The organism is Gemmiger sp. An50 (assembly GCF_002161595.1).
Classification (GTDB): Bacteria; Bacillota; Clostridia; order Oscillospirales; family Ruminococcaceae; genus Allofournierella.
This window is the reverse complement of the sequence record NZ_NFID01000004.1, coordinates 55,533-113,203: the sequence shown is the minus strand read 5'-3', so window position 1 is coordinate 113,203 and position 57,671 is coordinate 55,533. Positions and strand designations below refer to the sequence as shown.

Here is a 57,671-nt window from a genome sequence, read left to right as displayed (position 1 = left end):
GCGGCTGAAGGGGGTGTTGACCGCCTTGCCGCCGGGGATGAACCGGCTGCCCTGAATCAGGTCGTAGCCCTCCTCCAGCTTTTCAATGAAGAGGGGCACACTCTCGATGGAATCCTTGTTGTTGCCGTCGATGGTCAGAATGCCCTCATAGCCCCGCTCCAGCGCATAGTGGATGCCCATGCGCAGCTGGGCCCCCTGCTTGCCGGGACCCTTTTTGGTGAGCAGGGTATTCACGCCCCGGCGCTCCAGGCCCTGGGCCTCCATGCTGCCGTCGGTGGAGCCGCCGTCGCACAGGATGATGTCACACAGGCCGTCCACCGCGCCCTTCTGGGCCCGTTCCAGCTCGGTGAGGATGCGGCTGCCCTCGTTGATGATGGGAATGAGCAGGCAGTATTCACTGCGCTTTTCCCGGAAGGCATCCACCGTATAGTCCGGCACGCCGGGCACGTTTTTCACCCATTCGCTCATGCGCCGAACACCTCCGCCACATATTCCAGGCTGCGGCGCACGGTGTCCGTGTCCGCAGTCTTCATCTCCACCGACACATAGCCCTGATAGTTCAGCGCGCCCAGCAGCAGCGCCAGCTCCCGGTGAAGCGCCCGCTTCTCGATGGGGGCAAGGCCCGGCTCGCTGATGTGTACATGGCTCACATATTTCATATCCGCCGCGAAGTCGTTGGGCCGCTCGCCGTTGGCGATCATGGTGCCCACGTCCAGCGTGACGCCCAGGCCGGGGCTGTCCAGCTTTTTGGCCATGGCAAAGGCGTCGGCGGTGGTGTTGATGTAATTGGTATTATAAACCGGAGGGTTGGCTTCCAGGCCGATGACCACCTGCCGCTGGGCTGCCATCCAGGCGATGCGGCTTAAAAAGTCCTCGCCCTGCTGGGGGCCGGCCCCCTCGGGCATGTTCCGGTTGCGGGGGCAGCCGAATACCAGATTGCGGCAGCGGCAGCTCACCGCGAACTCGATGGCCCGCAGGGTGTACTCCTCCAGCTCCCTGGCCTCGTCCGGATGAAAGATATTGCCGGTCTTGCCGAACCAGATGCTCTGCATGCTGGGGATAGCAAAGCCGTATTTCTGGTGCATCACCCCTGCAAACAGGGCCGCGCCCGCCGGGCAGTCGTAGGGGTTTTCCGGGATCACCCGGGTGGGGGCGATCTCGATGCCCTGGTAGCCCAGGTCCTTCAAAAGCTGCCAGACCTGCTCGTCGTTGTCCGCGGCCCAGCCGATGTTGGAAGCCGATAATTTCATTCCGTCCATCCTTTCATAAAGGTGCAGATATTCGCCAGCTCTTCTTCCTCGGTGCAGAGGTAACCGCCCTTGCCGCCGAAGGCCTCGGCATGCAGGGTGCGCAGATCGTAGTCAAAGGGCTGCGCTGCCAGATGATTTTCAAAATGGCCGCCGGTCACCGCCTCATACACACGGGCGGCGCTCACCGGGGGCGTTGCCAGATGCAGCACCCTCAGATCCAGCTCCATGGCCTTCTGAATGTCCGCCCAGAGACGGCGCAGGTCGTAGAACTGGTAGACCGAACGGCTGTCGGTGAAGGCCAGCGCGTTGAAGTCGTTGGCCGCAAACCAGGCCTTCAATTCCGCCGGGTCCTGGGTGCCGTTCAGCTTATAAAAATTGTTGCCCGCGTCGGAGTAGGCAGCTTTTACAAGCTCGCTCTTTGCCGCCAGCTCCTCGTATTTGGCCGGGCGCAGCAGCGCCGGGGTGATGGTGTGCAGGTCGTACAAAAAGTTCTTTTTCAGGCCCAGACCGTACAGGGCGGGCAGGCGCACGATCAGCGCGTCCGGCCAATCCTCGCGCACCCAGCGCTCCAGCTGCAGCCGGTTGGCTCCGTAGGCCGCAAGTCCCTCGGGCTGGGGCTCGTCCGCCTCGGTTTTTCCCTTGCTGTCCGCATAAACGCAGATGGAGGAGATCAGCACCAGCTTCTTCGGGTTCAGGCGGCGCAGGTTCTCCCGGGCCGCGCGCATCACCGCCAGATCGGCCTGTGGGTCCTGGTTGGCCAGGAACATGGCGGCGGGAACACCGGCGTAAACCACCAGATCGTTTTCCTTGCCGAAGCCCTGTTGCACATTGCTGGAATGATAGGCCGCATCGAAGGGATGGCTGGCCATCAGGTTGCCTCCCACAAAGCCGGTGCTGCCCACCAGAACGCTGTTTGCCATGCTGCTGCTCCTTTCGCCGCGTTTTCTCATAGTCATACAGGGTACATTATACACAAAAAGCCCCGAAGTTACAAGGTTCGCGCCCTCAGAGAGCCTTTCTCTATTGTAAGAAAACCGTAAGAGAAACCACCCTCCGGCCGTAAGAAACCTTTGCTATAATAAGGATGCGCTCAAAGGGGCCTTGGAAAACGCCCTGGTTTTGGCTACAATCAACAAAAGAGCGGTTTTGGCAAGAGGAGGCGGTTATATGGACCAGCAGGCCTGTATCCTGGTGGTGGACGACGACGCCGACATCGTGAACGCGGTGCGGCTTTATCTGGAAAAAGAAGGGTTTTGCGTGTACGGTGCAGCGGACGGCTTTGAAGCGCTGGACGTGCTGGAGCAGCGCACGGTACACCTGATTTTAATGGACGTGATGATGCCCCGGATGGACGGTTTTTCCGCCATTTTGCGCATCCGGCAGAAGCGCAACCTGCCCATTTTGGTGATGAGCGCGAAAACCGAGGACAGCGACAAGGTGCTGGGGCTTTCCATCGGGGCGGACGATTATATCTCCAAGCCCTTCAGCCCCACCGAGCTGGTGGCCCGGGTGAAGAGCCATCTGCGCCGGTACCTGACCCTGGGCGGCGCACAGGCAGGCGGCCCGCTGGTGCGGGTGGGGCGGCTGGAATATGACTTTGAAGGCCATCAGCTCACCGCGGACGGCGAGCCAGTGCGGCTGACACCCACCGAGACCCGGATCATGGAGCTGTTTTTCCGCAGCCCGGGGCGGGTGTTCTCGGCCGAAGAAATCTACGCCGGCGCCTGGGGCGAGGGCAACGTGTACGCCCCGGAAAACACCGTGATGGTACACATCCGGCGCATCCGGGAAAAGATCGAACTGAATCCGAAGGAACCGGAATATGTAAAGGTGGTGTGGGGTCTTGGTTATAAACTGGAAAAACACTGAGGGAAAGAAATGGCCGCTGGTGGTTCGCATTTTCGCGGGCTGGATGGCGGCGGTATGCTTTTTTGTCATTTTTTACTGCATTCCGCTGGACGACCGGCTGCTGCAGGTCTTCCTGCAGGGGCCCCGGTCCTATTCCGCGCTGATGCAGCGGCAGATCGAGGCGGTACCGGATTACCAGCGTTTTTTAAGCACCGTGTACTACCACGCCCGTGTGCTGTGTGCCGACGGGCTGGTCACCCCGGGCGGCGAGGCGCTCACGCCTCAGGCGATTTCCCAGCAAAAACTGTTGTCCCGCCAGGCGCTGGACCAGCTGCGGCAGAGTGAAGAATACACCAGCCGGGACATCCTGCTGTATCTGAGCGCCGAGGGCGAGGAGACCATCTCCTCTTCCCTGCTCCGCTCTCCGGACCAGATTCCCCAAGGTTACGAAATCGCTTTTCAGCTGACCGGCGGCAAAACCGGAGGCATCCGCCTTTTGCTGGATGTTTATGACCGGATGGTGCTCCCGGATGACGGCACCGCCTTCAGCAGCACCCAGGAGATACTGCTGGAGGGAGTCACCCCTACTCGGGTGGAGCCCCAAAGCTTTTTGCCGAACGCTGAGATCGTGGTGGCGGTCAAGCAGGTGCCCTCCAGCGACACCGGCACCCTGGGCTTTGCCTACCGCTGGATCAATAATTCCGCTGTACCCACCCTGGCCTGGATTCTGGTGGGGCTGGGTGCCTGGGGCCTGCTCTGCCTGGCAGTGTGGCTGGTTCTGTGGAAAAAGCGGCGGGCAGCGGCCCAATGGGCGGCCGGGTTTTTGCGCCGGGTCCCTCTGCTGGTGAAGCTGCCTGTACTGATTTTCCTGCTCTTCTCCGGCTATCTTCTGCTTGCCATCCTGAGCTGTGCGGCGCAAAGCTACCTGTACGGCTACTCGGTCACCTTCTTTGCTTCGCCCTTCGCGGCTGCACTTCTCTTGGTGGTAGATATTCCTCTGGTCTGGCTGTTCTGGCTGGAATTCCGTTTCAACCTGCGCCACACCCTGCGCACCAGCCTGACCGCCCGCTTGATCCGCCGCTGCAAGCAGTTCGCCGATGCTCAGCCCTGGAAGCGTCGGGCTGTTCTGAGCCTGCTGGCGCCCATCGTAATTGGCCCCCCCTGCATAATGCTGGCACTGCCTCTGTCGTTTTTCTGCTATTACAAGGTCTTTTATTTCTTGGATTTGCCGCTGGCTGTCTTACTGTTCTTTGCCCTGTTCCTGGGCGGCGCCTTCCTCTTTGTGACCGGCCTTCTGCGCCTGAATCGCTTTTTGAATCAAGCGAACCAGCTGGCGGATAAGCTGGCCGCCCTGCGCGCCGGGCAGCACACCGCCCCGCTGGCCCTGCCCGAGACCTCCCTCTGTGCGGTGCCCGCGGAGGACCTGAACGCTCTGGAAGAGGGCATCCAAGCCCGGGTGGAGCAGCAGATGAGGGCGGAGCGGCTCAAGCTGGAGCTCATTACCAATGTGTCCCACGATCTGAAAACGCCCCTGACCAGCATCATCAATTACGCGGGGCTTCTTTGCGAGGAGCCACTAGAGCAGCCCGCGGCGGACTACGCCAAGATCCTGAAGGTCAAGGCCGACCGGCTGAAGACCATGGTGCGGGACGTATTCGAGGTGAGCAAGGCCGCCAGCGGCGAGCTGCCCTTGCAGACCCGCCCGCTGGACCTGGCCAAGCTGATCCGCCAGACCCTGGCGGATATGGATGAGGCCATTGAAGCCAGTCCCCTCTCCTTTGTGACCCAGCTGCCCGAGCAGGCCTGGATCTGCGCGGACGGCGACCGGCTGTACCGGGTGTTCCAGAATCTGTATACCAATGCCCTGGCCTACTCGCTGCCCGGCAGCCGGGTCTACACCCAGATGGAGCGGGGCGAGAGCCGAGTCTCCATCAGCATCAAAAACGTGACCCGTGACCCCATCGCCCCCGAGGATGCCGAGCATCTTCTGGAACGGTTCGTGCGGGGGGATTCCTCCCGCACCGGCGAGGGCAGCGGCCTTGGGCTTTCCATCGCGAAAAGCTTTGCCGAGGCCTGCGGCGGCCGCTTCTCGGTCCGCGCGGTGGCGGACCTGTTCTGCGTGCTGGTGGAGTTCCCCCTCTGCCCGCCGCCCGCGGCGGAAGCTGTGCCGGAGCCGCTGCCGGATGTTCCGACCGAGCCGGAGCGGCATGATTGATTTTTTCTCCCAGTCTATGACTGGGGAGTTTTTTTTCAATGTCTCATGGCTCAAAATCCGGGCTTTGCTCTTTCCTTCAAGACAAAATTCGTTTATACTGTATAAAAACACAGTTGAAAATTTACAACATTTTCCCGCGTCTGCTGATTCGGGGCCACTGCCAGGAAAGGGGGGAACTTTACCCGTGCCAAAGCACATCCATCGCCAGATCGTCATTGCCTTTTCACTGATTCTGGCGGTCTGCATCGCGCTCACTGCCTCTTTCTATATCTTCTCCCGCAACGGTGCGCAGGTACAGCACGAGGAGGCCGCCCACTCGCTGGAGGCCACAGCAGAAACCGCCCGAAACATCGTGAACTCTCACATTCAGGGCAATCTGCAAACGCTGGTGACCCTTTCCGCCTTCATCGGCTACGATTCTGACGAAGGTCTCCCCCCCCAACAGCTGCCGCACGACCCGGCCTTTCTGGCCCAGCTGGATGTGGTAAACTCCCAGAACGAATTTCTGCGCATGGGCGTGGTGGACACCACCGGCCAGGGCAGCTTTGTTCTGTTGGACGGCAGCTCCCAGCTGGAGCAGGACCTGAGCCAGGATTCCGCCGTGCAGCGGGCACTGGCCGGTGAAGGCAACATCTCCTTCACCTTCTGGGATGATACCCTGGGCTGCTATGTGAACCGGTACGCGGTGCCCATCTACCAGGGCGGCGTGGACGGTCCGGTGATCGGAGTGCTCACCGGCACCAACAACACCGACGCATTGCGGGAGCTGCTCAGCCCCAGCCTGCTGCTCAACGGCCAGGTCCACGCCCATATCGTAAACTCTGAGGGCAAGTTCGTAGTGCGCAACCAGACCTATTTCATCAGCGAAGACGCCCGCAGCATCTTCGATACCCCCGCCTTCAGCGATGAGCTGCAGCAGACCATCCTGAGCGCCTTCGCCGTGAACGAATCCGCCTTTTTCAGCCTGACCAACGAGGGTACCCTGTATGAGGTGGCGCTGATTCCCATGGACGTCAACGACTGGTACGTCATGTGCGTGGTGCCCCAGCGTATCCTGGTCACCAATCTGAGCCAGTGGTTTAACCTGCAGCGCATCACCTTTTTTGTGATTTTCCTGCTGGTGATCCTGCTTACCCTCTATATCTACCGGATGATGCGCCAGAACAACCGCTCTATGAACCAACTGACTTATTTCGATTCCATCACCGGGGCCTACAACCGGGTTCGCTTTTTGCAGGAGATGCCCACCAAGCTCACCGCCGACCCCAAGGCCCTGATCGTGCTGGACATCGACAACGCCCCCACCATCAAAGACCTGTACGGACTGGAGCGCTTCAACTCCCTGCTGCGCCACATCAAGGAGGCGCTGGACCAGCAGATGGGCCCCACCGAGCTGTTCTGCATGGGCCGCAACGAGCGTTTCCTTCTGCTGCTGGACTGTGCTGAGCCTGAGCAGGTGCGCCAGCGCATGAGCCGCTTTTTCTCCCAGATCCGCCAGTTCCGGGTATCGGAACACCAGAACTATCAGGCGGTTTGCTCGGCAGGTGTGCGCTTTGTCACCAACACTACCCCGGACCTGGAGCGGGCCATCACCGAAGCGGCCATGACCGCCGAAACCACCTCCGGCTCCCGGCAGGACGAGCTGATCTTCTTTGACCCGGCCATCTATGAGCCGGTGATCCTGCGCAATCAGATTGAGGAAAGCATGGACGCGGCGCTGCTCACCGGCGAGTTCGTGATGAAGCTGCAGCCCAAAATCGACCTGGCCACCGGCCAGCCCGGCGGCGCCGAGGCGCTGGTGCGCTGGATTCGGCCGGACGGACTGTCCTTCTACCCGGATCAGTTCATCCCGGTGTTCGAGAAGAACGGCTTCTGTGTGGAGCTGGACTTTTACATGGTGGAGCAGGCCTGCCGCACCCTGCACCGCTGGATGGACGAGGGCCGCCCGGTCATTCCCATCTCGGTGAACCAGTGCCGCCTGATGCTGTATGAAGCAGGCTATGTGCAGCGTCTTTGCGGCATTCTGAACCGCTGGAACATCCCGCCCCGGCTCATCGTGCTGGAGGTCACCGAAAGTCTGGCGCTGGAAAGCATCGACCGGGTGCGCGCCGTACTGATCGGGCTGCGCAGCCAGGGCTTCTCCATCTCGATGGACGATTTCGGCAGCGGTTATTCCTCGCTGAACACCCTGAAGGACCTGCCCATCGACGAGCTGAAGCTGGACCGGGTATTCCTGGCTGCCCGGGACGAGACCGACGAAGAAAAGCGGGATCTGGTGATGAAAAACGTGATTCATCTGGCCCAGGAGCTGCACATCACCACCGTGGTGGAGGGCGTGGAGACCATTGCCCAGCTGGACTTCATCTGCAGCATGCACTGCGATCTGGCCCAGGGCTATTACTTCGACCGGCCCATCAGTGTGGAGGAATTCGAGGCCAAGTATCTGCCTCTTCCCCCTTCTGACTTGGCATAATTCACAAGTTTTTCATTTCTTTCCCGGCAGAACTTCCAAAGTTTTTTCCGTTCCTGTTTTTTTGTTGACAAAGCTTTCTGTCCTGTGCTATCCTGTGAACAGTTCAAAGTCGATACGGCTTGTGACTGGTAATGCAGGCAAGACCAAACTTCTCTCGGTGCGATTTCATCGCCGGGTGTGGTTTGGTCTTTTTTATTTGCCAAAACCGGTCCGCCGGAATGCAGCGCGATGTAAGGAAAGGTGATGAAACGCATGAAGCACGGCATGTTTGCCGGTGCGGTTTGTGGGGGGATGAGCCCATGACCTCCCCCATGGAACAGCACGGCACCTACAAGATCCTGCGGGTGATCGGCAGCAACTTCGTCTGCTCGCAGGATTCCACCGGCCAGGAGATCATCCTGCGGGGTCTGGGCATCGGATTCAAAAAATCCGCCGGGGACCTGCTGCCTGCCGCCCGGGTGGAAAAGGTATACGCCTTGCGGGACCCCGGTCAGTGCGACCGGCTGATGCAATTGATGCAGGACGTGCCCAGCGAATACCTGGACATCAGCACCCACATCATCGAGACCGCCGAACGGGTGCTGGGACGGCGGCTCAGCGAAAACGTGTATATCACCCTCACGGACCACATCTCCTTTGCGGTGGAGCGGCTCCGGAACGGGGTGGAATACCCCAACCAGCTGCTCTGGGAGATCAAAAACTTCTACCCCCAGGAATACGCCCTGGGCCAGCAGGCGCTGGACGTGGTGGAAAGCGTGCTGGGCCTGCGGCTGCCCGAGGACGAAGCCGGCTTCATGGCGCTTCACATCGTGAACGCCGAGCTGGACGGCCGCATGGCGGACATGGTTCCCATCACCAAGCTGATCCGCGAGGTGGTCAATTACGCCCAGGCCTACTACGGGGTGACCTTTGACGAAAGCTCGGTGGATTACGAGCGGTTCGTGGTGCACCTGAAGTTTCTGGCCCAGCGGCTGTTCCAGGGCCGCTACGCGCCGGACGGCGACACCGGCTTCCAGAACCTGATCGCCCGCCACTACGCGGCCGATTATGAATGTGCCCAGGCCATCGGCCAGCACATCCGGGAAACCTTCGATTTGAACTTTCCCAGCAGCGAACAGTTCTTTTTGACCGTCCATCTGCACCGGCTGTCGGTGTCGATGGGCCTGAGTACAGAGGAGGAATGAAACCAATGAAAGACAAGATCTTCGGCGTATTGCAGCGCGTGGGCCGCTCCTTCATGCTGCCCATCGCCATCCTGCCGGTGGCAGGCCTGTTCCTGGGCATCGGCGGCTCGCTGACCAACGAGACCATGCTGGAGGCCTACGGCCTGATGGGTCTGCTGGGCCCCGGCACCTTCGCCAATGCCATTCTGCAGGTGCTCAACTCTGCCGGTTCGGTGGTGTTCAACAACCTGCCCATCATCTTTGCCATGGGCGTCGCCATCGGTATGGCCAAGCAGGAAAAGGAAGTGGCGGCCCTGGCTTCCGCCATTGCCTTCTTCATCATGCACGCCACCATCGGCGCCATGATCGGCGCCTTCGGCGCGCCGGACCTGGCGGGCGCCACCGCCGATGTGCTGGGCATGACCAGCCTGCAGATGGGCGTGTTCGGCGGCATCCTGGTGGGCCTGGGCACCGCGGCGCTGCACAACCGGTTCTATAAGATCCAGCTGCCCCAGGTGCTTTCCTTCTTCAGCGGCACCCGCTTCGTGCCCATCATCTCTTCTGCCGTTTACCTGCTGGTGGGCATTGCCATGTACTACATCTGGCCCACCATTCAGATCGGCATCAACGCCCTGGGCGGCTTCGTGCTGGCCTCCGGCTACGCGGGCACCTGGCTGTACGGCTTCATCGAGCGCGCACTGATTCCCTTCGGCCTGCATCACGTGTTCTACATCCCCTTCTGGCAGACCGCCGTGGGCGGCACCGCCACCGTGGCCGGTCAGCTGGTGGAGGGCGCCCAGAACATCTTCTTCGCCGAGCTGGCTGCTCCCGGCATCGAGCACTTCTCGGTATCCGCCACCCGCTTCATGACCGGCAAGTTCCCCCTGATGATCTTCGGCCTGCCCGGTGCAGCCTTCGCCATGTACCGCTGTGCAAAGCCTGAAAACCGCAAGGCGGTGGGCGGCCTGCTGCTCAGCGCGGCCCTCACCTCCATGCTCACCGGCATCACCGAGCCCCTGGAGTTCACCTTCCTGTTCGTGGCCCCCGCTATGTACATGGTGCACTGTGTGCTGGCCGGCGCCTCCTACATGATCATGCACATCCTGAACGTGGGCGTGGGCCTGACCTTCTCTGGCGGCCTGATCGACCTGACCCTCTTCGGCATCATGCAGGGCAACGAAAAGACCAGCTGGCTGTGGATTCCCGTGGTGGGCGTTGTCTACTTCGCGGTTTACTACTTCGTGTTCAGCTTCATGATCCGCAAGTTCAACTACATGACCCCCGGCCGCGATGACAACACCGAGGCCAAGCTCTACACCCGCAAGGACCTGGAAGCCCGCAAGAAGGCCGGTGAAGTGACCGAGGCCGAGGCAGCCGATGAGCTGTCCGCTCAGATCACCCAGGGCCTGGGCGGCAAGGACAACATCTCCGACGTGGACTGCTGCATCACCCGCCTGCGCTGCACCGTCAAGGACCCCGCCAAGGTGGACCAGCAGCTGCTGAAGGCCAGCGGCGCTTCCGGCGTGCTGTGCAAGGGCCAGGGCGTCCAGGTGGTGTATGGTCCCCGGGTATCCGTCATCAAGTCTGACCTGGAGGCTTACCTGAAATCCTCCGCTTCCGATCATCCCGCTCCGGCGACCAAGCCCGCCCAGGAGCCTAAAAAGGCCGAAACCAAGCCCGCCGACGCTCCCAAGGCCGGCGGCGAGCGCCTGACCGTGGTCAGCCCTCTGGCCGGTAAGATCATTCCGGTGGAAGAGGTTGCCGACGGCGTATTCAGCGAAAAGATGGTGGGCGACGGCTTTGCCGTGGAGCCTGAGGCCGACGAAGTTCTGGCCCCGGCGGACGGCGAGATCACCCTGGTGTTCGACACCAAGCACGCCTTCACCATGCGCACCGCCCAGGGCGTGGACCTGCTGGTCCACATGGGCATCGACACCATCCGCCTGAACGGCGAGCCCTTCACCCTGAACATTCAGCAGGGCGACACCGTGAAGGCAGGCCAGCCCATCGGCACCATGGACCGGGCGGCCATCCTGGCCGCGGGCTACCGCACCGTGACTCCCGTCGTGGTGGGCAACCTGGACGATCTGGGCGGCTTTGAGCTGACCCGCACCGGCGAGGTAAAGGCCGGCGATGCGGTGATGGAAGTCTTCTGATTTTTGCTATCCTCTCAACTCCTAAATACACAGATGCGCAAAGCCCCGGCCTGGTTTCAGGCCGGGGCTTTGTGTTTTTTCTGTTTTGTGTTCAGCTCTCACTCAGATACTGGCGGGGGTCCTCGTAATTGCCGCCCCGCAGCGTTTCCAGATGCAGGTGGGGCTCCAGCGCGCTCTCGGCGGGGGCCTGGTCCAGCGTGGCGATGGCCTGACCGGCCAGCACCTCGTCGCCTGCCTTCACCAGCACGCTGCCGCTGGCAAGGCCGCAATAGCGCCAGGTGACGGCGCCGTCGTCGATCTCCACGATCTGGCCCCACATGCCGTCCTCATACACGGCGGTGACCCGTCCGGACACCGCGCTCTTCACCGGGCTCTCGGCCTCGCAGAAGATGTCCAGCCCGTTGTGGGTGCGCCAGTCCTTCATGGTCTCGTTGTACACCAGCTCGTCGCCGCTATATTCCTGCCCAGTCTGCCCATCCACCGGCCACACGAAGGACGGCGCCGGCGCAGCGGCAGGCTCTTCGGGTACGGCGGTAGGCGCGGGCTGCTCCTGCGAGCCAGAGGAGGAAGCCGGCGAGGGCGAGGGCTTGGCCGAGGCGCTGGGCCTGGGCGTAGCGGTGGGGGCGGGAGTCGCCTTGATGGGCACATCCTCCACATCCTGTTCGACCGGCGCCTTGGGCAAGTCCCATATTGCCTCACCTCCCTGATCTGTCTGCGGTTTGTTCTGTTCCACAATGTTTTTCACGGCAAAAAAGCTGCACGCCGCCGCGATCACGATGCACAGCGAAAGCGCCCAGTACAGCCCCCTGCCCCGAAACAACGAAGCGATCCATTTCATTCCCTTTGCTCCTTATCTTTTGCAGTTTTGCGGCGGCACAGCCGGTTGCCCCACCAGTGTTCCGTTGCCGCTTTGCCTTTAGTTTTGCGCCAAAAATGCCAGTTTATACATGTGCCGGATGTCACTTGAAATCCCCTTTTCTGAATAGTACAATAAGGGTGAAAAACGTCACCGGCCGCAAGCGGCGGCCAATTCAACGGAACGGAGGGCTGTTTTTGACACAACCTTACATCGCCGGTATCGGCGGCGCAAATGTGGACATCCACGGCCAGAGCTTCGCGCCCCTGATCATGCGGGACTCCAACCCCGGGCGGCTGCATCTGTCCATGGGAGGCGTGATGCGCAACATCCTGGACAACCTCACCCGTTTGGGCGAAGCCTGTCAGATCGTGACCGCGGTGGGCGACGACGCCTACGGCCAGATGCTGCGCACCGGATGCCAGGCGCTGGGCATGGGCACCGAGGGCATGCTCACCCGGCCGGGGCATTCCTCCTCCACCTACATTTCCATCATGGACTCCGCCGGAGACATGCTGGTGGCCATGAGCGACATGCGCATCCTCACCGAGATGGACGAGGGTTTTGTGGCCGGGCAGCTGGAGCTGCTGAACGGAGCGGAGCTGGTGGTCTGCGACGGAAACCTTTCCGCCAGCGCGCTGAACTATCTGACCGCCCACTGCACCGCGCCCCTGTGCGTGGACCCGGTGAGCACCACCTGGGCCCGCAAGCTGGTGCCCATCCTGGGCCGGTTCGACACCATCAAGCCCAACCGGCTGGAGATGGAGATTCTGGCGGACATGCCCATCGCCACCGAGGAGGACCTGGAAGAGGCCTGCACCCGCGTGCTGGCCGCCGGTGTGCGCCGGGTCTTCGTGAGCCTGGGTGCAGACGGCATCTACTACAAGGGCCCGGGCGGCAGCATCCATCGCCGCAGCCGCCGCTTCGACCAGATGGTCAACGCCACCGGCGCGGGCGACGCCACCATGGCAGGCATCCTGCACGCCACCCGCAAGGGTCTCAGTGAAAGCGAGATTCTGGACTGGGCGCTGGGCGCGGGCCTTGTGGCCATCAGCGGCAAGGACACCATCAATCCCGACATGAGCGAAGAAGCCATTCATCAAATGATAAAGGAGTATGTGAAATGAACCTGAAGCAGTATCTGGACATCACCCCCGAAGTAAAGACCGCCCTGGAAGAGGGCAAGCCCGTTGTTGCCCTGGAGAGCACCATCCTTTCCCACGGCATGCCCTACCCCCAGAACCTGGAGTTCGCCGCCGAGGTGGAGAAGATCATCCGGGCTGAGGGCGCTGTGCCCGCCACCATGGCCATCATCGACGGCCGCATGAAGGTGGGCCTGTCCGCCGGCGAGCTGGAGCTGATGTGCAAGGGCGAGGGCGTTGTGAAGGTGAGCCGCCGCGACCTGCCCATGATCCTGGCCGAGGGCGGCACCGGCGCCACCACCGTGGCCTCCACCATGATCCTGGCCAACCTGGCCGGCATCAAGATCTTTGCCACCGGCGGCATCGGCGGCGTGCATCGCGGCGCCGAGACCACCATGGACATCAGCGCCGACCTGCAGGAGCTGGCCCACACCTCCGTGGCTGTTGTCTGCGCGGGCGCCAAGATGATTCTGGACATCGGCCTGACCCTGGAATACCTGGAGACCATGGGCGTTCCCGTTCTGGGCTACCAGACCAGCGACTTCCCCGCCTTCTACTGCCGCAAGAGCGGCTTCGGCGTGGACTACGCCGCCAAGGACGCTGCCGACGTGGCCAAGATCGCCAAGACCAAGTGGGATCTGGGTCTGGAGGGCGGTATGCTGATCGGCAACCCGGTGCCTGAAGAGTTCGCCATGGACTTCGACGAGATGAGCGCCATCATCGACAAGGCTCTGGCCAGCGCCAACGCCGACGGCGTGCGCGGTAAGAACATCACCCCCTACCTGCTGGCTCACATCGTGGAGTACACCCAGGGCCGCAGCCTGGCCACCAACATCCAGCTGGCCTACAACAACGCCCGTGTGGCTGCCCGCATCGCCCGGGAGTACGCCGCTCTGTAAGCGTTTCGCATCAAACCATTTTGCCCCCTGCCTCACCGGCAGGGGGCTTTTTTGTTTTGCCCGGATTTCAGATAGTCACATGATAACCGGCCGCTTCCATCTGGCTGAGCGTTGCGAAGGCAAAGCCGCGGCGGCGCAGCTCCGGAATTATCCGCTCCAGGTCAATCCGCGTCTCGCCCTCGGTGAGCTGGTTCAGATTGGGGTGGCTGCTCGTATGGCTGTCGATCTCATGCCCGCTGGCCGCTATCTCCTTCACAATAATCTCATTGCCCTCGATCTGCTCCCCCACCAGAAAAAAGGTGGCGGGCGCCTGCTCTTCATACAGTACATCCAGCAGCCTCCGGGTATACCGGACGTTCGGCCCGTCGTCGAAGGTCAGCGCCACGACCGGCTTGCCCGTCAGCTCCTGCGGCGGGATGGGCGCCCGCTGGACCCGCCGGAAGATATATCCCAGCAGCAGTGCCGCCACCAGAGCGGCGGCAAGCAGCACCCCTGCCGGAAACAAAAGCTCTTTTGCTTTCATTTCCACTCCCCCTTTTTGCCCATGATGTGGCACAGATAACCGTTCAAGGATGCTGTGCTCTGCACCAGCTGGAAGAAAAGCAGAAACAGAACAAATCCAAATACCGTGTTTTTGAACGGAATGCCCAGCCGCTTTTGGTACCGGTAAACGGTCCAGAAGAACAGCGCCCCCACTAGCGCGGTGAACAGGGTAAGCAGACCCACCAGATAGCAATAGCCGAATAGCGCCAGAATCACCCCGGGCACAAAGCCGAACAGATAGGCAAGGTCCAGATAGAGGATGCTCAGGTTCACACTGGTGAAATACCGGGCATAGCCCCGCTGCCGCCAGGGCGGTACCTCCCGCAATCCCTCCAGCATGCCCATGGCCCAGCGCCGCCGCTGCCGGTAGAGCCCGCCGAGCGTCTCCGGCACCTTGGTATAGCCCACGGCGGCGGGCTCATAGCCGGAAGCATAGCCCAGCTCCAGCAGCCGGTAGGTGAGCACGATGTCCTCGCCCATCACCTGCCGCCAGCCCCCCGCCTGGCGCACGGCGCAGGTATTGTAGGCGCTGAAGGCCCCCTGGGCCACCAGGGTGGAATCGTAACTGCCCTGAAACCGTTTCACCGCCGCGATGCTGAGCAGGTAGTCGTAATTTTGCAGCCTTGCCGCCAGACCCCGGGTGGGGTTCTGCACGAACAGGTTGCCCGCCACGCAGCCCTTTCTTTGCGCCGTGATATGGTTCATAATTCGCTGCACCGCGTTTTTCTCCAGCCAGGTGTCCGCGTCCACGGTGAGAAAATGCCGGGTGCATACCTGCGCCAGGCCCATGTTCAGGGCATTGGCCTTGCCCAGCTGCTCACAATACAAATAGCGTACCGGCCGGTTTGCCGGAGCCAGCCGGGCCAGGGCCTGGATCTGGCGTTTGGTGCCATCGGTGGAAGCATTATCCACCGCCAGAATGCAGATGCGCCCGGCATAATTCTGGCTGAACAGCGCCTGGATGGTCCCGGCGATGATCCCCTCCTCGTTGTGGGCGCACAAGACGACGGTGGTGTCCTCACAGGTTTGCGGATACTGACGCACCTTCCGGTGCAGCAGGTTGGAAAAGAACATGGCGCTCATTAAATAACCCGGCAAAAAGGCGATGCCCACCACCACTGCCCACACATAGACCGGCGGCAGCACCTGTGCCGTTTCCTGAATCCAGGGGACCGACAGCCAGACCGACAATGCCAGCCACAGCGCGCCAACCCCCACGGACAGGATGAATTTTTTCTTCACCCGAATCCCCCCTTTTTTTCGACAGCCTATGCTGAACGAGGAAAAGGGGTGCCGGGCCCTGCGAGCCGCCCGCCGTCAAAGTCTGCTTTTTTACGCAAAAAATCCCCGCGCGGCCTGCCTGCCGCGCGGGGATCTTTCCGCAAAAAGAATTTTTATGGATTTTCGTCAGCGCTTATCTCGGCGCAGATTGCTGGGCTTGAGCGGGATGGACATGACCATCGCGATGCCCATGGCCAGCGCCACAGCGATTTTCAGCGTCTCCGCGCCCTTGGCCGCGCACTGAACGGTGTCGCCGGTGATGAAGGCGTAGGCGGTGTAGTAGATGCCCGCGCCGGGCACCAGCGGGAAGATGCCGGGAATCAGGAACAGGGTCACCGGGGCGCGGCGCACGATGGCGAAGGCCCGGGTGGCGATGGTCAGCGGGATCACCGCCACCAGACTTGCCAGCACCGAGCTGGGCTGCATCTGCATCATAGCCCAGTAGACCAGCCAGCCGATGGCGCCCACGGTACCGCAGGCGGCAAAATGCCGGGGCGGCACATGGAACAAAAGGCCGAAGCAGACGGTGCCCAGAAAGGCCAGCGCCAGCTGGCGCAGAAACTCGATCATCATCAGCATCATACGTTCACCCCCGGGATCATGGTGGCCAGGCCCAGCACGAGGCCCACGCCGCAGGCGATGCAGGCGGCAGTGAGCAGGGCGTCCAGCAGACGGATGGTGCCGGACAAAAAGTCCGCCATGATCAGATCGCGGATGCCCAGGGTCAGCGCCATGCCGGGCACCAGAGACATCAGCGCGCCGATGATGGACTTATCCATATTCTGGCCAAAGCCGGTGAGGAAGAGCAGCATGGTGGCCAGTGCCACAAAGGCTGCCCCCAAAAACTTGGTAAACAGCTTGTTCAGACCCCAGCGGCCCATCCACAGCAAAAATACCTGCAAGCCAAGGCCCACCGCCAGAGCGATCAGGCCGTCCTGCCAGATGCCTCCGAACATGAGCGCAAAGCAGGCGCTGCCCGCGCCGCAGGCCAGAATCTGATCCCGGCTGGGGGCGTAGGGCATCTTTTTGATTCGCTCCAGCTCTTCGTAGGCCTCATCCAGGGTCACATGCCCCTGGGCGATCTTGCGGGAAAGAGCGTTCACCGCCTCCACCCGGCCCAGGTGCACCTCACTGGCGGGCACGCTGCGGATCTGGGCCGGCTGGCCGTAATCCGTGCCCATACTGGCGAACAGGCCGTTGGTGAGCACATAGCCGTGGAAGCTGTCCACCCCAAGGCTTTTGGCCATGATCTCCATGGTCTGCTGGGTGCGGCTCACCTCGGCCCCGTTTTTCAGCAGCACCTCGCCCGCCGCCATCACAAATTCCAGCACACGCTGCTGGTCGTTCATAACATTTCTCCCCTATCCTTCTGCGTTTTGCGCCGCCCGGCCGCATACCAGCCCAGCACGGCGATCAGGCACAGGCCACTCACCGCCGCGCCTGTGGCCGCGCCCGGGTGATGGTAGGTCAGCCGGATCTGATTTTCCCCTTCTTCCAGCCGCACGCCCATCATGCCCTCAAAGACCTGCTCCACCGGCACCGGCTCGCCGTTGCGCTCGGCGGTCCAGTGGGCTTCGTCCTCCCAGGCGAAGGGCAAAATCAGCAGATCGTTCTCTTCGCTGCCCTGGGCGGTCACCTGGATGCTGCCGCCCTCCCGGATGGTCAGCTCGGTGGGTGCGTTTTTCTTCAACTGCGCAATGGCCCCCGCCAGCGCTGTCTCATCCAGGCTGTAGATCTGCAGCTTATCAATATACTGGGCCGGGTCCTCCACGCCCAGCTGCAGGCAGACCGTCTGCCCGGCTTCCAGGCTGCCCAGCGGGAACACGCCGCCCAACGAGTCGCCCTGGAAGTACTCGCCCAGCAGCTCACCGTCCAGCTTTACGTCCGCCGGCAGGAAGTTGCCGGTATCCGGCACCGCCAGATAGCAGGGCCCGCTCACCGGTATGGTGAAATACACGGTGAGCCCCTTGCCCTGCTCGTCCACCGTCACATTCTGAGCAGGCAGAAGCGCGTCGGCACCGCCGGGCACCAGCGCCCGCAGCATCTCATTCTGTAACTGGAAGGTATTGCTGCTTCCCTCCACGTCCACGGTCAGAGCATCCGCGCTGCCTACATAGGCCAGCGGCAGAGCATAGGGATTTTCATACACCTCCAGCTCGGTGCCCAGCTCCAGCTTCTGATAGGGCGCGGGTACCGGGCGACTGCCGTCGGTATACAGATATTTAATGCCCAGCAGGCTGTCCGCCACCGCGGTGGAGCCCCAGCCGTAGGTGGTGTAGTTCACATAGCCCAGCTGCTCCAGCATGGGCTTTGCGGTGCTGGCCTTGGTGGAGGAATAATGGCTGATGCCCCAGTAGCCCAGCAGCATGGGGTCATTCAGGGTGCGCATGAAGTTCTTTTCCAGCCGGTAGTAGCCATCGTCCTTCTGCTCCAGCGCCTGGACCACTTGACGGCCCTGGTCGTAGAAGGTCTCGAATCCGCTTTTGGGGTAGCTTTCAAACTTGCGCAGGCTGAGCATGCTGTTCACACCCATGTCCGCCGCAGCCAGGCAGCAGAAGCCCGCGGTGCCCAGCAGAGCCACACTGCGCTTTGTGCCCAGCAGCCAGATGCAAACCAGCGTGCCGAAGTAAAGCCCGCCGCACATGACCAGCTTGAGGGCGGAAAACTCCTCCCCGGCGGTGGCGGTGTAGCCGGCCAGCCAGAGCGCGCCCAGTACCCCGGCCGCCGCGAATGCCCAGACCTTGGGCCGAGCCGCCAGCAGAGCGCGGGCGGCCAGCAGCAGCAGGAACAGGCTGGCTAAAAAGCTATAACGATACGGGAACCAGACCGGCTCCTTGAAGCCGTGCCAGATCAGATCAATGCCGCTCACCCAGAAGCTGAGCACCAGCGCCGCCAGCACCCCGGCGGCGGCTAGCTTTTCCCGCAGGCGAATCTTCTCATTGAAAAAGAAGAAGAGTCCCAGCACCACGCAGAACACGCCGCAGTAGATGTTGGGCAGGCCGCCGGTCACGTCCTCCCAGAAAAAGTTGCCGAAGAACAGCTGCCACACCAGCTGGGGCAGGCTGAAATTGGGCTCCAGCGAGAGCTCCATGGCAAACAGTGCGCCCTTGCTCTCCTCAATTTCCACCAGCGCCGGATAGAGCAGCACCATGCCCAGCCCCGCGCCCAGCACGCCGCTGGCCGCAAACCGGCCAAACCGGTGGGCAAACAGGCGGCCGGTCCGTTCGCCCAACTGTTCACTGGTGGCCCAGTAGTAGAAGAAGTAGATCACGCTGAACAGGCACACCGCCCAGGCGGTGTAGAAGTTCAGGAGCACACAGGCGAACACCAGCCACAAAAGCGCCCAGTGCCGGCCGGTATCCACCAGCCGTTCCAGAGCCCACAGCACCAGCGGCGCCAGCAGCACCACGTCCATCCAGATCACATTCTGGCTGTAGACCACGCAGAAGGCGCAGAGGCCATACCCCTGGCTGAGCGCCGCCAGCAGCGGGCTGGCGCTGTTCAGGTGCTTTTGCAGAAAGAAGCAGCAGGCCGTGGCGGTGAGGGCGGTGCGCAGCCAGAACATGAGCTGCACCGCCACCGGAATCATGCGCAGCGGCAGCGCCAGCAAAATCAGATTGAAGGGGCTGGCCATGTAATAGGCAAACAGGCCCAGGGTGCTGCCGCCGCACAGCTTGGCAAAGCTGTAGAACAGGCCGCCCTCGCCCAGGCGGCGTTTCAAATCCGCCAGGTAGGCCACATACTGGCCGTTCAGATCGCCGGTGAGCATGGTGCCGTCGCCGAAGGGCCAGAAGCCCAGCAGCAGATAAACGCCGCCCACCAGCACCATGGCCAGGGTAAAGCAGAAGATCAGATTGTTCCGCTGCGCCCGGGCGCAGGAGTTTTGTGTCTTTCCCATGGTATTCCTCGATAGCAGATTTCGGCGCGAGAGCCGCAGGCCCCCGCGCCGCGTTTTATTCCCGGATGTTGTCCCGCACCTGGGCAAACTCCGGCAAGGTCTTGAACAGATGCCCGGCGATGACCTCCATCAGCAGGAAGTCCTCTTCGCTGTCGATGTCCAGCACGCCGGTGTCCAGCATCTTGCTCACGCCGATCTTGCCGTCCCACAGAATGCCGGTGGTGTTGTTTGCCAAAAAATCCCCGCGGAACACATAGATGCTGGCGTTCACGTCGTAAAACACCGGGGCCTGCTGACGGGCGGTGTAGGTGGCGTTGTCGATGCCCTTTTCCACGTGGTCGCCGCAGTCCCGCACCATATTGAAGCAGGGGTTCCGGCGGGACTCGGTGACGCTGAACACCAGGTCCAGGTCAGGACGGGCAGCCTTCATCTCAAAGGCGTTCTGCACGTCCTTGGCGGTGCGCAGCGGGCTGGTGATGTCCAGATCCATCACGTAATCATAGGTGCAGCCGTTTTTCTCCTCCATGCGGGCCAGGCTGTCCTGAAAGACGGCCATCTTGGGCACCGTGTCGCCGCCCAGCGCCTCGCCGCGGGGCAGGAAGACCACCTCGGGGTATTTGGCGGCCACCAGGTCCGCCAGGGCTTGGCTGTCGGTGTTCAGGCAGATGTCCACCTGCACGTCCGGCCGGGCAGCCTTGAACAGGGAGGCGGCGCTCAGGGTGTAATACACCAGCGGCTTTTCACAGAACACCTTCAGATTCTTGTTTTTGAATCCCTTGCTGCCTGCGCGGCCGCAGATGGTGATGAGCAGTTTTTCCACGTTTCGTTCCTTCTTTCGGATTGATTCCTTTTATTCCTCGCCCAGGGTCAGCTTGAGCACGTCCAGCGCCATGGCCGGGCTGTTGATGCTCTCGCCCTGGCCGTTGATGGCGTAGTCCAGGAAATACTCCATCTCCCGCATGTAGCGGTCGTTCACCGGCTCCTCAAAATGCTGCACCAGGCCGTTGGCCAGGGTCAGGGTACCCTCGCCGAAGTCGGCGGTCACGGTGCCGTCGGCGCAGAACAGCTCGATGGTGCGCCGGTAGGTGCGGCCGAAGTAGTCCAGATGGATCTCCGCCAGCATATGCGGATAGCGAGCGATGTAGATAGACAGATCGTCCGAGTCGATTTCCAGATCGGAATAGGTGCCCTTGAAGTTGTAGCTTTCCAGGGGCTTGCCGAACAGCTCCACCATGTAGTCCCACTCGTGGATCAGATCGATGGTCACACCGCCGCCCATGTCCTTGTGGGCGGAGTAGACCTTGCGGTAGTCCACACCCGGCCGCCAATCCGGCAGGTAGGACGAGCAGATGACCCGGGCGGAGTAGGGCCGCAGGGTGGGCATCAGCTTTTTCAGCGCCAGGAAGGTGCCGCACCAGCGCATGGGCGCGGCCACATAGGCCTTCTGGGTCTCCAGACCCAGCTCGGCCAGGTCGTAATCGGTGTGATCGAAGATGGGCTTTTCGATGAACAGGTTCTCCGCCTTGCCCGCCAGGCCCGCCAGAGTGGAGGCATGCAGGCCGGTGGGGTTGGTGATGAAGGCCACGTCGTAGTGACCCAGCTGCTCGAAGTCGATGTACTGGTGCTTGATCACCGCCGCCAGCTCGGGGGGCAGGGGCTTTAAGCTGGAGCGCAGCGCGTCCACCTCCAGCGGAATGCCCCGCCGGGAGGCGATGTGGATCAGGTTGTTCAGATGCCGCTTGCCGATGGAACCCAGCCCCACAAACAATACTTTCATGGTACTTCCTCCTTTTGCATTTTTCCGAAAACCGGCCTTATGCCTCCTCGATGGCCTCGATCAGCCGGATGGTCTCCAGATCCTTTTCGAAGCTGTAGCGGGGTTGCTCGGCGCCCTTGAGCACCGCGAAGAAGTTGGCCAGCTCGTCCACGTAGGCGTTTTCCACGATGTTGTCGCTGTAGCGGGAATCGTGCTCAAAGCTCTCGTAGGTGTTCACCGGCAGCTTTTCGCCCTTGTCGTGGTCGAAGGTGTAAAGGCTCTTGGGGTTGCCCTCCCAGAACAGGTGCAGTCCTTCGCCAAAGCATTCAAAGTTGCGCACCGCCTTGGGGCTCACCACATCCACCGCCAGCATGCCCTTCACGCCGTTTTCGTGGCGCAGGGTCACAAAGTAGCTGTCCGGGTAGTCCACCTCCAGCTGGCTGATCTTGTCCTTTTCCACATGCAGGCTCTTCACCGGGCCGAAGGTGTCCAGCAGCCAGGGCAGGTCGATGCCGAAGATCTCCCGCACGCCGCCGGTGCGCTTGTCGCCCACGAAGAAGTTCTTGTAGTTCTCCCAGGGGTGCCAGTCCGGCAGGTACTGGCCGATGTGGTAGATGTAGTTCACCGGCTTGTCAAAGGCTTTCACCTGCTGTTTGATGTACTGGGTCTCGCCCCGGTAGAGCATGGTGGAGGAAAGAAACAGGGGCAGGCCCTTTTCCTTCGCCTTTTTCATGTTCTCTTCGTAGCCGTCGCTCACCAGGTTCAGCTCGGTGAACACCGGCAGACCCGCATCCAGCAGCTCACTGATGATAGCCGCATGGGTGATGGGGGCGGTGCAGACCAGTGCCGCGTCGAACTGCTCGGCCGCCACCGCTTCGCCGATGCTGGCATAGGCGGTGATGCCCAGACCCTCGGCCTCAGCCCGGCGGGACTCGGTGGTGTCCACGCCGCTGATCTGGATGGATGCATCCATTCCCTTGGCCAGGCGGGCACGGCGCTTGCCCATGCTGCCCAGACCCACGATCAAAAGTTTCATTTGTTCACACCTCGCGTTTTTTGTTCCGGCCCGCCCGTTCTGGCATGGGCCGGGGTTCATTCCTGTTGCAGCCAGCTGGCCGGGACCCAGCCGGGCCGGTCGCCGGTTTTGATCAGCGCCCAGTCCCCTGCCCGGGCGGCAAGGCCCACCTGCTGGCCGGTTTGCAGCGGCGGGCGGTAGTCGGTGTAGTCGTCCGCCAGCTTCCAGCCGCTTTCCGTCTGCTCCACCAGCTGAGCCGGGGCCCAGAATTCCCGGCCGGTCGTTTCGTGGCGGCAGCGGCACAGTTCGCCCTGCCATTGCAGGGGCTGCACCCCATAGCTGGGCCAGTTGATGTTCACGGTGGCGGGCTTTTCCGCCTGCGGGCGCAGCACCCGGGCGGCGGGCAGATCGTCCACCCATTCGCAGCCCAGATATCTGCCGTCCTGTAAAACCACGCCGTTCAGCTGGCCGCCGGTCTTGACCCGGTTGCCCCCGTCGATGCAGAGGATGTTCCGCGCCTTGTCATAATAAGAAGAAAGGCGGCACTCGGTCAGGTCGTAATTGCAGGCCGGATAATGGCCCACGATCAGCAGACGGTCGAAACGCCCGGCGGTTTGCAGAAAACCCCGCCGGGTGATCACATCCACCGGGTCCTGCTCCTGCGGGGGCTTGGCCGCATCCATGGCCGCGTGAGCGAAATAATACTGCTCACTTGCCAGGATGCGGGGCAGCCCGGTCAGAAAGGCCGCCTGCTCCGGATAGGCCCGGCAGAGGGCCTGGATGGTGCCGTGGGCATCCGCCAGTGCCTCGCTCCGGCCGATGCCCTGAGCCGCGCACTGCTCCCAGAACAGCTGCCTGGGCTGGCGGTCCAGAAACACCGGCAGCCAGGGGGCCTCGGCCTCGTCGTTCATGCCGTCGCAGTTGCCCAGCAGGATGTACACATCCGGCAGCGCCGCAAGCTCCATGGCGAGGTCCAGCATGGCCATGTTCTCTTCGCCCTTGGTCAGAAGGTCCCCCGCCAGCACCAGTGCATCGGTGCCGGGGCGGTAATCCAGTTTTTTTAAAAGGCGTTCCAGCAGAGCCTTGCAGGCGTGGATATCGCTGATGGCAAGCACCCGCTGGCCCGGCTTGAACTCCGCTTTCCGGAGCATGCCCGGGGCCATCGGGTACCGCTTACTCCACGGGTCCATCGTAGAACCCCTTGGGCGCGCCGAAGTCCGGCCGGGCCAGCTGCCGACGCAGAACTTCCACAATGCGGCCGCTGGTATCGCCCCCGTTGTAGGGGCTCACGGTCTGTTTTGCCCTGGCGGAAAATTCCGGGCTGAAGGCGGTTTCCAGAGCCGCCCGAATCTCGCCCTCCTCAGCCTTGCAGCAGAGCACGTTGGGGCAGATGATCCGCCCGGCCTGCCGCTCGCCGATGTTCACCGTGGGCACCCCGAAGGTGGGGGTCTCCACCACGCCAGAGGAGGAATTGCCCACCACCGCCGCCGCGCAGGCCATGGCGGAGAGATACCGCTTGACCCCGAGGCTGGTAAAGGCAATGGCCTTGTCGGGATATTGTTCCACCCAACGGTCGATCAGCTCATTGATGGCAAGTCCGCCCGCGTCCGCGTTGGCCTTGGTGATGAGCCAGCGCACCGGGCGAGTCTTTTGCAGCTGCTCCATGGCGGCCAGCAGCTGGGCCACCTGTTCGGTGGGGCTGGCCCCGCCGGCGGTTTCCGGGTGGAAGGTGACCAGGGCGAAGGGGCCGGAGAGATCAAAGCCCAGGCTCTCGCTCAGTTCTTCCCGGCTCATCTTGGGCATGGTGCGGATGTTCTCATCCCCCAGCCCCCCCACGTTGAACACGGTGTCCGGCGCTTCGCCCATGCGGATGACCCGCCGGGCATATTCCGCGCAGCTGGGGAAATGCAGGTGGGCCATCTTGGTAATGCAGTGGCGGTAGTAGTCGTCCGCCGCGCCCAGGGTCACGTCGCCGCCACTGATATGGGCGATGGGCACCCCGGTCATGGCCGCCGCCTGGGCCGCCGCGAAGATCTCGTACCGGTCGCCCAGCACCAGCACCGCGTCCGGCTTATGCTCCCAGAACCAGCGGCTGAACTGCTGGATGGTATAGGCCACCGTGTCCGCCGTGGCCAGCGGGCCGTTACCAAATTTCAGAATGGGGATGCGGGCGGCGATGGGTACCCCGTCCGCTTCGATCTCCTGCACGGTATTGCCGAATTCCGGGGCCAGATGGGCACCGGTCACCAATACTTTTAGTATAAAATCGTCAGATTTTAACAGTTTTTGGATCACCGGACGCAACAGACCGTACTCGGCCCGGGTCCCGGTGACGACCGCAAGGGTCTTTGGCTGGGCTGCCATGGGCAGCACCCCCTTTTGTAGTTTCCATCAAGCCGCTTTGCTCACAGCTCGATTTTTTCGTCCTCTTCAAAATCCCGCTTGGCGGTCTTGCCCAGCACCTCGTACCAGCGCATGGGGCTGATGCCGTCGCCGGGGCGTTTGGTGGTCAGGTTGTCGGCGGTGAAGGTCTCCCCCGCCTTGATGTCCCGGGCCGCCACGATGCTCTTGCGGGCGATGGGCTTGTTTTTGGCTTCGCTGGTGCTCACCGCCTTGCAGCCGGTGCCCAGGGCGGCTTCGGTATGGCGCACCGCATCCACCATGGCTTTCAGCTCGGCGGGCTCCAGGCTGGCCTTGTGGTCCGGGCCCTCCATGGTCTTGTCCAGCGTGAAGTGCTTTTCAATGACCGTTGCCCCCAGAGCCACCGCAGCCACGTCGCACTCCCAGCCGGAGGTGTGGTCGGAAAGGCCGTAGGGCAGACCGAACTGCTCGCCCAGCTCCAGCATGGCCAGCAGATTCGCGTCCTCGTAGGGGGTGGGGTACTCGGTGTTGCAGTGCAGCACGGTCACCTCAGGGCAGCCGTTTTCCTCCAGGATGCTCAGGGCATCCTCGATCTCGGGCAGGGTGCTCATTCCGGTGGACAGGATCACCGGCTTTTTGGTGCGGCCCACCGCCTCCAGATAGGGCAGGTTGGTGATCTCGCCGCTGGGCACCTTGCACATGGGCAGGTCCAGGCTGGCCAGGAACTCCACGCTGGGCAGGTCGAAGGGGGCGGACAGATACTGGATGCCGATGGAATCGCAGTATTCCTTCAGCTCCTTATGGGCCTCAAAGCCGAAGTGGATGCGGCGCACCATCTCCAGCTGGCTCTCCTCGGCCCCGGTCTCCCGCTTCTGATACTCCGCCTTCTGGGCGAATTTGGAGATGACCAGCTCGGGCACGGCGGTCTGGTATTTCACCACATCCGCGCCGCATTCCTTGGCCACCAGGGCCATCTTCTTGGCCAGCTCCAGACTGCCGTTGTGGTTCACACCGGCTTCCGCAATGATCAAAACGCTCATGGAATCGCTCCATTTCTTATACAAAACGTAATTTTTATTTGCTTTTCAACTGTTTTTCACCGGTTTTCGGCCGCAGGCGCGGCCGTTTTGCGGAAAAATCAGCTGTTGCCCTCCAGGCGGCGGCGCATGTGGTCCAGCTCTTCGATCTGGCCCATGTCCATCCAGCTCTGCTCGCTGATGGGGTACACGCCCACCTTTTCACCGATGGAGCGGTAGTGCTCGATGATGTCGGTGAAGCCCTGCTTCTTTCCGTCCTCCAGCTCCTCCACCACGCGGGGCTCCACCACATACACACCGGTGTTGGTGAGGAAGTTCATCTCCGGCTTTTCCCGCATGGTCTGGATGGTGCCGTCGTTGTTCAGCTCGATGACCCCGTAGGGCACGGTGAAGTGCTTCACCGCACAGACCATGGTAATGAGGTTGCCCTGGCTCTTGTGGTAGTTCAGGATATCGCCGTAGTCGGCATCCAGCAGGATGTCGCAGTTGGACAGAAAGAAGGTGTGGTCCAGCTTGCCCTTCAACAGGCACAGACCGCCGCCGGTACCCAGAGGCTGGTCCTCATCCGCGTAGGAAACCTGATAGCTCTTCTCCAGATCGTTGAAGTAGCTCTTGATCATGTTCTTTTTATAGTTGACCACCAGATGGAAATCGGTGCAGCCGAAATCGCAGAAGCGGTCGATGATGAGCTCCAGGATAGGGCGCTCGCCCACCGGGATCAGGGGCTTGGGCAGGATCTTGGTATAGGGGTACAGGCGGGTGCCCAGACCGCCGGCCATGATAACCACCGACAGCCCGGCGCAGGTGCGGTTGTCCAGATCCACGCCGCTGGTGAAGATGATGTCCACAATGCGGCCCTGCTTGTCCAGCAGGGGCAACGCGTCGATGCCCTGCTCTTCAATGTAGGCCCGGGCGCGACCGCGCTGCTCCAGAGGCAGGCTTTTGGGGTGGTAGTTGGCGGCCTCGCGCAGCGGGCCCTCCAGCGCGCCGCCCCGCAGAATGTACTTGCGGATGTCGCCGTCGGTCACCGCCGCCGCCAGCTTGCCCTCCGGGGCAATGAACAGGATGCGCTGGCCGGTCTCGTCCAGCTTTTTCAGGGTATTCAGCACACTGGTATTTTCGTCGATCAGCAGCTCGTCGATGCGCAGCATGGGCGCTCGCCTCTCTTTCGTGGATGTATTGTTACAGCGCCAGCAGCGCGTCGATGACCCGCTGGCAGTCCTCGCGGGTCAGGTTGGTGGAGCAGGGCAGGTTCACGATCTTAGCCCGGTAGTCCTGGGCCTTCTCGTCGCTGAACACCTGGTTTTTGCCGTAGTCCGCCTGCTCGTGGATCAGCGCCCACACCGGACGGGTCTGGATCTTCTGCTCCTTCAGTGCCTGAATGATGGCGTCACGCTGGTGGCGGGAATCCTCCAGATAGAGGGAGAAGAACCACTTGTTGGAGCGGGTGCAGTCGTCCCGGAAGGGCAGGATGCGGTAGCCGTTCTTGCCGTCCAGGGCGTCCTTGTACATCTGCCACATCTCATGCTTGTGGGCGATGAAGCCCTCCACCTGCTCGATCTGAGCCAGGCCCAGCGCCGCCTGCAGGTTGGTCAGGCGGTAGTTGTAGCCCACCTCGTCGTGCAAAAACTGCAGCTCGTCGACCTTGGCCTGGGTGGACAGATGCTTTGCATGCTCGGCCCAGTCCGGATGGTTGGAGACCACCATGCCGCCGCTTCCGGTAGTGATGAGCTTGTTGCCGTTGAAGCTGTAAACGCCCACGTCGCCGATGGTACCGGCGTACTTGCCCGCGAAGGGACCGCTGGTGTAGTAGGTGCCCAGAGCCTCGGTGGCATCCTCGATCAGAATCAGGTTGTATTCCTTGGCAATGCGGGTGAACTCCACCATATCCGCCATGTTACCGAACACATGCACCACCAGCAGGGCCTTCACATGGCGGCCGGTGGTGTTGTTGATCAGCTTGCCGTCTTCCATGTGGCACTCCTCTTTGCAGAAGCGCTCGGCGGCGGCGGGGTCCATGCACAGGCTGTCGTCACAGCCGATGAACACCGGCTCGGCATTGGCATAGCGCACCGGGTTGACCGCGGCGATGAAGGTGAGGGTGGGCACGATCACTTCGTCGCCCATGCCCACGCCGGAGATCAGCATGGCCAGGTGCAGGCCGGAGGAGCCGCAGTTGCAGGCCACGGCCCGGTCCATGTGCACATAGTCGGCGATGGCCTTTTCAAAGTCGCCCACCTTGCTGCCGCCGGTGGACACCCACTCGCTGACCACCGCGTCGTTCACATATTCTTTTTCCTTGCCGGAAAAATTGGGAACGGACAAAGGAATAAAGTTTGCCATTTTCAATAACCTCTTTTCCAAAGATTGGGCTGGCGCCGTGCCGCTGTTGAAAGCGGCACTCAGCGCTTTTTCTTTGCTTGATATGTTTGCCAGGCGCTTTGAGCCAGCGACAGCGCGCAGGCCGCAAGCCCCGGGTAAAGCACCAGTTCCATGGCCCCGTACCAGCCGGGGGCAAAGTAGCTGACCACGCTGGCCGGCTCGTTCATGGAAAAGCCGGAAAAGGTCATGGTCACGGGCTTGCCCTCCTCGGGGCTGCAGGGGTCCAGCCGCAGGGCGGCAATGCTGCTCTGGGGCAGAGTGTACACATAACTGCCGTCGTCCTGCTGGGCGGCAAAGACCCGCTTGTTCACGCTGAAGTCCTCGCCCTCGGCGTTTGTGTAATACAGGCACATCTCCCGGGGGCTGCGGTCGAAGGTGGCCGTCAGGCGCAGGGTGCGCACCGTCATGCCGTCGGTGTTATGCCAGATCATCTGGGGGTCGCCGCTGGTGGTGATGTAGCTGCCGTCCTCCAGCAGTTGCATGTCCACCAGCTCAAAATTCTCCAGGGTAAGCTCACACTGGTAAAGGTTTCCGCCCGCCTTGGCAATTGTATCCATTCCAAGGCTCCAGACGCTGCCCCCCAGCCAGACGATCAGCGCCACCACATAGCACAAAAGGGGCAGAAAGGCCGGGCGTTCCAGCCATTGTTTCAGTTTCGGAATCATCGGGGCACCTCCATCGCCACCGGCTCATAGCCGTCGGGCGTGATGCGGTAGAGCAGCGTTTCGCCGTTTTCGGCGGCGGCCAGGCCATCGGTGAACAGGCTGCCGTATCCGGCCACAAAGCCCGCGTCCAGCTTGTCCACAAAGATGTATTCGCAGCCGCTCTCGGCCACGGCCTTCGCAAAGTCCTCGGTGCTGTAAGCATGGAAATAGATCGCGCCCTCCACATCCTCCGAGGGCATGTTCTCGGGCAGACAGAAGGTACCGCCGCCCGCGCCATACAGGCCGGTCTCCTTGTTTTCCTCCCAACCGCTGTAGTCCAGAATGTTGGGCTGGAAGTAGCAGCTGTAGGTGAACCACAGCAGGCCGTTGTCACCCTGGCTCACAAAGAAGATGCGGTCGTCCTCGTCGATCTGGGCCTTCACCGCGTCCACCTTTTCCATGATCAGGTACTGGTCCGCGAAGGTGGCATCGGAAAAGCCCAGCACGCTCATCTGGGGTAGCACCATCATATTCACCCGCAGCAGCATCAGGCAGGCAAAGGCCAGTGCACCGGTTTGAGCCAGCAGCCGCCAGCGCCCGGTCTGCACCACCCAGGAAAGCACCGCCGCGGCAATCAGGAACCAGGCGATGTAGTAGGTGTTCATGTAGCGGCTGTAATCATCCAGATTCACCGCCTGAGAGGGCTTGAAGATGAAGCCGTAGCTCAAGGCAATCACATAGCTGTAGGCCACAAAGCCCAGACTGCTCAGCCCCATCCAGCACAGTACACGCAGCCGCTGGCGCATACCTTTTGCGAACACCAGCGCGATCACGAACAGAACAAGAATCATCGCCGCGACCACCACACCCGGGCCGATCATGGAAAGGGTCCATTTTTCACTGCTGAAAAAAGCGTCCCACATGTCGGCCATGGCAGTGTAGAACTGCTCCTGCCGGGCTGCGTACTCCTCCGATACCGGCAGGCCCAGCAGCATCTTGGTGCCCTGCAGTGCCGCGCCAAAGGGGCTCAGGGAGGTCACACCGGTGCCGCCGCTCTCAGCGTTTTTCTGCACCAGTACCGCGATGTAATTGCTCCATATTTTATACTGAGCCAACGGCGCTGCCAGACACAGCACCGCGAAGCCGAACCGCCGGGCCAGACCCTGCTTCCAGCGGTCCTTGTAATCAAAGAGGAAGGCATCCGCCGCGATGCAGCCCGCCGCAATCAACGCAATGGGGAAGGTGTTGTCCTTGATGTTGGCCAGCAAAGCCAGAACCGGCAGTACCGCCCAGCGGGGTCCCGCGCCCTTTTCGCTGCGCAGAGCGATCCACATGGCCACCGCGCCGCCCGCCAGCATGCCGGCGGGTATGTCGCCGTAGGCGCTCATGTAGGTATCGTCAAGGAAGATGGTACGGGCGTACACCGTGAAGAACCAGGGGGTGCACCAGCCGATCACCGCCATGGGCAGCGCCAGCCGGTAATGCTTGAAGCCAATGACGCCCACCAGTGCGGCGATGCAGGCGAACAGCAGCAGGTCGTAGGCCAGATACACCTTAAAGGGCGCGAATGCGCCGAAGAACTGCACAAAGTAGCTCAACACGATCAGGCCACAGTTCTGGGTGGCCTGCCAGGGCGTGCCGTATTCACAGATGGTGTACAGATGATCGGTGGTACTGGTCATCTGCGCCGCCGGGCCCCAGAAGCTGAACTCGTCGAAATCGTGAAACATGGGCTGGCGGATGGAAAAATACACCGCGAAGCTGACAGCCAGCCCCCAGAACACCACCGCGCCGGGGCTGAGCAGCCGCCGGGCCTCGCTGCGTTTGGTCACCAGGGCAAAGACGCCCAGGCCCCAGGCCGCCAGATAGAACACCCAGCCGCCCGCCACCAGCAGATCCGCCACACCCGCCAGGGTGAACCAGATGCTGGTGATACCCAGCGCGGCAAGCGGAGCCAGCGCACTGTGCAGCCGTGCCTTCAGCGTAAGGAAGGCGCACAGGCCGAACAGGGCCGTAAAACTCAAAACCAGATCAAAATACTGCAAGCTCATTTCTCCTTTTTAAAGGCGATACCGCGTGATTCCAGGTGGTGGAACGCGCTTGGAAATTTTTTGTGAGGCGAACCCAAAAGCACAGGCAATCCTTGGTGGATTGCCGAGCATTTTGGGAAAACATCACGGAAAATTTCAGCGCGGGTCGCCGCCTGAACCTTTACGGTGTGAATTACGCGGTGTTGCCCGGAAAGGTTCAGGCTCTAAAATTGCCCACAGCTCCCACAGCACCGCAACAGCCACCGGCGGCGCCAGCAGCCCCAGCACAAGGCCGGTGGCGGTGGGAACAAAGGCGGTGTACCAGCCCTCGGCCGGGTTCAGGGTCACCCCGTTAAAGCGGGTGGTCACGCCGCCCACGCTGTCCGGGTCCAGACGAATCTCACTCACCACGCACCCGCCCAGATCAAAGCGGTACACGCCATCCGCGGTCTTTTGTGCATACACCATCTGGGCCGCGGAAAAATCCGCCTGGCCCGGCTCTTTCCAGTAGAGCACCACCGCCTGGCCGGGGGTGAGCTGCTCCACGCGCAGCTCCACCGTTTCCAGATAAATCCCTTCCGGATTCGGGGCGGTCCAGTGCAGCTGGGGGTCGGTGTCGGTGGAGACGTACCACACGCCTTCCCCCTGCCCTTCCAGCTCCTGCACACCCACGCCGGTCAGGTCCTGCCAGGCAAGCTCGGTCTGTGTCTTCATTCCTTTATGGGCATACCAGGCGCTTTTGGCAAGGCTCACCCCGCCAAAAATCAGCCAGAGGGCCAGCACGGCAAGGTAGGCCGCCGCCAGCCAGCGAATCGGTCGTTTCATGCCGCGCCTCCTTCCTCGCGCACCCAACGCACGGTGTCGCCCTCATACTCCACCCGCAGCAGGATCACCGAATCGGTGCGCCGGTCGGGCAGATCGTCGATGCCAAAGGCGGGGCCGATGATCCCGGCGATGTAATCGTCGCTCTCGTCGATGAGGATGTGGGTGTAGCGCTTGTCCAGCAAAAACAGCCGCAGATCGTCCGCCGTGCAGACGGTCTGGTAGGGGTACACCTCCGGCATGCCCTCCTGCGCACGGGCCGGGTCCACCAGATTCATGTGGGTGGTGTCCCAGCTCCAGTCGCCCTCGTGGCCGTAGCCGAAGCCGCCGAAGCCCCGGGCCAGAGTGGCGTTCAGGTCGTAGCCGAAGTAGTTCCAGCGGGTGGCGTCGTCGCCCTGGCTGATGAGCAGAACAGTATCGTCCCAATCCAGCAGGTCGTTCACCTGCCCGGCCCGCTCCTTCACGTCATCCCGCACCGCGTAGACCACATGGGGATAGTTCCAGAATCCCGCGGCAGGCACGCCCCGCCAGCCGATCAGCACACAGAACACCGCCAGCACGCCCACACCGGCCAGCCGGGCCAGCTTGGCCCACGCGCCGCCAAAGCCCGCCCGGGCCAGAAGGCCCAACGCCATCAGGAAAAAGCCCAGATAATAAGGTCCGATGTAGCGGATGTAATCCTTCAGCTCCAGGGCCTCCGCGTCCTTGAAGTTGAACACATACAAAAACAGGTGGAACACCAGAAAAGCCACCAGCGCCAGGGTGCCGAACACTGCCAGCACCACCGGCCGGCGGCGCTCCTCCCCCTTTTTCTGGGCAAAGAACACCACAGCCAGCACAAGGAAGATGGCCGCCAGCGCCAGCGCACCGCCGCCCAAAAGGCAGACCGGCACGCTCACCGGGCTTTTCAGCATCAGGGCGCTCACCTGGGTGAACTTTTCGGTGGGCTCCTCCAGCCGCAGCAGCTGCCGCACGCCGGAAAGGATGGCCGCCCCCTGACTCATGGCCGCGTCGCCGCTGCCCACGGTGGTTTTATCCGCGCCGGTCATAGCCGCCACATAGCGGGTCCAGCCCAGGTAAAAGCCCGCCACCGGAACGGCCAGCAGCACGCCGCCGCCCACTGCCTTGGCCAGCCGGCGGACAAAGCCCGCCAGCGACCCGGTGAGCAGCGCATCCGCGCAGATAAGGCCCACCGCGATCAGGGCATAGGCAAGGCCCATATCCTTGATGAGGGTCAGAAAGCTCACCTGCACCAGCAGCACCGGCAGGCAACAGATCTTGTCTTTTAATGCAAAATACAGGCAGACCGTGGCCCCGAACACAAAGCCCAGGGGCAGATCGCCCAGCACCGAGAGATATACGGTGGACAGCTCCCCCACCGAGGGGGCGCTGAAAAAGTAAGGCAGCAGGAACCCGCAGCCCGCCAGCACCAGAGTGCCCGACCAGCGTTTGCCCGCCAGTGCAGCCATGGCGGCCACCGCCGCGGCCAGCATGGCGTCGTAGGCAAAGTAGGCGCTCCACTCCGAGAACCCGGCGCTGAAGAACTGGAACAGATAGACCACCAGCATCATGCCCGGGTTGGAGGCCTTGGCCAGCAGATTGCCATGAGCTGCCGGGTGCAGCACATTCTGCAGCTTGGTCAGCTTGGCCGCCGAACCCCACAGGGTGAATTCGTCGTTCTGGGCAAACTCCGGCCGGGTGATGGCAAACACCACCAGAAAGAACACACTGGCCGCTAAAAACACACCGAAGGCCGGTGTGAACAGGGTCTCCAGCGTTTCGGCCAGCCGGCGGCGAGCCAGCAGAACGGCCACAAGCGCCGCCGCGCCCAGATAAAACAGCCAGCCGCCCACCGGCAGCAGGCCCAAAAAGCCCCAAAGGCAGAGCCACACCGCCCCGCCGCCGATCACCGGCAGCGCAAACAGGGCGGCATCCGCCCGGCAGATCCGGGCCAGGAAGGCGCTGTACAGCCCAATGGCCGCCAGCGCCAGGAATCCGCTGATCGTTACCATCACGCGTTTTCCCCCTTTTCAGTCAAGTTAAAATCGGTCAGCCGGGCAAAACGAACACCGGCCCGATGAAGTAATGCTGGAACAGCAGCACCGCACCCAGCATGCCGAAGGCGGCAAAGGTCCACAGCGCCACCGCCTGGGGCTTTTTCTGCCCCGCGGCAAGGCGCGGCTCCAGCACATGGCTGAGCACCGCCGCCAGCAGCACCGTGAGCATCAAGAACGCGGGCAGGAAGTACCGCGCCTGCACACCGATGATGCGGATCATGCCCACCGGTGTGCTGGTGATATACATGGCAGTGGCCGCGCCGGTGATGTAGAGCACGCTCAGCGCGCCCAGGCCCAGGGCGGGCGCGGGCTTCAGGCTGCTCTTCTCATGCACCGACAGCACCGCGCCGAACAACAGCAGCATGGGGCTGATCAGGCTGATGAAGGGCACCTCCAGATCCAGCGCGCCGAACAGGCCCATCTGGCCCACGTAGAATTTGTTTTCGTAGAAGGTGCCCAGCAGCACCGCGATATAGCGCAGCGGGTTCGAGAGGATGAACGCCAGCTGCTCCACCTCGCCGGCCCCGGCAATCTGCCGCCCCACATAGGGGTAGTTGTAGCGGAAGGCGGTGCCGTACCAGTCGAAGAACTTGCCCAGGGCAAAGCCGCCCACCAGGCAGGCGACCGCCAGCTGCCACTTCTTCCAGCGGGTCTTCCAGGCACTCTTGGGCAGCACGATGGGCAGCACCAGCCACAGCAGGTTGATGTAGGGCTTGGCCACGTTCATCATCACAAAGGCAAACAGGAACAGGGCAATGTCCCGGTCGGTGATCTCGTCCTTGCAGTAGAAGCTGGCCACCAGGTAATAAAAACCCAGCAGGGTGGCGTCGTAGCTCACCGAGGCGGCCATATACAGGCTCAGGGGCAGCAGCATGAAGGCCAGGAACACCGGCTTGTAGCGCTTGCAGTTGCGCAGCGCCAGCCAGCACAGCACCGCATAGGCAGCCAGGTTCGCCAGCCGGGCGGCGTACATGCAGCCCAGCGCGCCGAAGCCCAGCAGCCGGGCGATCAGAATGCCCAGCGCCTGGGGCGCCATGGAGATGGTCATGAAGAAATAGGGCTCGCTCACGGAATTCTCGGCGGGCTGGCCGTCGAAATAGGCGGCAAAGCCGTCGGCCACGCCGCTCACCGGTCCGCCCTCGCCCTGCTGCTTGAGAGCATAGCCCTCGGTGGTGTAGACCCTGGGATTGCCGTCCTCGTCGGTGGTCATGCCCTGGCTGGTGTGACTGTTGACCCAGGCTCCGGGGAAGCTTTCCACCAGCTTGGCCACATCGTCCGGATAGGTGCGGCTGGCATCAAAATCCAGATGCCCCAGGCTCAGCGAATAGCTGCGCAGAAAGTGGTTGGTCTCGTCCGGCGTTTGCAGGGGCGGGTTGGCAAAACAGAACAGCGCGCCGCACAAAAAGATGCAGACGGCGGCCTTGGTATCCAGCTGTTTGACAAAACGTACCAGCAAAAACACCGCCAGGGTGGCCAGGCTGGCCAGGCCCACCATAGCCGCGGTGAGAGGCAGCGCCGCGATGCGTCCCTCCAGGTAATAAAACACCCGCCAGTAATAGGCAAAGCACACGGCCCCGGCGCAGGCGCACAGCCAACCCAGCAGCCAGAACACCCCGCCGGGCAGCCGCCGCAGCCGGGCCAAAATGTTTTGTTGCGTCATAGAAATTCCTTTTCGCTTCGTTGATTTTTGCCGTTTCACAGCGGCGGGAAAACTCCCCTTTTTAAACGGCATAAGCCGGGCAGACCTTTTTGCAAAAGTCCGCCCGGCAATGGCAAGGCAAGCCCGGGGGCATGCCCTGCCCGTGAGCTTATGGCAATACCACATAATTCACGCCTGGCGGCTCAGGCGGCGTATCGCGCCAAAATTTTCCGTGGAATTTTCCAAAAATGCTCGCCAAGCCACCAAGGCTTGTATGTGCTTTTTGGTTCATCCCGCAAAAAATTTTCCGGCGCGCTCCACCACCTGAAATTATGTGGTATCGCCTTACAGATTATAAACGTCCGGCTTGTAGCGGTCCAGGTTGTTTTTCAAGAACTCGATGGTTGCCGCCAGGCCCTGCTCGAAGGTGTACTGGGGTTTCCAGTCGGTCATGGAGCGGATCTTGGTGGAATCGCCCAGCAGGCGGTTGACCTCGCTCTTCTCGGGGCGCAGGCGCTGCTCGTCGCACACGATCTTGGCCTCGGGGTTGATCTGGCGGATCAGCTCGTTGGCCAGATCGCCGATGGAATGCTCCTCGCCGGTGGCGATGTTCACCTCCTGGCCGATGGCTGCCTCGCAGCCCGCCAGCGCCATGAAGCCCGCCGCGGTGTCCTTCACGTAGTTGAAGTCACGGGTGGGGGTCAGGCTGCCCAGCTTGATCTCGGTGGCGCCGGTGAGCAGCTGGGTGATGATGGTGGGGATCACGGCCCGGGCGCTCTGGCGGGGGCCGTAGGTGTTGAAGGGCCGCACGATGGTGACCGGCAGATCAAAGCTGCGGTAAAAGCTCTCGGCCAGACGGTCCGCGCCGATCTTGGTGGCGGAATAGGGGCTCTGGCCCTGGTAGGGGTGCTTCTCGTCGATGGGTACATACTGGGCGGTGCCGTACACCTCGCTGGTGCTGGTGACCAGGAGGCGCTTGGTGCCCACCTGACGGGCCGCGTTCAGCACGTTCAGGGTGCCCTTGATGTTGGTGTCCACGTAGCTGTCCGGGCTGTGGTAGCTGAAGGGAATGGCGATCAGCGCCGCCAGGTGATACACAATGTCCTGCCCTTCCATGGCGTGACGCACACCGTTGGGATCACGGATGTCGCCCATGAATACCTCGATCTCGTTTTTGATCTCCTTGGGCAGGGTGTCCAGCCAGCCCCAGGTGCCGAAGGAATTGTAGTAGCAGAAGGCCTTGACCTTCTCGCCCTTTCGTACCAGCTCTTCGGTGAGGTGGCTGCCGATGAAGCCGTCGGCTCCGGTGACCATCACAGTGTTCGCCATATCGCAGAATCTCCTTTGCAACTTCGTTTGTTTTTATACCAAATATCCAGCCGCGCCGCCGCCCGCCGCACTGCGGGTCGGGGCCGGTTCGGTTGTTACCTAGTTGTTACTAAGTATAATATAAACCGCCATTAATTTCAACAAAGACAACACCGCACAATTCACGGCGAACGCCTCAGGCGGCGTATCGCGCCAAAATTTTCCGTGGAATTTTCCAAAAATGCTCGCCAAGCCACCAAGGCTTGCCTGCGCTTTTTGGTTCATATCGCAAAAAATTTTCTGGCGTGCTCCACCTCCTGGAATTATGCGGCGTTGCCTAAAAACAGCACCCCTTCCCTTCGCTCCCTCGCCTGGAAGCCTGTTTTCCTTTACAGTGGCCAGAAAAGCCGGTATAATGAGGGTTTGGGAAGGTTTTCCCGCAATATACCGAAATAAAAAGGATGGGCAACCGTTTTGAGCTTTCAAAATCTTTCTTACCTTGCCTTTGCGCCGCTGGTGGCTTTTGTGTACCTGAAGCTTATGCCCCGGCGCTGGCAAAATCATTTTCTGCTTGCGGCAAGCCTTGTTTTCTATTGGTGCAACCGCCCCACGGGCAGCGATTTTTCCGGCCTGTGGCAGGCGCTGCCCATCGCCCTGCTGGCAGCCAGCTGTGTATTCGTGTGGCGCATGGGCCTGAGCCTGCAGGCCGCGCCGCCCGAACAGCGCGGGCGCAGGCTGGCGGCGGCGGTGATCGTGCTGCTGGCAGTTTTGGCGGTGTTCAAGTATTTCAATCTGGCGCTGGCCGTGCTGCCCTTTGCGCCGGGCGTGCTGCACCGCCTGCCCTTCCCGCTGGGCATCAGCTTCTACACCTTCGCTGCCCTCTCCTACCTGATCGACGTGAGCCGGGGCGACATGCCCGCCGAAAAGCGGTTTGTAAATCTGGCGGCCTTCCTCAGCTTTTTCGGCACCATCACCGCCGGACCCATCTGCCGGGCCCAGAAGGTGCTGCCCCAGCTGAACGAGGAGCACCGGTTCGACGCGGCCCGCACCGTGCGGGCGCTGCAGCTGTTCGCCCTGGGCTTCTTCAAAAAGGTGGCGGTGGCAGACGTGCTGATGATGTACGTGAGCCAGGTCTTCGCCGACATCCCCGGCCACGGCGGCCCGGCGCTGCTGGCGGCCACGCTCGGCTACACCTTTTATCTTTACTTTGATTTCGTGGGTTATTCCCAGATGGCCCGGGCCAGCGCTCTCTTGCTGGGGCTGGAGATCCCGGAAAACTTCAAGACCCCCTTCTTTGCCACCAACTTCTCCGGCTTCTGGAGCCGGTGGCACATCAGTCTTTCCAGCTGGCTGCAGGACTATCTGTTCACCCCGCTGGTCTGGGCGGATGCCTCCAAGCTGCCCCTGCTGGGCCGCAAGATCACCCGGTTCTCGCCGGTGTTCTGTGTATTCTGCGTGTTCTTTGTCTCCGGCTTCTGGCACGGCAACACCCTGCCCTTTGTGATCTGGGGCCTTTTACAGGCCGCCTACCGGGTGGGTGAGGAGCTGCTGCATCAGAAGCTGGGCAAGCCCAAAAAGAAAGCCCCTGCCCGCCAGATGTGGGCCAAGCGGCTGGGCGTGTTCCTGCTCTGGAATTTCAGCATGGTGTTCTTCGCCATGGGCAGCGCCATCGGCCAGCCGGAGGGCGAAAGCTATGGCGTGGGCCAGGCCTTCGCCATTCTGAAGGGCTGGTTCTCGGGCTGGTCCCCCGCCCGCTTTGCCTCCGAGAGCTGGCAGGCCATTCTGGGCGGCTTCTACAACAACACCCTCATGGGCGCGGCCTGGCTTGTGATGCTGGCCTGCACCCTGGCCCTGGCCTTCTGGCTGGACTGGCAGCGCAACTTCCAGTTCAAGAACAAGAGCGAGGAGCTGGTGCTCACTGCCCAGAAGCCCGCTGTGCGCTGGGCACTTTACTACGCGCTGGTGCTGTTCAGCTTCGCCGGTCTTATCATGCAGAACGGCGGCTTTGCCGGGGGCAGCTTTGCCTACGGCGGTTTTTAATTCGAATCGCGGAAAGGAGCCCACGGCCCCATGAAACATATTTTACGCAACCTTGCGCTGCTGCTGGTTCCGGTGCTGGCGTATTTCTGCCTGTTTGCGGCCTTTGAGCCCAACAACTATTTCGGCCTGCACCCGAACACCGACAGCGACGCCCCCATCAGCCGGCTGAAGGATTTCAAACGCCAGCCCGGCAATTCCATCATCATCGGCGATTCCCGCTTTGCCCACTTCGACATGGATCTGGTGGAACAAACCAGCGGCCGCCCCTGGCAGAATCTGGCCTTCGGCGGCGCGTCGCTGCGGGAGGGCATCGACCTTTTAAACTGGGCGCTGGATAACAATCCCAACCTGGAGGAAGTGATCTTCGGCTTTTCCTTCTACACCATCAACCAGGGCTACGACACCGACCGGATGAGCAACCTGGAAAAGACCCTGAACAACCCCTTCGCCTACTTCTTTAATCTGGAATACAACGTGAACATGCTCACCAACCTGCAAAACCAGATCACCGGCCGGGTGGACGCCCCCGAGACCGGCGACTGGGTCTACCCGCAGGACTACACCGCCGCTGACGGCACGGTGTATGAGGTTCACACCCTGCTGGCCGAGTACCCCGCCGCCCTGATCACCAAATGCGAGAACTGGGCGCTGAACACCAGCCAGCTGGACCGGCTGTACGAGGCCGCCGCCCGCTGCGCCGAGCGGGGCGTGAAGCTGACCGTGGTGCTGGCCCCCATGGCGGATATCGTGAAAACCGAGGTATGCGACGTGTACGGCGAAGGCGGTACCATCACCGAGCAGATGGAAACCACCGTGCTGCCTCAGCTGGCGGAACAGTCCGCCGAACTGGGCTTCTCGGTGCTGGACTACGAATGGACCGACCGGCCGGACCTTGACGACGACACCCAATTCTACGACGGCTTCCACCTGGACGAGCGCTACGGCCTGCCCCAGTGGACCGAGCAGCTGTTCACCGATCTGGGCTAACAGCAGCACCCCGCCAGTCCGGCGGATGCTGCCCCAAAAGCCCCCAAAAAAGGAGAGAAAAAAGTGAGTCTTGATTTTCTGATCCTCTACGAGCATACGGTGCGGGAATACGAAAGCGACCTTCTTTTAAAGCTGGAGCTGGAACGGCGGGGCTATACCGCCGAGATCCGCCAGCTGCTGGACCGCAAAAAGCTGAAATACTTCACCTGGAAAAAGCCCAAGGTGCTGGTGTCCAGCTGCATGTACGACGACGAAGCCATCAACAGCCACGTTTACAACAACGTGGGCAGGCTGAACAAGATCGTGAACCTGCACTGGGAGCAGATGCTCAGCGACACCCAGGAGGAGGGCGACTGGTTCAACTTTAACGGCAACGCCAAAAAGTGCGTGCAGACCTGCTGGGGCCGCCGCACCGCGGACCGGCTGATCGCCCACGGCATGGAGGAGAAAAACTGCCCGGTGACCGGCGCGGTGATGATGGACTTCGTGCGGCCGGAATTTTCCGGCTATTTCAAAAACAAGAAAGACCTGTGCGCCGAGTTCGGGCTGGACGCCTCCAAGGAGCTGCACCTTTACATTTCCAGCTTCGGCTATGCCAGCATGACCGAGCAGGAGGTCAAAGAGCTGAGCGAGATGGCGGGCACCGACTTCACCGGCTTTGCCGCCACCAACCGGGTGAGCATGGCCGAGACCCTGCGCTGGTTCGACGAGTATCTGCGCCAGCACCCGGAAGTGGAGCTGGTCTACCGCCGCCACCCCAGCGAATGGAACAGCCCCCAGCTGGCCGAGCTGGCCAAAAAGCGGCCCAACTTCCATGTGATCTTTGCCTACGGCGTGAAGGACTGGATCATGGCGGCGGACTCCATCTCCATCTGGATGAGCACCGCCATTGCTGAGGTGTACATGGCGGGCAAGAGCTGCCACATCCTGCGCCCAGCTCCCATCGAGCACGAGTATGACCCGGTGATCTATGCCGGAGCCCATTACGTGACCAGCTACGAGGAATTTCTCGCCGCCATGGCGGACAAGAACCCGCCCTTCCCCATTGCCAGAGAGGTGATCGAGGGCTATTTCGACCCCAGCGAGACCCCCGCCTACATCCGCATGGCGGACCTGCTGGAGACCGTGTACAAGGAGCCGCCCCGGGACGAGCCCATGGGCGAAGGCTTTACGCCTCATTTCAACCTGCTCAAATTCTTCGCGCTGTGGGGCGTGCACATCCTGTTCGCCCTGCGTCTGCCACCCAAAAAGGTGTTCTTCTTCCACAAGGGTCTGGCGGATTTTGCACAGCGCATCTACGGTTATGTGGAAAAAGCCTATGTGCCCAAGGCGCAGATCAAGGCCATGGAGGACAAGATCCGTCCCTTTGTGATGAAAGGGGGCAACTGACCGGACATGGAACGCCAGATGCGCCGCAACGTGCTGTTCAATACCGCGGGCAGCCTTTTGTTCTACATCTGCCAGGCAGCCATCACCCTGCTGGTCACCGCCCTGGCCGGAGCCGAGGCCAACGGCCTGCTGGCCACCGGCATGACCATCGCCAACGTCTGTCTGTCCGCCGCCAGCTATGGTATGCGCACCTTCCAGGTGTCGGACCTGTCGGGCAAATACACCGACCGCAGCTACCTGTTCAGCCGCTACATCACCCTGACGGCGGCGGGGCTGGGCTGCCTTGTGTTCTCGTTTATCAACAGCTATTCCGCCGAGCAGCGGTGGGTGATCTTCCTCTACACCGGCTACCGGCTGATCGAGAGCTGGTCCGATGTGTGGCACGGCTACCTGCAAAAGGCCGAGCGAATCGACATCGTGGGCATCAGCTTCGGGGTGCGCGGCATCGTGACCGCCCTGAGCGTGACCCTGGGTCTTCTGCTCACCAAAGACCTGGTGCTCACCCTGGCCATTCTGTTCGTGCTGAATGCCGCCTATGTGCTGGTGGTGGATATTCCCCTGGCCCGCCGCCGGGCGGATTTCAGACGCACCGGCGGCGCAGGCGTGAAGGCGCTGCTGCTGGAATGCCTGCCGCTGGCGGTGTACGCCTTTTTGAACACCACCATCGCCTCGGTGCCCCGCTACTACTGCGAGCGGATTCTGGGCAGCGTGAAGCTGGGTTATTTCAATAACGTTTTCCTGCCGGTGATGATCTTACAGGTGGCGGTGATCTACCTGTTCGTGCCCTTCATCACCACCTTCGCCCACCTGTGGACCGACCGGAACGGCAAGGGCTTTTACAAGGGACTGCGCCTGCTGGGCGCGGCCCTGGTGGCCCTGTGGATCGCCGGCACCATCGGCGTGGCTCTGCTGGGCCGCTGGGGGCTTTCGATTCTGTACCCCACCACCCCCGAGGTGCTGGACTATGCGCCCCTGCTGCAGCCGCTGGTGCTGGCCACCGTCTGCACAGTGGCGGCCACGGTACTGTGTCACCTGCTCACCATCGCCCGGGAGATGTGGGGCCTGATTCTGGGCAATCTGGCGGGCCTTGCCGCTGCCCTTCTGGCCAGCCAGCCTTTGCTGCGCGCTTTCGATGTGTACGGTGCGGCCTGGGCCACCATCCTGGGCATCGGCGTACAGGCCATCGCTCTGCTGGCCTTCCTGCTCGTTCGGTGCAAAAAGCAGTTCTCGGCCGGTTAACCTCATCGTTCAAAACCGCACAGCGCGGCGTTTTCTCCTGTTTGGGAGCGAAAATGCCGCGCTGTTTTTATTTGTCTCCAAATTTACACTTCCGTTACAGTTTGATACCGGATTTTGATGCCGCTTTCCTGTTACAGTAAAGCCACGGATTCAAACACCCCCAAAAGGAGGAAGCAATATGTTAAACCGTGGTTTTTGTTTTCTTTTGTGTGCGGCGCTGCTGGCAGCCCTTTCTGCCTGCGGCGCGCAGGAACCGGCAGAATCACCCGCCGCAAGCACCGGCGGCTCCGTGGCGGCCTCGGAACCATCCCGCCCTGCCCAGAGCAGCTCGCTGCGTGAGCTGAACATGGGCGCAGCCACCAGCAAGGGCTATTACTTCATTGACCCCATTCAGAATTCGGACGGCTCTGTTACCCTGATGTATCTGGATTTTGCAAAGGGCGTGGAGCTGCCCCTCTGCTCCTCCCCCGGCTGCCCGCACAATGGTCCGGAGTGCCCGGCCAATCTGCCCGCTTCCGGCGGTGGTTACGTTCCTCTTGCAGTGGGCGAGCAGCTGGTGCTGGTCTACACCGGCGCCCCCTCCTCCAGCCAGGATCTGGGCGAAGGCGCTTTGCCCCGCATTGAAACTATGGAGCCGGACGGCAGCGGACGAACCCCGATCCTCCGTTTTGAATCCGGGCAGGAGCTGTTCGACCCCTACATCACCGACGGCCAGAATCTTTACTGCAACCTGATGACCACCAAAGGTGGCCAGACCACAAAGGAGCTGGTATGCATTGATCTCACCAGCGGCGAAATGACCGCCCTTTGCACGCTGGACGATTCCGTGGGCGAGACCCTGTCCGGTGCCTGCGGCGAAGCCTTCATCCTGAGCAGCTACAACAAGCAGGGCCAGCGGGTCTTTCTGCGGATGGACGCCGCTTCCCTGCAAAAGGAGGAGCTGCTGACCATCTCCCCGGATATTTCCACCTACCGGCTGGAGAACGGGCAGCTGTATTACATTGCGCAAAATCAGCTGCACGCGCTGGATTGCGCCAGCCTGGACGACACTGTGGTCTGTGAACTGGACCCCCTCAGCGAAGCCCAGGATGCCCTGCTGGGCAGCAGCCGGGACGGCCATGTGCTGATGCTCCTGGACGATTACGAGACCGGCGAGACCAGCTATTTTGCCATCGACACGGCCACCGGTGAGCAGCCCCCCTTCACTCTGGCGTATTCCAGCGCCATGGGCAGCCAGCGGCCGGTTGTCATCCTGGCCAAGGTCCCCGGGCAGGAGGTCTACCTGGTGGAGACCGGCGAGACCATGGTGGACGTGCAGACCACCGGCAGCGACGGCACTGCCGTTACCGTTCAGATTCCTCGCCCCATGCACGCGCTGATCACGGTTTCCGATTACTGGAGCTCCAATTCGAATTACACCAAGATCCAATCTGATTTTTAACGCAGCAACGCCCCGTCCCTTAACCGGGACGGGGCGTTGTTCATTTCGTCTGCTTTTGTATGAATCAGCCGTTCTGCATCCGGCGGCCCATCCAGTGGGAATAGAGTCCCGGCACACCCATGAAGACCAGCCAGATCATTATCCTGCCGGTATTCTGCGGCAAAAGCCAGTTGCCCAGAATCACCGCCACACCGCACAGGCCCCAGATGCCTCCGGTGACCATGTGGATATGGTTCCAGTTCTCTTCACTGGCCATGGAAAACCGGTCCTGCACGCCCCAGCGGGAGCCGAAGGGCAGCTCGGCCACATGGGCCGCCACGATCAGCACTGCCAGCCCCATCAGGCTGAACAGAAGCACAAAAACCTGTATCCGGCCAGTGAGATTCGCCCCATAAATCACGCTGTACATGGCCACGCTCAGCAGCGGAATCAGCCATCCAAGGCCCTCCCGCAGCGCACCCATCAGCCGGGGTCCAAGCACCATGCTATGCACCGTGGCATACACCACCCAGTGCATCACCATGAGCACAATGGGAATGGCGATCACCGCCCAGGGCTTGCTCATCAGGCTGGTCACCTCGCCGGTTTCGCCGCTCCACTGCACCGCCATCTGCCCGGGCAGGCGGCCATAGGCCAAAAGCCCGGCCACCAGCGGCAGAGCGCAGGCCGCAAGGCCCGCCCAGAACGGAGTTTGTATCTGCTTTTTCATCCCACAGCACTTCCTTTCCTGCTCGGGCATCCCGGGACTGGCGCTGTATCACGAAAAGCACCGCCCATGGGATGCGGATATTTTTCTACTGTTATCATACCGCTTGCCGCCGGGGCCGGTCAAACCCGGCGGCGGGCGGTTTTGCGCCGTTTGCCCGGCCTTTTGGGCCCGGCGCTTTTGCGGGCGGGGCGGCGCGCGGTTTTGCAAAAAAATCATAAATTTCACACCGGCAACCCGGTGGGAATTTGTAATATGGGCCAGGGCATGCTATAATGAAGCGACGGCACAGGAATCTCCTGTGCGCAAGCCTTAACTTCAAGGGAGGGGACCGACCCATGAAATACTGTAAAAAATGCACCATGCCCGACACCCGGCCCGGCATCACCTTCGATGCCGAGGGCGTTTGCAGCGCCTGCCGCCACTACGAGAGCCGCTCGAAGGTGGACTGGGATGCCCGCTGGAAGGAATTTGAAGCCCTGTGCGACAAATACCGCGGCTGCAACGGCCCCGGCGGCTACGACTGCGCTGTTGCTGTGTCCGGCGGTAAGGACAGCCACTTCCAGGTGTACATCCTGAAAGAGGTCATGAAGATGAACCCCATCCTGTTCAGCGTGGAGGACAACTTCCCCATGACCGAGGCAGGCAAGCACAACCTGAAGAACATCAGCGAGGAGTTCGGCTGCACCATCATCAGCTGCAAGCCCAACATCAAGGCCCAGAAGACCCTGATGCGCGCCTTCTTCGAAAAGTACGGCAAGCCCACCTGGTACGTGGACCGGCTGATCTACACCTTCCCTCTGCACATGGCGCTGAAGTTCAACACTCCCCTGCTGTGCTACGGCGAGAACGTGAGCTTTGAGTACGGCGGCAACGCCGACGAGGAGACCTACTCCGCCCGCGGCCAGATCGAGAACGGCGTGGCCGTCGGTTTCCCCGAGGAGGAGCTGCTCAGCTACGGCGTTTCCGCCAACGACCTGGCTCTGACCAAGGCCCCCACCGCCGAGGAGCTGGCAAAGCTGGACCCCTTCTACATGAGCTACTTCCTGCCCTGGAACAGCTACAAGAACTATCAGCTGGCCAAGAGCCGCGGCTTCCACGACCTGACCCACGAGTGGGACCGCCGCCATCACGTGGAGAACTTCGACCAGATCGACTCCCGCGCCTATCTGGTGCACTCCTGGCTGAAGTACCCCAAGTTCGGCCACGCCGCCGCCACCGACTACACCGCCCGTTACATCCGCTACGGCCTGATGACCCGCGAGGAGGCCATCCCCCTGATCAAGGAGCGGGATGGCGCGCTGGACCCGCTGTGCGTGCGTGACTTCTGCGAATTCTGCGGCTACACCGAGAGCGAGTTCTGGGCCATTCTGGATAAGTTCTACAACACCGACATCTTCCACAAGGACGAGTACGGCCGCTGGGTGCTGAACCACCCCATCTGGGAAGAGAATAAATAATCACAATTTATGATTATCTGCCCCGCTTTTTGGCGAAAAAGCGGGGCATTTTTTGTTTTTCTGGTAATATCGCGCAAAAAAGTGCTTGACAAACCGTAAATTCGACGGTATCATAAACGCATACTATCATCCAAAAGCTAGGAAGAGAAGAGTAGGCTTTCGGCATCGACCCTTACTAGAGAGCCCCGACGGTGGAAACGGGCAGGGAACAGGAAGCTGAACATGGTCTCGGAGCTGCGTGTGCGAAGAGCAGGAGTTCTAAGTGCCCGCCGGGAACGCCCGTTAAAGCGTCAGGCTGTAATCAGTTCATTTCTGCCGCAGCCGGAAAGGCCGTTGTCCCCGCAAGGGGCCGGTGAATCAAGGTGGTACCACGAAGTCTGTTACAGGCTGTCGTCCTTGTTTTGTTGCAAGGACGGCAGCCTTTTTGTTTTGCCGTTTTACCGCCGGACCGAAAAAAGGAGAGAAAGAAAGCAATCATGTTTGAGATCAAACATCTGACCAAAATCTTCACGGGAAGCGCCAACAAGGTGGAAGCCCTGCGGGATGTTTCCACCACCATTCAGGATGGCGACATCTTCGGCATCATCGGCATGAGCGGCGCGGGCAAAAGCACCCTGCTGCGCTGCCTGTGCCTTTTGGAAAAGCCCACCGAGGGCCAGATTCTTTTGAACGGCAAGGACCTTGCCCACCTGAAGGGCAAGGAACTGCTGGAGGCCCGCCGCCAGATGGGTGTGGTGTTCCAGGGCTACAACCTGCTGATGCAGAAGACCGTGGCCGAGAACGTGGCCTTCCCCTTGAAGCTCACCGCCTACAAAAAGGACGAGGTGGAAAAGCGGGTGGCCGAGCTGCTGGAGCTGGTTGGCCTTGCGGATAAGGCGCAGAGCTATCCCAGCCAGCTTTCCGGCGGACAGAAACAGCGTGTGGCCCTGGCCCGGGCGCTGGCGTCCAACCCTCAGGTACTGCTGTGCGACGAGCCCACCAGCGCCCTGGACCCCCTCACCACCAAGAGCGTGCTGGAGCTGTTGCAGGCCATCAACAAAAAGCTGGGCGTGACGGTCATTATCATCACCCACGAGCTGGCGGTGGTCAAGGCCATCTGCAACCGGATGGTGGTCATCGACGGCGGCCGCTTTGTGGAGCAGGGCGACACGGCTCAGATTTTTGAACACCCGCAAAGCGACGTGGCCCGCCTTTTGCTGGGCAAGGAGGAATAAACCCATGGCAGAATTTTTCGCGGAGTACGGCAGCCTTTTGTGGGAGGGCACGCTGGAAACCCTTTACATGACCTTTGTTCCCACCCTGGTGGCCTATCTGATCGGCCTGCCCCTGGGCGTGCTGCTCACCACCACCAAGTCCGGCGGCATCATGGCCGCCCCCCGCTTCAACGCGGTGTTCGGCTGGTTCGTGAACCTGTTCCGCAGCATCCCCTTCATGATTCTGATTTTCTTCGTTCTCCCCTGCACCCGGCTGATCGCGGGAACCTCCATCGGCGCTACTGCCGCCAACGTTCCCCTGTCCATCGCGGCGGCGCCCTTCGTGGCCCGCATGGTGGAGCAGAGCCTGGAGGAGATCGACGCCGGCGTGGTGGAGGCCGCCCGCTGCATGGGCGCCACCAACTGGCAGATCATCACCCGGGTGCTGCTGGTGGAAAGCGTGCCCAGCCTGCTGCGGGGCCTGTCCATCACCATCATCACCATCTTCGGCTACACCGCTGTGACCGGCGCTGTGGGTGCGGGCGGCCTTGGCAACATTGCCTTCCGCTTCGGCTACCAGCGTTACCAGAGCGACGTGATGTACGCCACCATCGTTCTGGTGGTCATCCTGGTGTGCATCATCCAGAGCGTGTGCAACCTGCTGGCCCGCAAGGCCGACAAACGCAACCGCTGATCCCCTTCTGAAAAAACAGCGCCCCGCTTCGGGCGGCGCGCGAGCCTTGAGCCGGGTGCTGTTTTCGTTTTATAACACTTATTTCAACCCATCAACATAGAGGAGTGTGTATCATGAAAAAACTGATTTCTCTGGCTCTGTGCGCCGTGCTGGCCCTGAGCCTGGCCGCCTGCGGCGGCAAGTCCGGCGGCTACAAGATCGGCATCCCGGCAGACGCCACCAACGGCGGCCGCGCGTTGCAGCTGCTGCAGGAGCAGGGCATCCTGACCCTGACCGAGGGCGTTGGCCTGGAGGCCACCGAGCGGGACATTGCCGAAAACCCCTACAATGTGGAGATCGTTCCCATGGAGGCCGCGGCCCTGCCCAGCAGCCTGCCCGATCTGGACTTCGCCGTGATCAACGGCAACTACGCCTCCGGCGCTGGCATCGGCGACACCGTTCTGGTGAGCGAGGACGCCGAGAGCGTAGCCGCCCAGACCTACGGCAACGTGCTGGCCGTGAAGGAAGGCCGGGAGAATGAGCCCGCCATCCAGGCGCTGGCCGCCGTGCTGGTGAGCCAGGACGTGCAGGATTGGATCGCTGAAAACTACAACGGCGTGGTGATGCCCATGGGCGCAACCGACGCCGCCATCCCCGAGATTGCCGAGCCCGTCACCCTGAAGGTGGGCGCTTCCCCCAGCCCCCACGCCGAGATCCTGGAGTACGCCGCTCCCATTCTGGCCGAGCACAACGTGACCCTGGAGATCGTGGAATTCGACGACTACGTGATGCCCAACACCGCCGTGGAGGACGGCAGCCTGGATGCCAACTACTTCCAGCACCAGCCCTACCTGGATGACTTTAACGCCGAGCAGGGCACCCACATCGTGAGCGTGGTCACCCCCCACTACGAGCCCATGGGGATCTACCCGGGCAAGACCGCCGATCTGAGCGTGTTCTCGAAGTAAATCTCCCCCATCCCCCCAAATGCAAGCAAGCAAAAAAGAGGAAGCCCGCATGGGCTTCCTCTTTTTTATTTGCTCTTGGAATCAGGCCTCAGCGGAGACCGCGGGCTGGCGGTCCTCCTTGGGCAGCCATTTGCCGCACTTGTAATAGATCACAAAGCAGATGCTGGTGATGACCCAGCTGATGGGATAGCTGACCAGCACGGTGGTGATCTCCTTGCGGAAGGGAGTCACCAGGAACACCCACAAAATACGCAAACCGCACACGCCGCTGCCGGTAAGGATCATGGGGATCAGCGCCTGACCGCAGCCACGGATCGCGCCGGACAGAATCTCGATGCACACGAAGGTCACGTAATAGGGCATCATATGGCGGACCATCACAGTGCCGATCTCCAGCACGGCCTGGTCCTGGGTGAACATGCGCAGGAAAATTCCCGAGCAGCTGACCATCAATACGCTCATGGCCACCGCGGTGCCCGCGCACATAGCCAGACACACGTTTACGCTCTTGCGCACCCGGCTGTACAGCCCCGCGCCGTAGTTCTGGCCCGCGAAGGTGGTGATGGCGATGCCGTAAGCGCCGCTGACCATCCAGAAGAAGCCGTCCACCTTGGAAAAGCTGGTCCATGCGGCCACCGTGTCGGTGCCGAAGGAGTTGATGCAGCTTTGCAAAATCACGTTGGAAATGGCGTACATGTTGCCCTGGATGCCCGCCGGGATGCCCACCTGCAGCACCCGGCTCAGGCTGGCCTTATCGAAGCCCAGCTGGCTTTTCTCCAGCCGGTAGATGGCCGAGGTGCCCGCCAGCGAGATGTACACCAGCACGGCGCTCACCCACTGGGAGATCATGGTGGCAAGGCCTGCGCCCAGTGCGCCCATGCCCATCACTGCCACGAACAGGATGTCCAGCACGATGTTTACCAGACAGGCCGCGATCAAGAAGTACAGCGGGCGCTTGGTGTCGCCCACCGCGCGCAGAATGCCCGCGCCCACGTTGTAGAAGAAGGAGGGGATCATGCCCAGGCAGTAGGCGATCAGATACTGCACCGCGTATTCCATCACATCGTCCGGGGTGCCCATGGCCAGCAGAGCGGGCCGGGCTGCCAGCACGCCCACCACCGTGAACACCAAACCGCCCAGCAGCGACATGGCTGCCGAGGTGTGCACGGTCTTGCGCACCCGTTCCGGGTCCCGTGCACCCACGCCCTGGGCCACGACCACAGTGGTACCGGCCGCCACGCCGGTGAACAGGTTGACCACAATGTTCACCAGGTTGCTGGTGCCGCCGCCCACCGCGGCCAACGCCTGCTTGCCCACGAACTGGCCCACAATGATGGCGTCGAAGGTATTGTAAAGCTGCTGGAAAAAGGTACCGAACAGGATGGGGAAAAAGAACACCAGGATCTGCTTCCAGATCACGCCCTGGGTGATCTGGTTTTCCGCGCTGACGGAACGCGACATATCACAAAAACCTCTTTTCTAAAATTCACTCCCGGGGGCATCGGCCCTCATAAAAACTCTTGAAAACCAGAACAGTATAGCACGATTGCACCGCCGTGTCGACCATCGTTATTTGTTTGGCGCAAATTCGGTAATTTGACCAAAGCCATGACAAGTTCGCAACAAGTTCTTTATAATATAAAGGCAGAATATCCACGCTCTCAGCCGTGCGCAGAAAGGAAGACCCGCTCCATGGCACACATTCTCATCGCCGAAGACGAAACCGCCATCAACAATCTGATCCGCTCTATTTTAAAGCTGGTGGGCCACAGCTGCGCCCAGGCCTTCACCGGCCCCGAGGCGCTGGAGCTGGCCCAAAGCCAGGCCTTTGATCTGGTGCTGCTGGACGTGATGCTCCCCGGGCTGGACGGCTTTGCCGTGAAGGCCAAGCTGCCCGCCGGGCTGCCGGTGATCTTCGTGACCGCCAAGACCAGTCTGTCGGACAAGCTGCAGGGGCTGGGCCTTGGCGCGGAGGACTACATCGTGAAGCCCTTCGAGGTGCTGGAGCTGCTGGCCCGGGTGGAGATCGTGCTGCGGCGGGGCGGCAAATCCGCCCGCACCTTCACGCTGGACGAGCTGCGGGTGGACCTGGACGCCCACCGGGTCTTTCTGCGGGAGGAAGAAGTTCCCCTCACACCCCAGGAATACAGCCTGCTGGAGGTGCTCATCACCAACCGGAATCTGGCCCTCAGCCGGGAAAAGCTGCTGAACCTGGCCTGGGGCTACGACTATGAGGGCGAGAGCCGCACGGTGGACGCCCACATCCAGCGGCTGCGCAAAAAGCTGGAGCTGGAAAACCGCATCCAGACCGTTTACAAGCTGGGCTACCGGCTCAGCACCCGCTGAAAGGGGCTTTTTCATGAAAAAGATCACCCTGAAATACTGGCAGAAAACCTATCTGGCCACGTTGGCGCTGTTTCTCTGCTGCCTTGCGGGCAGCATCGGGGCGGTGTTCAGCCTGGGCCAGCGGCAAAATTTTTCCTCCACCGTAAACGAGGCCCTGGCCCAGCAGCAATACCTGATGCAGAGCCTTGTGCAGGACGCCCAGGCCGTGGCGGCCTCCCGCCCGGCGGCGCTGCCCAATCTGTATGAATACTACGCCACTCAGTACGCGGGCGGCGGCATCCCGCTGGAAGTGGCGGAAAACGGCACTGTGGCCTATTCCACCCTACCCGCCGTGGAGGGCGAACGCACCCGGCCGGAGGTTCCCGAGGGCCAGCGGGTCTATCTGGTGCTGCCCACTGAGGAGGGGCGGCAGCTGTTCGTCTCCTCCCGGCTGTCCACCGTTTCGCCGGATACCATCGTCACCTGCGCCTTCCCCATGGAGGGGTTTTATCAGGAGTGGGCCCGCATCCGGCTGCTGTTTCTCATCATCGGCGGAGTGGTGAGCGGCGTGTTTGCCATCGCTTTGTATCTGGTGCTTGCCCGGATGTACCGGCCGCTTGCCCAGGTGACCGGCACCGCCCGGGCCATTGCGGCGGGCGACCTTGCCGCCCGTGCGCCGGATAAGCGGCAGGACGAGGTAGGTGAGCTGGGCCGGGCCATGAACCAGATGGCGGGCCAGGTGCAGCACAAGATCGACGAGCTGGAGACCGCCGCCAGCCAGAAGCAGCAGCTGATCGACAACCTGGCCCACGAGATGCGCACCCCGCTCACCGCCATCGGCGGCTGGGCCGAAACCATGCAGCGGGCCCAGATGGATCCGGAAGAGCTGATGGAGGCCACCGATACCATCCTGTTCGAGAGCCGCCGGGTGCTGGCGCTGAGCCAACAGCTTTTGAAGCTGAGCGTGCTGCGCAGCGAGCCGCTGGAGCTGGTTCCGGTGGATGCAGCCCAGCTGCTGCACCGGGTGGCGCGGACCATCGGCCCCAAGGCCCGGGCCCGCCAGGTGGACTTTGCGGTGCCGCCCCCCGACGGACCGGTGGAGCTTTCGGCCGACGAGGTTCTGCTGGAAAGCCTGCTGGTGAACCTGTGCGACAATGGGGTGAAGGCCTGCGCCGCCGGGGGCCGGGTGCGGCTGCTGGCTCACCGTGCGCCGGGCCGGGTGCTGTTCGTGGTGACCGACGACGGCCGGGGCATGGACCGGGAGACGCTGGCCCATCTGGGCGAACCCTTCTACCGGGCGGACAAGGCCCGCAGCCGGGCCGAGGGCGGGGCCGGGCTGGGTCTTTCGCTCTGCTTCGCCATCGCCCGCCGCCACGGCGCACAGCTGGAATTCGAGAGCCAGCCGGGCCGGGGCACCCGGGCCACGGTGACTTTTACAACTTTGCAATAAGTTTTTACCGCTCCGCAACACTCCGCGCTCTTTGCGGCAACAGGCGAGAAGTAGACTAAAGCCAGAAAATACGCCGGGGCCTTCTCCCCGGCCCTGCCAAGGAGGATATTAGAATGAACCGCCGTACCCTTGCATTCAGCCTGGCGGCCACTTTGGCCCTGACCGGCTTTTCCGCCTGCTCCGCCCCCGGCAAAACCCCGGTGGCAGTCAACGACCCGGTGAGCGCCGCCGCCAACACCACTGCCGACCCGGTGGACCAGCTGGTGAATCATTATGATTACAGCTATCAGGATGTTACCCAGGAACTCTTCGAGCTGAGTCCCAGCACAGACCCCATCGACCAATTTTTGCCCGCTCCCCGGGAGGAAAATTTTCTCAGCGAACAGGAGCTTACAAACCTTGCCGCCGCAATTTTTGAAAAGGATACCGGGCTTGATTTCTCTCAGCAGCAGTTTGAGCTGGTCTTTCACCGGCAGACCTGGTTCGATGTGACCAACGACCTGGTGGATGTGACGGCATATCTGCCCGGCTGTGATGAAACGCAGGAGCCGAAAACCCTGACGGACTACGCCAATGGCAACCCGACCCTGACCGTCAGCGCCCAGCTGGACGCAACGACCGGCCGGCTGCTTTCCTACTCCGGCTCGTTTACTCCGCAGCAGCCGGTGACCGACGATACCCGTGAAACCGTTTATCTGGAACGGGCAAAGGCGCTGTGTGCCGCTGCGGGACTTGGCGAGCTGAGCGACTGCCAATATTCCGCCGCTGACTCTTTCACCCAGTCCCTCTGGGCCACGCTGGACAACGGCGACCGGGTGGTGTTCCATCTGGATCAGCCCGTGCTGACGTTTGAGAACGCCACCGCAATGGGTGGCCAGGGCCGCGTGGATGCGCTGCTGAAGAATGAAATCGTGGATGATGGAGGGATGATGCAATGAAATTTTACCAATATCTGACCGCCGCTCTCTGCGCCGTGCTGCTCTTCACCGCCTGCTCCGCCCCCGGCAAAACTCCGGTGGCGGTGAGCGATCCGGTGAGCTCTGCTGCCGCCACCGGGCAGATCGTGGAGGATTATGACTTCCGTTTTATCGACCGCACTGCGGAAAAAATCGAGGAATACAAAACCTACGACCCCGCCGAGGGGCAGCCTGTCCCTACTCTGCCCCGGCCGGAATTTCTGCCCACCCAGGACATTGCCAAAAAGGCAGGTGAGCTGTGCCAGTCTGCCCTGGGGATGGACCTTTCCTCCCAGCTGATTGCGCTGTGTTACATGGAGGACCCGAACCTTTCCCGGACCCAGTCTGTGGTGGAGGCCAGCGTGCCCATTCCCAGCAATCAGGAAAACCCGCTCTTTCAACGTGCCGCATCGGTATTCCTGCAAATGGATTCGGTGACAGGCGATCTGTTTAGCTATTTCCTTTCCCCGGCAGATGGCTGCACCGACCCGGAGCAGCCTCAAAAGGACTCCTGGCCTCAGCTGGCCCAGGACTTTTGCACCGCCGCGGGCCTGGGCCAGATCCAAAGCACCGAGTTTACGGATGAGGGCAGCGCCCATCAGGACTGGCTCTGGGCGGTTCTGGAAAACGGCGACACCGCCCTGTTCCAGTTTTCCACCGGCAACACCCTCACCTACTTTGAGAATGTGACTGCCACCGGTGGGCAGGCGCGGGTGGACGCCCTGCACGAAAAAGATGCCATCGACCGCTGAGGAGGGATTCATCATGAAACGCCGTTCTGTTTTTACCACTGCCCTCTGCGCCGTGCTGCTCCTTTCCGCCTGCTCCGCCCCCGGCCAGACCCCGGTGGCGGTGAGCGACCCGGTGAGTGTCTCTTCCAGCTCCGCGCCGGACCCGGTAAGCGCCGCGCTGGACGCCTGCGACTACGCCTACCACGATTACACCGAGGAATTTGTGGCTGAACATCCCGACCCGGTCCAGCTCAACAACGGGCTGGAGGGTATGCCGGATTACTACAAAATCTATATTCAGCCGGACGATGCCTGTATGGACGTGCAGCAGGCGGTAAACACCGCCGCCCGCTGGATGGAAACCGCCAGCGGCATCCCGCTGGGGGAATACCAGTTCACTACCTATGCCTTCCGCCGCACCGACTACCAGAACGGCGAGCGCACCATCTGGAGCGTGGACTGCTGGCAGGCCCCGGACGGCACCGACGAGGGCAGCTTCCATTTCATCGCCCTGCTGGACGCCATCAACGGCCAGCTGCTCTCGCTGAGGGTGGCTCCGCCCATGAACAGCGGGCTCCATTCCTCCGATTCCTCCGGCTCACTGGAGCAGTTTCAGGCGATTGTGCCCGACCTTTTTGATGAGATGGGCCTGCCTGTGGTGGAATCCGTGCAGCCTGCCGAAGAGTCCTCCAACAACCTTGCCCCGGTACTGATCTCCACCGCTTCCGGCAATTACCGGGCCGACTACGGGGTTTCGGAGGAAACCGCCCAGCTCACCTTCCTTGCGCTGGACGGCGCATTCCTGATCTGAGCTGCCCACATGAAAAACGCAGCCCGCCATGGCTTTGCACCATGGCGGGCTGCTTTTATTTCTGTTTGATTCTGTAACCGGTCAGGCGGCCATCGCCCGGCGGCCCACACGGCCCGCCCAGGCCAGCGGCCCCTGATACACCACCCGCAGCGGCTCCAGATAGGCAAAATCCTCCGGGCGCACCAGGCTGGGATGGTCCGGCAGCTCCAGCGCCCCGGCATCCTGCAAAGTCTGCGCCACAAACTGGCTGCACACGAATTTGTTCCGCCGCTGGTGGGCGATACCCAGCCAGGCCAGCGCCAGACCCAGCACGTCGTAGCCGTAATCCAATTGGCGGCGCTCCATCTTTTCCAGCCGGCGGGCGATGCGGCCGTAGGCCTTCTGGCTCACCGGCAGCTCCAGCACCAGGCTGTCCGCCGTGCCGCTGCGGCCGTAGACTCCGTCGTACAGATTCTCCCGGATGAATCCGGCGGGCAAAGGCGCGATCTCGTAGCGGCGGGCAAAGCTGTACATCTGCTCCAGGTCCCGGTCCAGCGCCAGGCTCACGTGGGTATAGCGGTTGCCGGTCAGGCCGTGCATGGCCCGGGCAAACAGGGTATCGGTGCGGGATAACAATAAGTAAACATTCGGCATGATTCTGACTCCTTTCGCCGCGGCCCTCTGCGGGCGGTACTTTCCCTTCCCCGGGCGGGCGGTATGCATGGTCCCGGTACTTCCTATCGACTCAGTAGGTTTCCCTTTGCTCATACAACGAGCCTGAATCTGCCGGTTCTTCATCTTTTTTCAAAAAAATTGACACACTGCCCGCTTGCACCTATAATAAAAGCACTTTCCCCGGCAAAAGGGGCTATGAGGAGGGGATTTCCATGCGCCATCTGGGCACACCGATCTTGGAGACCGAGCGGCTGATTCTGCGGCCATTTACCGCCGCCGACGCAATTCCCATGTTTGAAAACTGGGCCAGCGACCCGGAGGTGACCCGCTTTTTGCGCTGGGACCCTCACAAGGACTGGCTGGAGAGCGCCCAGCTGCTGGCCGCCTGGGAGGCCCTTTACCAAAATCCGGACTACTACCAGTGGGCCGTCTGCCTGCGTGGGTCGGATGCACCCTTCGGCAGCATCAGCGTGATGGAGGGCGAGGAACAGGACCCCGCCTGCTGGCATGCTCCCGGCCTGGACCATTCCGCCGGTGTGTGGGAGGCGGGCTACTGCTATGGCCGCGCCTTCTGGGGCAAGGGCTACGCCACCGAGGCCCTGTGCGCCGTGCGGGATTTCTGGTTCAAGGAGGTGGGCGGGTCCTGGCTGGCCTGCTGCCATGCTACCGAAAACCCCGCCAGCGGCCGGGTGATGGAAAAGGCCGGATGGATCTGGGACCACGACAGCCTCTACACCAAATTTGACGGCACCCCGGTGGCCTGCCGGTGCTATGTGAACCGAAACACGAATCTTTGATGCGATAAAAGGAGCTTATATGAGTGAATTGATGATCCAAGACAAGGAGCCCGTGAAGGTGGTCCTGCTGGGGCTGGACCTGGGCCAGTTCGACGCAGACCGCAGCATGGACGAGCTGAGCGCTTTGTGCGAGGCCAATGGCATGGAGGCGGTGGCCCAGATCGTGCAGCGGCGCGCCGCCCCCGAGGCGGGCACCCTGCTGGGCGAGGGCAAGCTGGAGGAGGCCAAGCTCTACTGCCAGAATCTGGGGGCCGAGGCGGCCATCTTTGACGGCGAGCTTTCCGGCAGCCAGATCCGCAACCTGTCCGAACTACTGGACGTGGAGGTGCTGGACCGCACCATGCTGATTCTGGAGATCTTCCGCAGCCGGGCTGTGACCAACGAGGGTAAGGTGCAGACCGAACTGGCCATGCTGCGCTACCGGCTGCCCCGGCTGCAGGGCCTGGGCGAGAGCCTTTCCCGCCAGGGCGGCGGCGGCGGTGGCGGCGGCGGTGCCCGGCGCGGCGCGGGCGAAAGCAAGCTGGAATACGACCGGCGGCACATCCACCGGCGCATCGAGGCGCTGGAGCAGAAGCTCACCGAGCTGGAAAAGCGCCGCGGTGAGAACCGCCGGGCCCGCCAGAAGGCCGGTACCCCGGTGATCAGCCTGGTGGGCTACACCAATGTGGGCAAGTCCAGCCTTTTGAACGCCCTGTGCGGGGCCGAGGTAATGGAGGCGGACATGCTGTTCGCCACCCTGGACCCCACCGCCCGCAAGCTGACCCTGCCCAGCGGACTGAACGTGATCGCGGTGGACACCGTAGGCTTTGTGAGCCGTCTGCCCCACAAGCTGGTGGAGGCCTTCAAGAGCACCCTGGAGGAGGCCGCCTATTCCGACGTGATCGTGAAGGTGGCGGACGCCGCCGACGAGGAGCGGGAGGAGCAGCTGACCGTCACCGATCAGGTACTGGCGGAGCTGGGCTGCGAGGGAATTCCTCAGCTGACCGTATACAACAAGTGCGACAAGGCCGGGGCCACTCCCTTTGACCCGGCGGTGATTCTGACCAGCGCCAAGACCGGCCAGGGCCTGGACGACC

50 protein-coding genes (2 of these 50 cut by a window edge) are annotated in these 57,671 nt (G+C 61.8%); 23 read left to right on the top strand and 27 right to left on the bottom strand.

The annotated features are described in order from the left end of the window. The 3 genes in view from B5G03_RS05670 to B5G03_RS05660 are tightly spaced (each overlapping or abutting the next) and all read right to left on the bottom strand, a layout consistent with a single transcriptional unit that may run on beyond the window. Nucleotides 1–468 carry the 5' portion of a glycosyltransferase family 2 protein gene (locus B5G03_RS05670; protein WP_087180790.1) on the bottom strand. The gene continues 330 nt to the left of window position 1, outside the view, so the window shows 468 of its 798 coding nt (coding positions 1–468); the start codon lies at nt 466–468; its stop codon lies off the left edge, out of view. After that, the gene (locus B5G03_RS05665) at nt 465–1,250 is read right to left on the bottom strand and encodes a sugar phosphate isomerase/epimerase family protein (RefSeq protein WP_162613352.1); all 786 of its coding nucleotides are present in this window, start codon (nt 1,248–1,250) and stop codon (nt 465–467) included. The genes B5G03_RS05670 and B5G03_RS05665 overlap by 4 nt, the downstream gene beginning before the upstream one ends. After that, on the bottom strand, nt 1,247–2,170 hold the full coding sequence (locus B5G03_RS05660) for a sugar nucleotide-binding protein (RefSeq protein ID WP_162613351.1): 924 nt from the start codon (nt 2,168–2,170) through the stop codon (nt 1,247–1,249). The genes B5G03_RS05665 and B5G03_RS05660 overlap by 4 nt, the downstream gene beginning before the upstream one ends. 247 nt (nt 2,171–2,417) lie before the next feature. Here B5G03_RS05660 and B5G03_RS05655 point away from each other — a divergent pair, with 247 nt between their 5' ends. The 5 genes from B5G03_RS05655 (at nt 2,418) to B5G03_RS05635 (ending at nt 11,105) form a co-directional block, all read left to right on the top strand. Next, a complete protein-coding gene (locus B5G03_RS05655; protein ID WP_087180787.1) occupies nt 2,418–3,119 on the top strand; it encodes a response regulator transcription factor in 702 nt (233 codons plus the stop codon). 19 nt (nt 3,120–3,138) lie between these two features. Continuing rightward, entirely contained in the window at nt 3,139–5,313 is a 2,175-nt protein-coding gene (locus B5G03_RS05650) for a sensor histidine kinase (protein ID WP_140401643.1), read from the top strand. Between the two features lie 184 nt (nt 5,314–5,497). Further along, nucleotides 5,498–7,786 (top strand): bifunctional diguanylate cyclase/phosphodiesterase, encoded by a 2,289-nt coding sequence (locus tag B5G03_RS05645; RefSeq protein ID WP_162613350.1) that lies wholly within the window; start codon nt 5,498–5,500, stop codon nt 7,784–7,786. Nucleotides 7,787–8,085: 299 nt separating this feature from the next. Continuing rightward, nucleotides 8,086–8,970 (top strand): BglG family transcription antiterminator LicT, encoded by an 885-nt coding sequence (gene licT, locus B5G03_RS05640; RefSeq protein WP_087180784.1) that lies wholly within the window; start codon nt 8,086–8,088, stop codon nt 8,968–8,970. Nucleotides 8,971–8,975: 5 nt separating this feature from the next. After that, on the top strand, nt 8,976–11,105 hold the full coding sequence (locus B5G03_RS05635; RefSeq protein WP_087180783.1) for a PTS sugar transporter subunit IIABC: 2,130 nt from the start codon (nt 8,976–8,978) through the stop codon (nt 11,103–11,105). A gap of 91 nt (nt 11,106–11,196) precedes the next feature. Here the strand turns inward: B5G03_RS05635 and B5G03_RS05630 are convergent, their stop codons facing one another. Beyond that, nucleotides 11,197–11,943: a M23 family metallopeptidase gene (locus B5G03_RS05630; protein ID WP_087180782.1), complete on the bottom strand. Its 747-nt coding sequence runs from the start codon at nt 11,941–11,943 to the stop codon at nt 11,197–11,199. Between the two features lie 215 nt (nt 11,944–12,158). Here B5G03_RS05630 and B5G03_RS05625 point away from each other — a divergent pair, with 215 nt between their 5' ends. Together B5G03_RS05625 and B5G03_RS05620 are read left to right on the top strand one after the other, a co-directional pair. Continuing rightward, on the top strand, nt 12,159–13,088 hold the full coding sequence (locus B5G03_RS05625) for a PfkB family carbohydrate kinase (RefSeq protein WP_162613349.1): 930 nt from the start codon (nt 12,159–12,161) through the stop codon (nt 13,086–13,088). Next, nucleotides 13,085–14,002: a pseudouridine-5'-phosphate glycosidase gene (locus tag B5G03_RS05620; protein WP_087180780.1), complete on the top strand. Its 918-nt coding sequence runs from the start codon at nt 13,085–13,087 to the stop codon at nt 14,000–14,002. The genes B5G03_RS05625 and B5G03_RS05620 overlap by 4 nt, the downstream gene beginning before the upstream one ends. A 67-nt stretch (nt 14,003–14,069) precedes the next feature. Here the strand turns inward: B5G03_RS05620 and B5G03_RS05615 are convergent, their stop codons facing one another. From B5G03_RS05615 to B5G03_RS16985, 20 genes are all read right to left on the bottom strand, one after another. Beyond that, the gene (locus B5G03_RS05615) at nt 14,070–14,525 is read right to left on the bottom strand and encodes a polysaccharide deacetylase family protein (protein ID WP_087180779.1); all 456 of its coding nucleotides are present in this window, start codon (nt 14,523–14,525) and stop codon (nt 14,070–14,072) included. Further along, complete coding sequence (locus B5G03_RS05610) at nt 14,522–15,787, bottom strand: glycosyltransferase family 2 protein (RefSeq protein ID WP_087180778.1); 1,266 nt, start codon at nt 15,785–15,787, stop codon at nt 14,522–14,524. Before B5G03_RS05610 ends, B5G03_RS05615 begins: the two co-directional genes overlap by 4 nt. A gap of 165 nt (nt 15,788–15,952) precedes the next feature. After that, the gene (locus tag B5G03_RS05605; protein ID WP_242962300.1) at nt 15,953–16,408 is read right to left on the bottom strand and encodes a threonine/serine exporter family protein; all 456 of its coding nucleotides are present in this window, start codon (nt 16,406–16,408) and stop codon (nt 15,953–15,955) included. After that, a complete protein-coding gene (locus tag B5G03_RS05600) occupies nt 16,405–17,175 on the bottom strand; it encodes a threonine/serine exporter family protein (protein WP_087180777.1) in 771 nt (256 codons plus the stop codon). The genes B5G03_RS05605 and B5G03_RS05600 overlap by 4 nt, the downstream gene beginning before the upstream one ends. Then, the gene (locus tag B5G03_RS05595; protein WP_087180776.1) at nt 17,172–19,724 is read right to left on the bottom strand and encodes a YfhO family protein; all 2,553 of its coding nucleotides are present in this window, start codon (nt 19,722–19,724) and stop codon (nt 17,172–17,174) included. The genes B5G03_RS05600 and B5G03_RS05595 overlap by 4 nt, the downstream gene beginning before the upstream one ends. 55 nt (nt 19,725–19,779) lie before the next feature. Further along, complete coding sequence (locus tag B5G03_RS05590) at nt 19,780–20,544, bottom strand: acylneuraminate cytidylyltransferase family protein (RefSeq protein WP_087180775.1); 765 nt, start codon at nt 20,542–20,544, stop codon at nt 19,780–19,782. A gap of 30 nt (nt 20,545–20,574) precedes the next feature. Beyond that, nucleotides 20,575–21,501, bottom strand: a complete 927-nt coding sequence (locus tag B5G03_RS05585) for a Gfo/Idh/MocA family protein (RefSeq protein ID WP_087180774.1) — start codon at nt 21,499–21,501, stop codon at nt 20,575–20,577. A 37-nt stretch (nt 21,502–21,538) separates the two neighbouring features. Further along, complete coding sequence (locus B5G03_RS05580; RefSeq protein WP_087180773.1) at nt 21,539–22,516, bottom strand: Gfo/Idh/MocA family protein; 978 nt, start codon at nt 22,514–22,516, stop codon at nt 21,539–21,541. A 56-nt stretch (nt 22,517–22,572) separates the two neighbouring features. Next, on the bottom strand, nt 22,573–23,685 hold the full coding sequence (locus tag B5G03_RS05575; protein WP_087180772.1) for a metallophosphoesterase: 1,113 nt from the start codon (nt 23,683–23,685) through the stop codon (nt 22,573–22,575). Beyond that, nucleotides 23,669–24,859 carry a UDP-N-acetylglucosamine 2-epimerase gene (gene neuC, locus B5G03_RS05570; RefSeq protein ID WP_087180771.1) on the bottom strand — a complete coding sequence of 397 codons (1,191 nt, stop codon included), beginning with the start codon at nt 24,857–24,859 and terminating at the stop codon, nt 23,669–23,671. Before neuC ends, B5G03_RS05575 begins: the two co-directional genes overlap by 17 nt. 41 nt (nt 24,860–24,900) lie before the next feature. After that, nucleotides 24,901–25,896: an N-acetylneuraminate synthase gene (gene neuB / locus B5G03_RS05565; protein WP_087180770.1), complete on the bottom strand. Its 996-nt coding sequence runs from the start codon at nt 25,894–25,896 to the stop codon at nt 24,901–24,903. A gap of 98 nt (nt 25,897–25,994) precedes the next feature. After that, nucleotides 25,995–27,044: a sugar phosphate nucleotidyltransferase gene (locus B5G03_RS05560; protein ID WP_343286890.1), complete on the bottom strand. Its 1,050-nt coding sequence runs from the start codon at nt 27,042–27,044 to the stop codon at nt 25,995–25,997. 31 nt (nt 27,045–27,075) lie between these two features. Continuing rightward, nucleotides 27,076–28,236, bottom strand: a complete 1,161-nt coding sequence (locus tag B5G03_RS05555) for a LegC family aminotransferase (RefSeq protein WP_087180769.1) — start codon at nt 28,234–28,236, stop codon at nt 27,076–27,078. A gap of 59 nt (nt 28,237–28,295) precedes the next feature. Further along, on the bottom strand, nt 28,296–28,940 hold the full coding sequence (locus tag B5G03_RS05550; RefSeq protein ID WP_087180768.1) for a hypothetical protein: 645 nt from the start codon (nt 28,938–28,940) through the stop codon (nt 28,296–28,298). After that, a complete protein-coding gene (locus B5G03_RS05545; RefSeq protein WP_087180767.1) occupies nt 28,937–30,964 on the bottom strand; it encodes a hypothetical protein in 2,028 nt (675 codons plus the stop codon). The genes B5G03_RS05550 and B5G03_RS05545 overlap by 4 nt, the downstream gene beginning before the upstream one ends. 141 nt (nt 30,965–31,105) lie before the next feature. Continuing rightward, nucleotides 31,106–31,774, bottom strand: coding sequence for a hypothetical protein (locus tag B5G03_RS05540; RefSeq protein ID WP_087180766.1), 669 nt, complete (start codon nt 31,772–31,774; stop codon nt 31,106–31,108). Beyond that, entirely contained in the window at nt 31,771–33,786 is a 2,016-nt protein-coding gene (locus tag B5G03_RS05535) for a hypothetical protein (protein ID WP_140401642.1), read from the bottom strand. Before B5G03_RS05535 ends, B5G03_RS05540 begins: the two co-directional genes overlap by 4 nt. 34 nt (nt 33,787–33,820) lie before the next feature. Beyond that, a complete protein-coding gene (locus B5G03_RS05530; RefSeq protein WP_162613348.1) occupies nt 33,821–35,488 on the bottom strand; it encodes a DUF2142 domain-containing protein in 1,668 nt (555 codons plus the stop codon). Between the two features lie 324 nt (nt 35,489–35,812). Then, nucleotides 35,813–36,796, bottom strand: a complete 984-nt coding sequence (locus tag B5G03_RS05525) for an NAD-dependent 4,6-dehydratase LegB (protein WP_087180763.1) — start codon at nt 36,794–36,796, stop codon at nt 35,813–35,815. Nucleotides 36,797–36,895: 99 nt separating this feature from the next. Further along, the gene (locus B5G03_RS16985; RefSeq protein ID WP_140401641.1) at nt 36,896–37,261 is read right to left on the bottom strand and encodes a hypothetical protein; all 366 of its coding nucleotides are present in this window, start codon (nt 37,259–37,261) and stop codon (nt 36,896–36,898) included. Here B5G03_RS16985 and B5G03_RS05520 point away from each other — a divergent pair. From B5G03_RS05520 to B5G03_RS05500, 5 genes are all read left to right on the top strand, one after another. Then, nucleotides 37,250–38,815, top strand: a complete 1,566-nt coding sequence (locus B5G03_RS05520; RefSeq protein WP_087180762.1) for an MBOAT family O-acyltransferase — start codon at nt 37,250–37,252, stop codon at nt 38,813–38,815. The two genes, B5G03_RS16985 and B5G03_RS05520, sit on opposite strands and share 12 nt — an antisense overlap. Before the next feature lie 30 nt (nt 38,816–38,845). Further along, nucleotides 38,846–39,802: a hypothetical protein gene (locus B5G03_RS05515; RefSeq protein ID WP_087180761.1), complete on the top strand. Its 957-nt coding sequence runs from the start codon at nt 38,846–38,848 to the stop codon at nt 39,800–39,802. A 63-nt stretch (nt 39,803–39,865) separates the two neighbouring features. Continuing rightward, entirely contained in the window at nt 39,866–41,191 is a 1,326-nt protein-coding gene (locus B5G03_RS05510; RefSeq protein WP_087180760.1) for a surface carbohydrate biosynthesis protein, read from the top strand. 6 nt (nt 41,192–41,197) lie between these two features. Then, a complete protein-coding gene (locus B5G03_RS05505) occupies nt 41,198–42,430 on the top strand; it encodes a lipopolysaccharide biosynthesis protein (RefSeq protein WP_087180759.1) in 1,233 nt (410 codons plus the stop codon). 178 nt (nt 42,431–42,608) lie between these two features. Then, nucleotides 42,609–43,871 (top strand): hypothetical protein, encoded by a 1,263-nt coding sequence (locus tag B5G03_RS05500; RefSeq protein WP_087180758.1) that lies wholly within the window; start codon nt 42,609–42,611, stop codon nt 43,869–43,871. A 64-nt stretch (nt 43,872–43,935) separates the two neighbouring features. On the opposite strand, the gene B5G03_RS05495 is transcribed toward B5G03_RS05500, so the two are convergent. Next, nucleotides 43,936–44,580, bottom strand: a complete 645-nt coding sequence (locus B5G03_RS05495; protein WP_162613347.1) for a DUF1648 domain-containing protein — start codon at nt 44,578–44,580, stop codon at nt 43,936–43,938. Between the two features lie 335 nt (nt 44,581–44,915). Here B5G03_RS05495 and B5G03_RS05490 point away from each other — a divergent pair, with 335 nt between their 5' ends. The 4 genes from B5G03_RS05490 (at nt 44,916) to B5G03_RS05475 (ending at nt 48,871) form a co-directional block, all read left to right on the top strand. Further along, nucleotides 44,916–46,037: an N-acetyl sugar amidotransferase gene (locus B5G03_RS05490; protein ID WP_087180756.1), complete on the top strand. Its 1,122-nt coding sequence runs from the start codon at nt 44,916–44,918 to the stop codon at nt 46,035–46,037. A gap of 476 nt (nt 46,038–46,513) precedes the next feature. After that, nucleotides 46,514–47,251 (top strand): methionine ABC transporter ATP-binding protein, encoded by a 738-nt coding sequence (locus B5G03_RS05485; RefSeq protein WP_087180755.1) that lies wholly within the window; start codon nt 46,514–46,516, stop codon nt 47,249–47,251. Nucleotides 47,252–47,255: 4 nt separating this feature from the next. Then, entirely contained in the window at nt 47,256–47,924 is a 669-nt protein-coding gene (locus tag B5G03_RS05480; RefSeq protein WP_087180754.1) for a methionine ABC transporter permease, read from the top strand. Nucleotides 47,925–48,037: 113 nt separating this feature from the next. Further along, nucleotides 48,038–48,871, top strand: a complete 834-nt coding sequence (locus B5G03_RS05475) for a MetQ/NlpA family ABC transporter substrate-binding protein (RefSeq protein WP_087180753.1) — start codon at nt 48,038–48,040, stop codon at nt 48,869–48,871. An 81-nt stretch (nt 48,872–48,952) separates the two neighbouring features. Here the strand turns inward: B5G03_RS05475 and B5G03_RS05470 are convergent, their stop codons facing one another. Next, entirely contained in the window at nt 48,953–50,332 is a 1,380-nt protein-coding gene (locus B5G03_RS05470) for an MATE family efflux transporter (protein ID WP_087180752.1), read from the bottom strand. A gap of 231 nt (nt 50,333–50,563) precedes the next feature. On the opposite strand from B5G03_RS05470, the gene B5G03_RS05465 reads away from it, so the two are divergent. The 5 genes from B5G03_RS05465 to B5G03_RS05445 all read left to right on the top strand — a co-directional run bounded on the left by B5G03_RS05465 (nt 50,564) and on the right by B5G03_RS05445 (nt 55,144). Further along, entirely contained in the window at nt 50,564–51,217 is a 654-nt protein-coding gene (locus B5G03_RS05465) for a response regulator transcription factor (protein WP_087180751.1), read from the top strand. Nucleotides 51,218–51,230: 13 nt separating this feature from the next. Continuing rightward, on the top strand, nt 51,231–52,646 hold the full coding sequence (locus B5G03_RS05460; RefSeq protein WP_162613346.1) for a sensor histidine kinase: 1,416 nt from the start codon (nt 51,231–51,233) through the stop codon (nt 52,644–52,646). A gap of 113 nt (nt 52,647–52,759) precedes the next feature. Then, nucleotides 52,760–53,584: a hypothetical protein gene (locus B5G03_RS05455; RefSeq protein WP_087180749.1), complete on the top strand. Its 825-nt coding sequence runs from the start codon at nt 52,760–52,762 to the stop codon at nt 53,582–53,584. Continuing rightward, complete coding sequence (locus B5G03_RS05450) at nt 53,581–54,354, top strand: hypothetical protein (RefSeq protein WP_087180748.1); 774 nt, start codon at nt 53,581–53,583, stop codon at nt 54,352–54,354. Before B5G03_RS05455 ends, B5G03_RS05450 begins: the two co-directional genes overlap by 4 nt. A 13-nt stretch (nt 54,355–54,367) precedes the next feature. Then, nucleotides 54,368–55,144 carry a hypothetical protein gene (locus B5G03_RS05445; protein ID WP_087180747.1) on the top strand — a complete coding sequence of 259 codons (777 nt, stop codon included), beginning with the start codon at nt 54,368–54,370 and terminating at the stop codon, nt 55,142–55,144. Between the two features lie 81 nt (nt 55,145–55,225). Here B5G03_RS05445 and B5G03_RS05440 read toward each other — a convergent pair whose 3' ends face one another. Further along, nucleotides 55,226–55,777 carry a hypothetical protein gene (locus tag B5G03_RS05440; RefSeq protein ID WP_087180746.1) on the bottom strand — a complete coding sequence of 184 codons (552 nt, stop codon included), beginning with the start codon at nt 55,775–55,777 and terminating at the stop codon, nt 55,226–55,228. A 233-nt stretch (nt 55,778–56,010) separates the two neighbouring features. On the opposite strand from B5G03_RS05440, the gene B5G03_RS05435 reads away from it, so the two are divergent. Then, nucleotides 56,011–56,595: a GNAT family N-acetyltransferase gene (locus tag B5G03_RS05435; protein WP_087180745.1), complete on the top strand. Its 585-nt coding sequence runs from the start codon at nt 56,011–56,013 to the stop codon at nt 56,593–56,595. A gap of 19 nt (nt 56,596–56,614) precedes the next feature. After that, a protein-coding gene (gene hflX, locus B5G03_RS05430; protein WP_087180744.1) for a GTPase HflX crosses the window boundary here: on the top strand, nt 56,615–57,671 show its 5' portion. 206 nt of this gene lie beyond the right edge of the window; the window shows 1,057 of its 1,263 coding nt (coding positions 1–1,057); the start codon lies at nt 56,615–56,617; its stop codon lies beyond the right edge, outside the window.

Bases quoted from the DNA above. Each gene is read 5' to 3' on its own strand.
- B5G03_RS05665 (WP_162613352.1), bottom strand. From the start codon at position 1,250: ATGAAATTATCGGCTTCCAACATCGGCTGGGCCGCGGACAACGACGAG.
- B5G03_RS05660 (WP_162613351.1), bottom strand. From the start codon at position 2,170: ATGGCAAACAGCGTTCTGGTGGGCAGCACCGGCTTTGTGGGAGGCAAC.
- B5G03_RS05655 (WP_087180787.1), top strand. From the start codon at position 2,418: ATGGACCAGCAGGCCTGTATCCTGGTGGTGGACGACGACGCCGACATC.
- licT (WP_087180784.1), top strand. From the start codon at position 8,086: ATGACCTCCCCCATGGAACAGCACGGCACCTACAAGATCCTGCGGGTG.
- B5G03_RS05635 (WP_087180783.1), top strand. From the start codon at position 8,976: ATGAAAGACAAGATCTTCGGCGTATTGCAGCGCGTGGGCCGCTCCTTC.
- B5G03_RS05630 (WP_087180782.1), bottom strand. From the start codon at position 11,943: ATGAAATGGATCGCTTCGTTGTTTCGGGGCAGGGGGCTGTACTGGGCG.
- B5G03_RS05620 (WP_087180780.1), top strand. From the start codon at position 13,085: ATGAACCTGAAGCAGTATCTGGACATCACCCCCGAAGTAAAGACCGCC.
- B5G03_RS05615 (WP_087180779.1), bottom strand. From the start codon at position 14,525: ATGAAAGCAAAAGAGCTTTTGTTTCCGGCAGGGGTGCTGCTTGCCGCC.
- B5G03_RS05605 (WP_242962300.1), bottom strand. From the start codon at position 16,408: ATGATGCTGATGATGATCGAGTTTCTGCGCCAGCTGGCGCTGGCCTTT.
- B5G03_RS05600 (WP_087180777.1), bottom strand. From the start codon at position 17,175: ATGAACGACCAGCAGCGTGTGCTGGAATTTGTGATGGCGGCGGGCGAG.
- B5G03_RS05595 (WP_087180776.1), bottom strand. From the start codon at position 19,724: ATGGGAAAGACACAAAACTCCTGCGCCCGGGCGCAGCGGAACAATCTG.
- B5G03_RS05585 (WP_087180774.1), bottom strand. From the start codon at position 21,501: ATGAAAGTATTGTTTGTGGGGCTGGGTTCCATCGGCAAGCGGCATCTG.
- B5G03_RS05580 (WP_087180773.1), bottom strand. From the start codon at position 22,516: ATGAAACTTTTGATCGTGGGTCTGGGCAGCATGGGCAAGCGCCGTGCC.
- B5G03_RS05575 (WP_087180772.1), bottom strand. From the start codon at position 23,685: ATGGACCCGTGGAGTAAGCGGTACCCGATGGCCCCGGGCATGCTCCGG.
- neuC (WP_087180771.1), bottom strand. From the start codon at position 24,859: ATGGCAGCCCAGCCAAAGACCCTTGCGGTCGTCACCGGGACCCGGGCC.
- neuB (WP_087180770.1), bottom strand. From the start codon at position 25,896: ATGAGCGTTTTGATCATTGCGGAAGCCGGTGTGAACCACAACGGCAGT.
- B5G03_RS05560 (WP_343286890.1), bottom strand. From the start codon at position 27,044: ATGCTGCGCATCGACGAGCTGCTGATCGACGAAAATACCAGTGTGCTG.
- B5G03_RS05555 (WP_087180769.1), bottom strand. From the start codon at position 28,236: ATGGCAAACTTTATTCCTTTGTCCGTTCCCAATTTTTCCGGCAAGGAA.
- B5G03_RS05550 (WP_087180768.1), bottom strand. From the start codon at position 28,940: ATGATTCCGAAACTGAAACAATGGCTGGAACGCCCGGCCTTTCTGCCC.
- B5G03_RS05540 (WP_087180766.1), bottom strand. From the start codon at position 31,774: ATGAAACGACCGATTCGCTGGCTGGCGGCGGCCTACCTTGCCGTGCTG.
- B5G03_RS05530 (WP_162613348.1), bottom strand. From the start codon at position 35,488: ATGACGCAACAAAACATTTTGGCCCGGCTGCGGCGGCTGCCCGGCGGG.
- B5G03_RS05525 (WP_087180763.1), bottom strand. From the start codon at position 36,796: ATGGCGAACACTGTGATGGTCACCGGAGCCGACGGCTTCATCGGCAGC.
- B5G03_RS05515 (WP_087180761.1), top strand. From the start codon at position 38,846: ATGAAACATATTTTACGCAACCTTGCGCTGCTGCTGGTTCCGGTGCTG.
- B5G03_RS05505 (WP_087180759.1), top strand. From the start codon at position 41,198: ATGGAACGCCAGATGCGCCGCAACGTGCTGTTCAATACCGCGGGCAGC.
- B5G03_RS05500 (WP_087180758.1), top strand. From the start codon at position 42,609: ATGTTAAACCGTGGTTTTTGTTTTCTTTTGTGTGCGGCGCTGCTGGCA.
- B5G03_RS05495 (WP_162613347.1), bottom strand. From the start codon at position 44,580: ATGAAAAAGCAGATACAAACTCCGTTCTGGGCGGGCCTTGCGGCCTGC.
- B5G03_RS05490 (WP_087180756.1), top strand. From the start codon at position 44,916: ATGAAATACTGTAAAAAATGCACCATGCCCGACACCCGGCCCGGCATC.
- B5G03_RS05485 (WP_087180755.1), top strand. From the start codon at position 46,514: ATGTTTGAGATCAAACATCTGACCAAAATCTTCACGGGAAGCGCCAAC.
- B5G03_RS05480 (WP_087180754.1), top strand. From the start codon at position 47,256: ATGGCAGAATTTTTCGCGGAGTACGGCAGCCTTTTGTGGGAGGGCACG.
- B5G03_RS05475 (WP_087180753.1), top strand. From the start codon at position 48,038: ATGAAAAAACTGATTTCTCTGGCTCTGTGCGCCGTGCTGGCCCTGAGC.
- B5G03_RS05470 (WP_087180752.1), bottom strand. From the start codon at position 50,332: ATGTCGCGTTCCGTCAGCGCGGAAAACCAGATCACCCAGGGCGTGATC.
- B5G03_RS05465 (WP_087180751.1), top strand. From the start codon at position 50,564: ATGGCACACATTCTCATCGCCGAAGACGAAACCGCCATCAACAATCTG.
- B5G03_RS05460 (WP_162613346.1), top strand. From the start codon at position 51,231: ATGAAAAAGATCACCCTGAAATACTGGCAGAAAACCTATCTGGCCACG.
- B5G03_RS05455 (WP_087180749.1), top strand. From the start codon at position 52,760: ATGAACCGCCGTACCCTTGCATTCAGCCTGGCGGCCACTTTGGCCCTG.
- B5G03_RS05450 (WP_087180748.1), top strand. From the start codon at position 53,581: ATGAAATTTTACCAATATCTGACCGCCGCTCTCTGCGCCGTGCTGCTC.
- B5G03_RS05445 (WP_087180747.1), top strand. From the start codon at position 54,368: ATGAAACGCCGTTCTGTTTTTACCACTGCCCTCTGCGCCGTGCTGCTC.
- B5G03_RS05440 (WP_087180746.1), bottom strand. From the start codon at position 55,777: ATGCCGAATGTTTACTTATTGTTATCCCGCACCGATACCCTGTTTGCC.
- B5G03_RS05435 (WP_087180745.1), top strand. From the start codon at position 56,011: ATGCGCCATCTGGGCACACCGATCTTGGAGACCGAGCGGCTGATTCTG.